Here is a 41,453-nt window from a genome sequence, read left to right as displayed (position 1 = left end):
CATCGTCCGGATCGGTTGCATCGCGTGTCTCATTGCGTGAGGTCGATTTCGTAGGTCGCGAGGTTCTTGCCCGAGCCGTCGTCGGCCGCGACCTGCGTGATGCCGGTCAGGCCGGCCGCCGCGGCGTCGCCGAGGCGGTTCGGCGCGGACGCGAACTGCACGTGCGCGACCGAGCTCGCGAGCTTCGTGAAGCGCCAGCTGCGCTGCGCGCCGTCGGCCGCGCGCGTGATCGCGCCGCGCTTCTTGATGAACGCGATCAGCACGTCGCGGTTAGCATCGGGCGACGCGAAGATCGTCTTGCTGCCGTCGAGGCCCGGGAAATTGCCGCCGCCGCTCGCACGGTAGTTGTTGGTCGCGACGATGAACTGCGCGTTCGGGTCGATCGGCGCGCCCTTGTACGTCAGGTTCCTGATTCGGCTGCCGACCGGCTGCGTGACGTCGATTTCATACGCGAGATCGGCCGACGTGAACATGTCGAAGTTGTAGCCGGGGAAGGTGCTGACGAGCGGCTGCACGGTGGCCTTGGTCGGGTCGATCGTGTTGAAGCGCTTGGCGGCCGTCTCGAGCCAGTTCTTCACGTCGGCGCCGCTCACCTTCACCGCGTACACGGTGTTCGGATACAGGTACAGGTCGGCCGCGTTGTTGATCGCGAGCGCGCCCGGCGCGACGTCGGTGTAGTCGGTGCCGCCGCCGAAGCCGCTCTTGAACGGCGCGCTGACCGACAGCACCGGCAGCGATGCGTACTGCGGTAGGTTCGCCTGCACGTAGGTCTTCACGTAGTCGGCCTGCGCCTCGTTGACGATCTGGATCGCGCCCGGATCGCCGACGTCCGCGAAGTACGAGTTCATCCGGTAGTCGGTCGAGCCGATCGGCGTCTTCACGTAGTCGATCGTCGCCTGGTGCTCGGCCGCGATCGCGGCGGACACCGACGGGTCGGCCGCGACGTAGCTCTTGTCGGCGTTCTGGATCGGCCGCGCCTCGACGGTCGTCTGCGACTTGTCGACGGCCCAGGTCTTGCCGTCGAACTTCAGGCCGAGCTTGATCACGCCGAGATGCTTGCCCCAGTAGTTGGCCATCACGGTCGGCACGCCGTTGACGGTGCCCTTGACCTTGTCGACGCCCGGCAGGTTGAACTGCGCCACGGTGCTGTTCGCGTCCGGGAACACCTGGTGCGAGTGGCCGATCAGCATCGCGTCGATGCCGGACACCTTCGACAGCCACCAACTGCCGTTTTCCATCGTCGGCGAGTACGCGGAATTGTCGAGGCCGCCGTGCGAGATCGCGACGACGAGATCGGCGCCTTTCGCGCGCATCTCCGGAATGTACTTCTCGGCCGCTTCCTTCAGCCCGGTCGTGTAGACCTTGCCGTCGAGCCAGCGCTTGTCCCAGTTCATGATCGCGGGCGGCGTGAAGCCGATGATGCCGATCTTCACGGGCGCGCTGACGGTCTTGCCGTCCGGCGTCGTGGCCGTCACCGTGCGCGTCAGGATCGTGTACGGCGTGAACAGCGGCGCGTTGGTCTTCGCGCTGATCACGTTCGCGAGTACCTGCGGGAAGTTCGGGCCCGCGCACTTCTTCTGCTGGGCCGGCGCCGGCAGGCCGTCGACCTCGAACGTGTTGCCGGTCACCTGCGACAGGTACGGCAGCCCGTAGTTGAATTCATGGTTGCCGATCCCGCCGCCGTCGAATTTCGCGGCGTTCATCACCTTGTAGATCGCGAGCGTCTGGTCGCAGCCGACCGGCTTCACGAGCGCCTGGTAGTCCGACAGCGCGGTGCCCTGGATCGTGTCGCCGTTGTCGAGCAGCAGCGTGTTCGGGTACTGCTTGCGCGCCTGCGCGATCAGCGTCGACACGCGCTCGAAGCCGAGCGAATTGTCGGCGGCGAGCTTGAAATAGTCGTACGACAGCACGTTGGTGTGCAGGTCGGTCGTCTCGAGCAGCGCGAGCGTGGCCGTCGTGCCGACGGGCGCCTGGGCCTCGGGCTGCGACGGCGGCGTGGCGGTGACGTCGTCGCCGCCGCAGCCGGCGAGGACGAAGGCGAGGCTGGCGAGCGCGGCGGCGGCCGGCACGTGGCGGCGGGAAAGCGGGGGGAGACGCATCGGTTGTCCTGTTCGGTGTTCTGTTTTATGAAACGCGAGGTACGCACGAATGGCGGCGCGGCGCGCCGTCGGCCTGAGGTGCGGCGCGTGAGAGTATCGAAAGGAAACGTGACGGAACAATGAAAGGTCGCGACGCGGGCAGCGGGCCGTGGCCCGTCTCGGTTTCGGGCCGGTCCCGGCCGGCACCAGCCCGGCGCCCCGGCTGCGCGCCCGAGCCCGGCGCCTCGATCGGCGCCCCCGGCCCCGCGCCCCGGCGGCGCCTCCCGAGTTCGCGCCGCCGGCTGCGCAACCCGCCGAAATCCTCACGTCGCGGCATCGGGCGGTTCGCTACAATGGCCGCTGTCATCCTTTTGCAAACAACCTGCCCTTGGACTTCGAGACTCCTCCCGGCCTGTCGGTCGACGCCGGCGGCCAGGGCCAGACGGTGCGCCTGACCGGCCAGTGGACCGCGCTCTCGCTCGCGCGCAACCGCGGCGCCGTGGCGCGCCGCATCGCGAGCATCGCCGCCGGGCGCGTGAGCGAATGGGATCTGTCCGGCATCGAGCGGCTCGACCACGTCGGCGGCCAGGCGCTGTGGCGCGTATGGGGCCGCAAGCTGCCGGCCGGCGTCGCGCTGAGCGCCACGCAGCGCACGATCTTCGAGCGCATCGAGCGGCTCGACAGCGAACGCGAGGCGCCGGAGCGCATCGTGCGCTTCGATCCCGTCACGCGGCTCGGCCTGGCGATCTTCGCGTTCGGCGAACACCTGCAGGGCGGCATCACGATGTTCGGCCGCGTGATCCTCGATGCGCTGTCGGTGCTGCGCCGCCCGAAGACGATGCCGTGGAAGGAAACCTCGGCGAACATCTACAGCGCCGGCGCGCAGGCGCTGCCGATCACCGCGCTCGTCGCGTTCCTGATCGGCATCGTGCTCAGCTACCTGTCCGCGCAGCAACTGCAGATGTTCGGCGCGAACCGCTACATCGTGAACATCCTCGGGCTGTCGGTGATCCGCGAGCTCGGCCCCGTGCTGTCGGCGATCCTCGTCGCGGGCCGCTCCGGCTCGGCGATCACCGCGCAGATCGGCGTGATGCGGGTGACCGAGGAGCTCGACGCGATGCGCGTGATGGGCATTCCGCACGGGCTGCGGCTGATCCTGCCGCGCGTGCTCGCGCTCGGCGTCGCGATGCCGCTGCTCGTGATGTGGACCAACATCATCGCGCTGACGGGCGGCGCGCTCGCCGCGAAGCTGGTGCTCGGCATCGACATCAACTATTTCGTGCGCTCGCTGCCGGGCGTCGTGCCGATCGCGAACCTGTACATCGGCGTCGGCAAGGGCGTCGTGTTCGGCATGCTGATCGCGCTGGTCGCGTGCCATTTCGGCTTCCGGATCAAGGCGAACTCGCAGAGCCTCGGCGAAGGCACGACCACGTCGGTGGTGTCGTCGATCACGGTCGTGATCCTCGCCGACGCGGTGTTCGCGATCCTGTTCCAGAACGTGGGGCTCGGATGAACGCATCGAACGAAACGACCGCGCATGCCGCGGCCATCGGCGCCGGGGCGGTCGGCCCCCGGCCGGACGCGGCCGCCGACGCCGGCGATCTCGTGATCGAGGTGCGCAACCTGACCAAGCGCTACGGGCGCAACATCGTTCACCAGAAGCTCGATTTCGACGTGCGGCGCGGCGAGATCGTGTCGATCGTCGGCGGGTCGGGCTCCGGCAAGACGACGCTCGTGCGGCAGATCCTGGGCCTCGAACGGCCGACGTCGGGCACGATCAAGGTGTTCGGCGAGGATACGTCGACGATCGACGATGCAAGCGCGCGGATGATGCGCACGCGCTCGGGGATGCTGTTCCAGCAGGGCGCGCTGTTCTCGTCGATGACGGTGTTCGACAACGTCGCGCAGCCGCTGCGCGAGCTCGGCCGCGTGCCGCCGGACCTGCTGCACGACATCGTGATGCTGAAGCTCGAGATGGTCGGGCTGCCGTGCAAGCACGCGTCGAAGATGCCGGCCGCGCTGTCGGGCGGGATGGTGAAACGGGTTGGCATCGCGCGCGCGATCGCACTGGAGCCCGAGCTGCTGTTCCTCGACGAGCCGACGGCCGGCCTCGATCCGCAGGCGTCCGACGAATTCGTCGAGCTGATCGCGACGCTGCATCGCACGCTCGGGCTGACCGTCGTGATGGTGACGCACGACCTCGACACGATGGTCGCGCTGTCGACGCGCGTCGCGGTGCTGGCCGACCGCAAGGTGCTGGTCGCCGCGCCCGTCGAGGAGGCCGCGAACGTCGACCATCCGTTCATCCACGAATATTTCCTGGGGCTGCGCGGGCGCCGCGCATTGCAGGCGCTGCCGCCCGAGCGGCGCGCGAAGCTGCCGAAGGCGGCCCTCGAACCGGCGCTCTCGAGCGTCGAGCTGTAGAAGCAAGGAACCCGCGAATGGAAAACAAATCACATGCGTTCTGGGCCGGCCTGTTCACGATCGCGCTGACGCTCGCGATCGCGGGCACCGTGTTCTGGTTCAACGTCGACCGCACCGTGCGCGTGCCGTACGACCTGCTCGCGCGCACCAACGTGACGGGACTGTTCCCGGATGCGGCGGTGCGCTTTCGCGGCCTCGACGTCGGCAAGGTGCAGTCGATCGGCTTCGATCGCACGCATCCGGGCCAGATCCGCATCCGCATCCTCGTCGATCACGATGCGCCGATCACGCAGTCGACCTACGGCAGCCTCGGCTTCCAGGGCGTGACGGGCATCGCGTTCGTGCAGCTGGAAGATACGGGGCGCGATCTGGCGCCGCTGCCGTCGTCGCCGAAGGCGATCGCGCAGATCCCGATGCGGCCGAGCCTGTTCGACCAGATCCAGGAGCGCGGCGACGTGCTGCTGCGGCAGCTCGAACTGGCCGCGAAGAGCGCGAACGCGCTGATGTCGCCCGAGATGCGCGAGCAGTTGCGCGCGACCGCCGAAAGCCTGCAGCACGCGGCCGACGGCGCCGCGACGCTGACGAAGCAGCTCGGCCCGGCAGTCACCGCGCTGCCCGAGACGATGCACGAGGTGAACCGCGCGATGGCGTCGGCGAACACGCTGCTGCAGCCGAACGGGCCGCTCGTGTCGAACCTGAACAAGGCCGGCACGGCCGCCGAGCAGGTCGGCGTCGCGCTGAACGGCCTCAACGCGCGCGTGCAGTACGACACGCTGCCGCGCTTCAATGCGCTGGCCGACAGCGTCGGCGACGCGTCGCGGCAATTGAAGGACGTCGCCGGTGAACTCGGCCGCAACCCGCGCAGTCTGTTGTTCGGTTCGCCCGGCGCGGCGCCGGGGCCCGGTGAAGCGGGCTTTGTCTGGCCGGGCGCGACGGCCGGGAAGTGATACACGGGACATACGGAACACACGGCAGCAGTTGATCGATCGTCCGGCCGGGAGCGGCCGGGCATGACGCCCATCGAAACCGGACACATCATGCAGGAATACGCCATGCCACGAATCCTTGACCGCGCGCTGCGCCCGGCCGCGGCCGCGCTCGCCGTGCTGACGCTCGCGCTCGCGGCCGGTTGCGCCGGCAACGACGCGGTGCTGTCGAACATCCGCTACGACCTCGGGCCTGCCTCGTCGGTGACGACCACCGGTTCGGGCCCCGCGCTGAAGGTGCTCGACGTCGCCGCGCCCGACGCGCTCGATTCGGACAAGTTCGCGTACCGCCTCGCGTACGCGGATGCGCAGCACGTGGCCGTTTATCGCGACAGCCGCTGGACCGCGCCGCCCGCGCAACTGCTCACGCAGCGGCTGCGCGGCGCGCTGTCGTCGCGCGGCACGGTGCTCGAAGGCGCCGACGGCGTGCGTGCGCCGACCCTCAAGGTCGACCTCAGCGAATTCGAACAGGTTTTCGACGGGCAGTCGCAAAGCCACGGCGCGGTCACCGCGCGCGCGACGCTGATGCAGGACGGCAAGGTGCTCGGCCAGCGCACGTTCGTTGCGCGCGCGCCGTCGAGCACGCCCGACGCCGCCGGCGGCGCGCGTGCGCTCGCGGCGGCCAGCGACGAACTCGTGTCGCAGATCGCCGCGTGGGTCGGCGTGCAGGCGTACGCGGGCACGCCGTGACGCCTGACGTGCCGCCGCGATTGCATCCGCGATGAACGTGCCCGGCACGCATCGCGCGTCGCCGCTCGCGCGGCAGGCGTTTGCCGCCTACGCGGCGCTGATCGTCTATGCGTCGCTGTATCCGTTCGAAGGCTGGGTGTCGCTCGGCATCGGCCCGTTCGATTACCTGTTCGCGCCGATGCAGCGCTATGTAACCGCATTCGACGTGGTCACGAACGTGCTCGGCTATCTGCCGTTCGGCGCGCTCGGCGTGCTCGCGCTGCATCCGCGCTGGCGCGGCGTGGCCGCGACGCTGATCGCGGGCGGGCTCGGCGTGCTGCTGTCGGGCACGATGGAAGCGCTGCAGACCTACCTGCCGACGCGCGTCGCGTCGAATCTCGATCTCGGCGCCAACGCGCTCGGCGCGCTGCTGGGCGCGGCGCTCGCGGCGCCGGCCACCGGCGCGCTGCTCGACCGCGGCGCGCTGCGCCGGCTGCGCTTCGCGTGGCTGGAGCCCGACGGCGCGACGCCGCTGCTGCTCGCTGCACTGTGGCCGTTCGCGATCGTGTTTCCGTCGCCGTTCCTGTTCGGCATCGGCGACTGGCCGGCCGCGCTGTGGGAGCGCGCCGACGCGTCAATGCAGGACGCGCTGCTCGCGTGGCTGCCGGCCGCATGGCGCGTCAGCGAATGGCCCGAGCGGGTCGACGGCTGGCTGTCCGATTCCGCATGGGAAGCCGTGCTCGGCGGGCTGATGCTGTTCGCCGCGCTGGCGATCGCGTCGCTCGCGATGCGCGCGCGCGCGCCGCGCATCCGGCTGCTGATCGCGCTGGTGGTTGCCACGCTCGTGCTGAAGGCGGCCGCGACGTTCATGCAGTCGGCCACCGGCCTCGTCGTCGTGTGGGCGACGCCCGGCGCGCGGCTCGGCATCGAGCTCGGTTTCGCGGCGGCGCTCGTCGCGTTGCGCGTGCCGGCGACGTGGCGCGCGCTGCTCGCGGCGCTCGCGCTGCTGGCCGGCGTCGCGCTCGTGAACCTGCTGCCGGTCAACCCGTTCTTCGACTTCACGCTGTCGGGGTGGCGACAGGGCCGCTACGTGCACTTCAACAGCATCGCGCGCTGGCTCGCATGGATCTGGCCCTACGCGGCGCTGATCTGGCTCGGCCAGCGCGTCGAACACGCGTGGCTGCCGGCCGCGCTGCGCCGCTGACGCGACGGCCGGGGCCGTGCGGCGGCGGCCGTGCCGCGGGCAGCCGCGTGCGCCGGTCGCTATAATCGTCCGCATCCTCCGTTGCCGCCTCGCGCAACGGCAATCCATCGCCCCTCTTTCCGCACGGCTTCGTGCCGGGCCGCTCGTCACCATCATGGATTCCTACTACCAGCACCACGTCTTCTTCTGCCTGAATCAACGCGAACCGGGCGCCGAACGCCCGAGCTGCGCGCAATGCGATGCACAGACCATGCAGGAATACGCGAAAAAGCGTGTGAAGGAACTCGGTCTCGCGGGGCCCGGCAAGGTCCGCATCAACAAGGCCGGCTGCCTCGACCGCTGCGAGGAAGGGCCGGTGATGGTCGTGTATCCGGAAGGCACGTGGTACACGTACGTCGATCAGGCCGACATCGACGAGATCGTCGAGTCGCACCTGCGCGACGGCAAGGTCGTCGACCGCCTGAAGATCTGAGCGGGCCGGCCGAATGAACGTTCATACGCAGAAATCGCTGATCGCGGGCCCGATCGGCCAGATCGAAATCGCGGTCGACCTGCCCGACGCCGTGCGCGAAGGCGGCGCCGCGCCGCGCGGCATCGCGCTCGTCGCGCATCCGCATCCGCTGTTCGGCGGCACGATGGACAACAAGGTCGCGCAGACGCTCGCGCGCACGCTCGTGCAGTTGAACTACGTCGTCTACCGGTCGAATTTCCGTGGCGTCGGCGCGACCGAGGGCGTGCACGACAACGGCACGGGCGAGGCCGACGACCTGCTCGCGGTGCTCGCGCACATGCGCGCGCAGCCCGCGTATGCGGACCTGCCGCTCGTGCTCGCGGGCTTCTCGTTCGGCACCTTCGTGCTGTCGCACGTCGCGAAGCGGTTGCGCGACGCGGGCGAGACGATCGAGCGGATGGTGTTCGTCGGCACGGCCGCGAGCCGCTGGCAAGTGGCCGACGTGCCGGAGAACACGCTCGTGATCCACGGCGAAACCGACGACACGGTGCCGATCGCGTCGGTGTACGACTGGGCGCGGCCGCAGGAGCTGCCGGTCGTCGTGATCCCCGGCGCCGAGCATTTTCTCCATCGCAAGCTGCACGTGCTGAAGCGCATCATCGTCGACGCGTGGCGCTAGGGCTGGCGCAAGCCCGTCACCAGTGTGAACAGGCCCCTGGCCTGCATGCGATGGCCGGCGTGAGCGCCGGCGACCGCACCGCGCACCGGCGCCCGGGCGGCTGAGGCGCGCCCCTTCCCGAAACTTCACGCAACATCGCGCCGCCCCGCACGGCGCGACGCCTGCCGCATGGCGGCGCAACCCGACTTGCATGCCGCCTGCGCACACCTTTCGCGCGGCTTCGAGCGCGTGTGTCCGCTGCATGCCCGTGCGATGCTCTCGCAACCGGTATGCGGGTGTCCGCTGCATGCCCGTGCGATGCTCTCGCAACCGGTATGCGGGTGTCCGCCGCCAGGTTCGCGAAAACGCCGTTCGCGGCCACGTATAATGGCCGCATTTCGCGTTGCCCGCGGCCCGGCTGGGCCCATGCGGCGCTCGTTTCGCCGCCTGTCCGCCCGCTCGCGACGGCCGCGAACCGAACGCGCCCGCACGAGTCCAACCGGCGCGTTTCGCGTCGCCCGACGGTGTCGGGCGAGTGCCCGAGACGCCCGCCGCCTTGCCGTTCAACCCTGCGCGTCTCGCACCGCACTTTCTGCCATCAGCCTGAATCGATCATGCGTCTGTCTTCCCAAGGCCTCAAGTCCCTCGCTTCCTCCATCGCCTTCGGCACCGCCGCGCGCAACGTCGCGCTCGGCGTGATGCTGCCCGTCGCGCTCGCCTCGACGATCGTCGTCGCCGAGGCGAAGCCGGCCGCCAAGGCCAAGGCCGCGCATGCGGCGCCGGCCGCCGAGCAGTTCACCGGCGCGCCCGCGACCTACATGCCGGGCGCGGTGCCGCCGCCGGGTGTGAACGCGCGCTCGTGGGTGCTCGTCGACGCGACGAGCAACACGGTGCTCGCATCGGGCAATGCGGACGAACGCGTGGAACCGGCGTCGCTGACGAAGCTGATGACGGCCTACCTCGTGTTCGAGGCGCTCGACAAGAAGAAGATCTCGATGGAGCAGATCGTCACGCCGAGCGACGCAGTGCGCCGCGTCGGCCGCGACGAGTCGCGCATGTTCATCGAGGCGAACAAGCCGGTGTCCGTGCACGACCTCGTGTACGGGATGATCATCCAGTCGGGCAACGATGCCGCGATCGCGCTGGCCGAGCTCGTCGGCGGCAGCGAAGGGCAGTTCGTCACGATGATGAACGACGAGGCAGGGCGCCTCGGCATGAAGGGCACGCACTTCGCCGACGTGAACGGCATGCCCGACCCGAACCACTACACGACGGCCGGCGACCTCGCGAAGCTGTCGGCCCACCTGATCCGCGATTTTCCGCAGTACTACAGCATCTTCTCGGAGAAGGAATTCAAGTACAACAACATCCGCCAGGGCAACCGCAACCGGCTGCTGTGGCTCGACCCGACGGTCGACGGCCTGAAGACCGGCCATACGCAGGCGGCCGGTTACTGCCTGATCGCGTCGGCGAAGCGCGCGATCCCGGGCGTCGACGGCCAGCGCCGCCTGGTGTCGGTGATGATGGGCGAGCAGAAGGAAAGCGAGCGTACGCAGGACAGCATGAAGATGCTGAACTACGGCTACAGCGCGTTCGATTCGGTGCGCCTGTTCAAGGGCGGCCAGGCGATCTCGACGCCGCGCATCTACAAGGGCAAGGACAACACCGTGCAGGTCGGCGTGAAGGGCGACCAGTGGGCGACCGTGCCGCGCGGCCTCGGCGACAAGGTCAAGACCGAAGTCGACGTCAACGCGCCGCTGATCGCGCCGCTCGCCGAAGGCCAGCAGGTCGGCACCGTGAAGATCGTCGCCGACGGCAAGACGCTGTCCGAATTCCCGGTCGTCGCGCTGCAGGCCGTGCCGGAAGCGGGTATCTTCGGACGTATCTGGGACTCGATCCTGCTGATGTTCAGCAAGAAGAAGTAAGCACGACGGGCCTTTGTTTTCACGACTTCATCCCCATCTGTCATAGCTATGAGCCAAGCCGAATTCGAACCGATCGTCTACCTCAGCGTCTCGGCGCAGGAGGAACTGGTGCCGCTGTCCGAAGCCCGTGTCCCGGTGCTCGACCGCGGGTTCATTTTTGGCGACGGCGTGTATGAAGTCGTGCCCGTCTATGCGCACGACGGCGCGCACGTGCCGTTCCGGATCGAACAGCATCTGGACCGGCTCGCGCGCAGCCTGAAGAAGATCGGCATCGACAACCCGCACGATGCGGCGGGCTGGCGCGCGCTGATCGAGCGGGTGGTCGCGGCGAATGCCGAAGGCCTCGGCGACGGCAACGCGCTCGTCTACCTGCAGGTGACGCGCGGCGTCGCGAAGCGCGGCCACGCGTTCCCGGCGAACGCGGTGCCGACCGTGTTCGCGATGACGAGCCCGCTGCGCCTGCCGTCGGAAGCGGAGCGCGCGAAGGGCGTGCGCTGCGTGACGGCCGAGGATCGCCGGTGGCTGCATTGCGACATCAAGTCGATCTCGCTGCTCGGCAACGTGTTGATGGCGCAGCATGCGGCCGAACGCGACGCGTTCGAGACGATCCAGCTGCGCGACGACAACGTGACCGAAGGCTCGTCGTCGAACGTGTGGATCGTGAAGAACGGCGAACTGTTCGCACCGCCGCGCAGCAACAAGATCCTCGAAGGGATCCGCTACGCGCTGGTCGAGCAGCTGGCCGAAGAGTGCGGGATCCGGTTCGTCGCGCGCGAGATCAGCGAGGTCGAGCTGCGCTCGGCCGACGAGATCATGCTGACGTCGGCAACCAAGGAAATCCTGCCTGTGACGTCGCTCGACGATCTGCCCGTGCAGGGCGGCAAGCCGGGCCCCGTGTTCGCGGCGCTGTATGACGCGTACCAGCGTGCGAAGGCACGCGAATTTGAACAGTTTGACCTGACCCGGAGAAAATGATGAGCGAACCGACCAAAACCGTCGAGGTGACCGGCGCGATCGAGACCCGGAAGGAGTCGCTGCTGGAGTTTCCGTGCGATTTCCCGATCAAGATCATGGGCAAGGCGCACCCCGAATTCAAGGACACGATCTTCAAGGTCGTGGCCGTTCACGACAACGAGATCGACGTCGAGAAGATCGAGGAGCGTGCGTCGAGCGGCGGCAATTACACGGGCCTCACGATCACCGTGCGCGCGACGAGCCAGGAGCAGCTCGACAACATCTACCGTGCGCTGACCGGCCATCCGATGGTCAAGGTCGTCCTTTAAGCGCTCGTTCCGGCGTCCGGGATCAGCGCAATCGGCCGCTGATCCCTTTCCATCCTCCTTCCAGCGCGCACTCGGCGGGGCATTTCCCCGCCGCGCGCCGCGCGTCCAGCTCGTCGCACAGCCGCTTGTATTCGGCCACTTCCTCGAACAGCCAGGTCCGGAACGCCTGCACGCGCGGCGTGTTCAGCAGCGGCGGCGGGCACACGAAAAAATAGTGCCACGGGCTCGGCCCGTCGATGTCGAACAGGCGCACGATGCGCCCGTCGAGCAGGTCGTGCACCGCGAGCGAGCGGCGCACCAGCGCGATGCCCTGGCCCTCGATCGCGGCCAGCAGCAGGTTCGACGAATCCTGGTACAGAATCCCGCGTTTCGGCTCGGTCAGCGTATCGAGCCCGGCCGCGTCGAACCACGGTCGCCACAGCTCGTCGTCCGAGCGCAGCAGCGGGTAGTGCACGAGATCGGCGGGCGTTTGCGGCAGCTTGCCGCCGTTCAGCGTCGGCGCGCACGCCGGAAAGAACACCTCCTCGAACAGCGGCTCCACGTGGAGCCCCGGATAGCTGCCGAAGCCGAAGCGGATCGCGAGATCGACGTCGTCGCGCGCGAAATCGGTCAGCGAATTGGTCGACTGCAGCTCGACGTCGATTTCCGGATGCCGCTCGATGAACGTGCCGATGCGCGGCGTGATGAAGCGCGCGGCGAACGACGACAGCATCGACACCACCAGCCGCCGGTCGCGGTCGCTCGCGCGCACGTCGCGCGTCGCGTCGGCGATCACCATCAGCGCGGTGCGGATCTGCTGCGCGTAGCGCATGCCGGCGTCGGTCAGGCACAGCCGCTTGCCGTTGCGCGTGAACAGCTGCACGCCGAGCTCTTCCTCGAGCGCGCGCACCTGATGGCTGACCGCGCCGTGCGTGACGAACAGCTCGTCGGCGGCGCGCGAGAAGTTCTCGTGGCGGGCGGCGGCTTCGAATGCGCGAATCGCGTTCAGCGCCGGGAGCTGGCGGAGGTCCATTTGCTAATTTTCCTCACATCGACGTGAAAATTGGTCGTTTGGTCGGACGCCTTTGAATGACTACGATTGTAGCCATCGAAGCACTTATTGGCGGAGTCGATCATGCAAGAAATTTCTTCAAGCATCACCTTTGAAATTCCCGCCGGCGAGACCGTGCCGATGAAGGTGCAGCGCAGCACGCGGCTGACCGTCCAGTGCGGGCCGATCTGGGCGACGCGCAGCAACGACGTGGACGACTACTTCCTGGTCGACGGCGAGACGCTCAAGCTGCGTCGCGGCGAGCGGCTGTGGCTCAGCGCGGAAGGCCGCGAGGGCGCGTGCGTCGCGTTCTCGGTGTCGCGGCCGCCGCGGGAAGTCGCGCTGGGCGGGCTGACCCGGCTGCGCGAACGCGTGAGCGCGCTGTTCCACGACGGCTGGCGCACGGTCTGACCGTCATTTCATCCGACGGATACCGGCGATCCGTCCCCCTCCCCAGGCCGGCGAGACCCACGGGTTTTCGGTAAACTACCGCCCATGTCCGTTTCGCCGGTTTCCATCGTGTCCACGCCTGTCGCCGTTTCCGCATCGCCCGCCGGAGCCCCGGATCAGCCGGTCCAGCCGGTCACCGTGCGGTGGCGGGGCCGCGAGGCGTACGAGGCGAGCTTCGACGCGATGCGCGCGTTCACCGACACGCGCACGGCCGACACCGGCGACGAAATCTGGGTGGTCGAGCATCCGCCCGTCTACACGCTCGGCCAGGCCGGCGACCCGGCCCACCTGCTGGTGGCCGACAGCGGCGTGCCGCTCGTGAAGGTCGACCGCGGCGGACAAATCACCTACCACGGCCCCGGCCAGATCGTCGTCTACCTGCTGCTGGACCTGCGCCGGCGCAAGCTGATGGTGCGCACGCTCGTGACGAAGATCGAGGAGGCCGTGATCGAAACCCTCGCGGCGTATAATCTCGCTTCGGTCCGCAAGGCGGGCGCGCCCGGGATCTACGTGGCGTCCGGCGTGCACGAGGGCGCGAAGATCGCGGCCCTCGGCCTGAAGATCCGCAACGGCTGCAGCTATCACGGGCTGAGCCTGAACGTGAAGATGGATCTGCGCCCGTTTCTTGCGATCAACCCGTGCGGCTATGCCGGACTGGAAACCGTCGACATGGCGAGCCTCGCGGTTGCCGCCGACTGGAACGACGTCGCCCACACGCTGGTGGGCCGTCTGATCGCCAACCTCGACGGCGCATCCGCGGCCGCCGACAAGCCGCACGCACTGGAACAATCGAATGACTGACGTTACCGCTTCTCCCGCACCGGCCGATACGGCCGCGACCCCGGCCTACGATCCGACCGCCAAGCAGAAGGCGCAGGCGAAGACGGCGCGCATCCCGATCAAGGTCATTCCGATCGAAAAGCTGAAGAAGCCCGAGTGGATCCGCGTGAAGGCGGCCACCGGCAGCTCGCGTTTCAACGAGATCAAGACGATCCTGCGCGAGCACAACCTGCACACCGTGTGCGAGGAAGCGAGCTGCCCGAACATCGGCGAATGCTTCGGCAAGGGCACCGCGACGTTCATGATCATGGGCGACAAGTGCACGCGCCGCTGCCCGTTCTGCGACGTCGGCCACGGCCGTCCCGATCCGCTCGACGCGGATGAACCGAAGAACCTCGCGCGCACGATCGCGGCGCTCAAGCTCAAGTACGTGGTGATCACGAGCGTCGACCGCGACGACCTGCGTGACGGCGGCGCCGCCCACTTCGTCGAGTGCATTCGCGAAACGCGTGCGCAGTCGCCGGACACGCGCATCGAGATCCTGACGCCGGACTTCCGCGGCCGTCTCGACCGCGCGATCTCGATCCTGAACGCCGCGCCGCCCGACGTGATGAACCACAACCTCGAAACGGTGCCGCGCCTGTACAAGGAAGCGCGCCCGGGTTCGGACTACGCGCACTCGCTGAAGCTGCTGAAGGACTTCAAGGCGCTGCATCCGGACGTCGCGACGAAGTCGGGCCTGATGGTCGGCCTCGGCGAGACGGAAGAGGAAATCCTGCAGGTGATGCGCGACCTGCGCGCGCACGACGTCGACATGCTGACGATCGGCCAGTACCTGCAGCCGTCCGAGCACCACCTGCCGGTGCGGGCGTACGTGCATCCGGACACGTTCAAGATGTACGAGGAAGAGGCGTACAAGATGGGCTTCACGCACGCGGCCGTCGGCGCAATGGTGCGCTCGAGCTATCACGCCGATCTGCAGGCGCATGGGGCCGGGGTGGTCTGAGCGTCGCGCTCACTTCCATCTGCAACAGTCTCGAGCAGTCGAAAAAAGCCCGCAGCGATGCGGGCTTTTTCGTTGACGCGGCGGTTATCCGTGCATGCGCGCGGCAATCGTCATCCGACCGGATGCGCAATCCGGTCTAGCGTGGAAAGCAAAGCTGAAACGGCATCGATAGCTTCGCAGGATAAGTTCGCTCCCGCCGCGCGCAAAGCCCGTAAAGTCGGCTCTCCCGCAGCAATGCCCGCATTCCGAAGGAGAGCCGCATGTCCCGTTTCAGCTTCATCCGCCGCGCCGTCGTCGCGCTGACCGCCTTTGCCGCGCTCGGCGCGGCGCACGCCGAATCGCGCGAAGTCGTGATCGCGTACCAGGACATGGTCGTACCGTGGCGCTACGCGCAGGCGAGCGGTGAAGTCGAAAAGGCGACCGGCTACAAGGTCACGTTCCGCAAGCTCGACAGCGGCGCCGACGTGATCCGCGCGCTCGCGTCGGGCTCCGTGCAGCTCGGCGAAGCGGGCTCGAGCCCGATCGCGGCAGGCCTGTCGCAGGGGCTCGACATCTCGCTGTTCTGGGTGCTCGACAACATCAACGACGCCGAGGCGCTCGTCGCGCGCAACGGCTCGGGCGTGACCAGCATCGCCGCGCTCAAGGGCAAGAAGATCGGCGTGCCGTTCGTGTCGACGTCGCACTTCCATACGCTCGTCGCGCTGCAGGCCGCGGGCGTCAATCCGAACGACGTGAAGATCGTCAACCTGCGTCCGCCCGAAGTCGCCGCCGCATGGACGCGCGGCGACATCGACGCGACCTATATCTGGGACCCGGTGCTCGCGAAGGTCAAGCAGTCGGGCACCGTGCTGACGACGTCCGGCCAGGTTGCGAAAGAAAGTGGCAAGGCGACCTTCGACGGCTTCGTCGTGAGCCGCAAGTTCGCGCGCGAGAACCCCGAGTTCGTCACGCGCTTCGTGAAGGTGCTCGCGGCGGCGGACGCCGACTACCGCGCGCATGCGGCGGCGTGGAAGGTCGGCTCGCCGCAGGTCGCGGCGGTCGCGAAGGTGTCCGGCGCGAACGCGCAGGACGTGCCGGCCAGCCTCGCGCTCTACGCATTCCCGACGGCGGCCGAACAGGTATCGCCGACGTGGCTCGGCGGCGGCGCGCAATCGGGCGCCGCGAAGTCGCTCGCGGCCACGGCCACGTTCCTCAAATCGCAAGGCACGATCCAGACGGTGCTGTCCGACTATTCGGTCGGCGTCGATCCGCAGTTCGTGCAGAAGGCCGCGCGCTGAGCGCGGCCACTCAGCCCACTCATCGCGGAGGCCTTCGATCATGAGCACGCTGGAAGTCCGCCAGGTATCGGTTGCCTATCCGGGCGAGCGCGGCAGGCCGACGACGCAGGCGCTCGCGCAGGTCGACCTGCGCATCGATGCCGGTGAATTCGTCGTCGCGCTCGGTGCGTCCGGATGCGGCAAGACCACGCTGCTGAACTGCATGGCCGGCTTCGTCGCGCCGACGACGGGCGACGTGCGCGTCGACGGCGTGCCGATCACGGGCCCCGGCGCCGATCGCGGCGTCGTGTTCCAGAAATACGCGTTGCTGCCGTGGCTCGACGTGCTCGACAACGTCGCGCTCGGGTTGCGCTTTGCGCGCGTGTCGAAGGCCGAACGCGAAGCGCGGGCGCGCGAGATGCTGACGCTCGTCGGTCTCGAGCGCCACGCGCATGCACGCGTGTATGAACTGTCGGGCGGGATGCAGCAGCGGGTCGGCATCGCGCGTGCGCTCGCCAGCGACCCGCGCGTGCTGCTGATGGACGAACCGATGGGCGCGCTCGATGCGATGACGCGCGGCACGATGCAGGCGCTCGTGCTCGACGTGTGGGCGCGCACCGGCAAGACGGTGTTCTTCATCACGCACGACGTCGAGGAGGCGTTGTTCCTCGCGACGCGTCTCGTCGTGATGACGCCGGGCCCCGGTCGCATCGCCGAAACCTTCGAGTTGCCGTTCGCGCGCCGCTACGTCGAATCGCGCGACGCGCGTGCGGTGAAGTCATCGCCGGATTTCATCGGGTGGCGCGAGCGGCTGATCGCGTACCTGCATCGCGACGAGGCGGTCGCGGAGCCCGCGTGATGCACGAGTTCGCGCGGCAGGGTGCGTCCGTCGGGCGCGGCCGGATCAGTACATTGCACAGGCAGGACGACATGAGCACGCAGGATTCCTGGGCGGCCGATCGCGCGACCGCCGACTCCGAACGGGATGCGCGCGCGGCGCAACAGCGCCATGCGGTGCGTCCCGCCCGGACATCACATCGTTACCGGTTGCCGGGGCAAGGAAAGACGGCCGGGTTGAGCGCTGCGACGATCGCGGCATTGGCTGCGCTCTGGTGGGTCGCGACGCATTTCCAGTGGCTGCCGCCGCTGTTCCTGCCCGCACCGGAAGCAGTGTGGACCGCGTTCGTCGATGCATGGCACGGTCGCATCCAGGGCGGCCTGCCGTTGTCCGAACATCTGCTGTGGAGCGCCGCGCGCGTGTTCGGCGCGTTCCTGCTCGCGACCGCGATCGGCGTGCCGGCCGGCATCCTGATGGGCGTGAGCCGCATCGCGCGCGGCGTGCTCGATCCGTTGCTGGAATTCTATCGGCCGCTGCCGCCGCTCGCGTATCTGCCGCTCGTCGTGATCTGGTTCGGCATCGACGAAACGGCGAAGCTGGTCGTGATCTTTCTCGCCTGCTTTGCGCCGATCGCGATGGCCGCGCGCGCCGGCGTGCGTGCGGCAACCGTCGAGCAGATCAACGCCGCGTATTCGCTCGGCGGCAGCTTCGCGCAGATCGTGCGCCATGTCGTGCTGCCGGCCGCGCTGCCGGAGATCCTCACCGGCCTGCGGATCGCGATCGGGTTCGGCTGGACGACGCTCGTCGCGGCCGAGATGGTCGCCGCGACGGCCGGGCTCGGGCAGATGGTGCTCAACGCATCGAGTTTCCTGCGCACCGACATCGTCGTGATGGGCATCCTGATCATCGGCGCGATCGCATGGCTGTTCGATCTGGCGATGCGCTGGGTCGAGCGGCGGGTGGTGCCGTGGAAGGGGCGAGGGTAGGCCGTACAGGCGGAAAGGACTTACGGTGGGTGCCCGTGTCGAGAAGACCGAGGGGCCGGGTTCGTATCGAACGAACCCGGCCCCTGTTGTTTGATGCGGCTAATGTCGCCGTGGCGCGTTACCAGCGATAGCCGGCGCCGGCGCCGACCGCGACCGTGCCGCGAGTATTGGTCGACCCGGACGCCTTGACCACCCAGCGCCCGTTGCGGGTGGCGGTCGACAGGCCGAACGCGACGGCCGACTGCCCGCTGTAGGTGCCGCCGGCGATCGCCACCATGCTTTCGCCTGCCAGCGATGCCTGCGGCAAGTTCGCGATCGCCACCGCCGACGCAATACCGCCGCTCGCGTCGCGCCGGTAATGATCCATGTCGGAACGAACGCTGCCGATGTGGTCGTTCAGTTGCTGCACGTTCACGGCGTCGGTCGGCGCGGTGCCGGCCTTGACGTTGGTGATCTGCCGCTCCTGCCCCGGTGCGCCGACGGACACCGTGTTGTCGCGATCGGCGACGGAGCCGTTGCCGAGTGCCACGGAATTCTGGCTCGATGCGGTCGTGTTGTTGCCGATCGCGAGGCTGCCGTTGCCGGATGCGCTCGAGTTCGGGCCGAGCGCCATCGAATCCGAGCCGGTCGCGCCGGAGCCGTCACCCAACTGCGCCAGCTGGCCGCCCTGCCCGGTCGGCGGCCGGGTGTTCGGGCCGACCTGCTCGATGTTCTTGATGCGCGTGTCGAGCGATTCCAGGCGCGTTTCGAATTGCTGCTGCGTCGAGAAGAGCTGCCCGCCGTTGACGGCCTGCATGCTGCTCGCCGCGATCGCGCCTGCCTTGACGTTGTCGAGCAAGGTGCCGCCGACGCCGCCGAGCGTGGCGCGATTCAGCGTCAGGTCGTCGTACACGATCGCGCCGAGCGCCTTGCCGTTCGGATCGATCAGCCCGGTCGCCTTGAGCTGCGCGACCGTCACGGCGTCGGTATCGCCGGTGCCGTTCGACAGGCCGGTCAGCGTGCGCGTGCCGTCAGTGCCGCCGACGCTGACCGACGTGCCGCCCTTGTCGGCGCCGATCGAGATCGCGAGATTCGCCGGGTCCTGCCGGACGAGGCCGGTCGTGCCGTTGTCGAGCCGCGTGCCGAGATCGGTGACGTCGTTGCGGATCGACGTGACGTTGTTTTCGACGGTGGTGACACGCCCGTCGATCGTCGTGACGCGTCCGTCGAGTTGGGTCAGCGCACCGCCGACGGTGTTGAACGATCGTCCGTCCACCGTGTAGTTCGGGCCGCGCACGGTGCCGTCCGCGTTGACGGCCGCATCGCCGCCGAGCGCCGCGACCACGGGCTTCAACTGCGACAGGTTGGTTGCGTCGGTGTCGCGCGTGCCTGCGCCGAGGTTGACGAGCTGGCGCTGGGTGTCCGCCGTGCCGATCGACACGGTGTTCGTGCGGTCGGCGACGCTGCCCTGGCCGAGCGCGACCGCACCGTGCGCGGTGACCTTCGCGTCCGCGCCGAGCGCCAGCGCGCGATTCGCGTTGACGCTTGACGACACGCCGAAGGCGCTCGAGCGATCGCCGTGGACGTTCGCCGCTTCGCCGACGGCGATGGTCGAGCGACCATTGGCGACGGCTCTGTCACCGATCGCGATCGCGGAATAATCGCCACCGGTTTCGCCGGTCGCCTTCGCGCCCGCCCCGATTGCGATCGAGCCGGCGCCCGAGGCGATCGGGTCGCCGCTGTCGCCGCCCTTGACGATCAGGTTGGTCTCGACGAGATCGGTGCCGGACGCGTGGCCGTAGCACGGCGCGAGTGCGGCGATGGCGAGGGCGAGCGCCGACAGGCGGGCGGACGGCGTGCGTTGTCGTTTGAGCGAAGCATGCGAGCGGGCACGCGTCGTACGCGAGTGTGCAGCGGAGATACCTGACATATTAATCGTAGTCCTGATCAACGTTATGCGTGACGCAGCCGAATGACGCCTGTGCGGCTTCGTCGAAAGGCGGGGGCGAAGTGTGGTGGTGCGTGTGCGGTGAACCGCAATCACGTCGCCCCGATGTAAGGGGAGCGACTATACGGACGCACGCAGGCGCCGTCGATCAGACAGTTTCGAAATTGATTGGGCGGATATAGGACGCGCTACGAGCGCATGATCGCGTGCCGGCGGTGTCGCCGGGATGGATCGGGTACAGGTGGGGCGTTGAGGCAGCGCGCGGCCAGGGCCGGCGGGCGCGCAGAGAGGGCGGGGGCGCATGGCGCATGAACGCCAGGGCCCCATGGGCGATGTACGTCGATTCACGCACACCACCACCGACGGACGAACATCGTCCGCTCAATCGCCCATCGCGACCCCTTCCCGACGAGGGTCCGCGCCGCCGAACCACACCGTCTGCCCCTGCACGTTCAGCCGCTGGATGCCCTGCAGCCCCGAGTTCATCTCGACGATCTGCACGTCGTGCCCGCGGCCCTTCAGCCCGTCGGCGAGCGCGTCCGACACGCGGCCGCGTTCGAGCTGCGTCGGCCCGTTCATCGACCCGAAGTTCGGCAGCGCGATCGCCTGCTGCATCGTCATGCCCCAGTCGAGCACGCCGACCAGCGTCTTCGTCACGTGATTGATGATCGCGGGGCCGCCGGCCGAACCGACGATCATCGTCACCTGCTTCGTCTTCTTGTCGAACACGAGTTCCGGCGACATCGCCGAGCGCGGTCGCTTGCCCGGCTGCACGCGGTTCGCGATCGGCCGGCCGTTGTCGTTCGACGCGAACGAGAAATCGGTGAGCTGGTTGTTCAGCATGAAGCCGCGCACCATCAACCGGGAGCCGAACGCGTCCTCGATGCTGGTCGTCATCGACAGCGCCTGACCGTAGCGGTCGACGATCGCGATGTCGGAGGTCGACGGCAATTCGGGGCTGCGGTCGTCGGCCAGCGCGAGCGCCGCGCCCTGCGGCGTGCCGGCTTGCGCGACGCCCATGCTGGTGTCGCCGATCAGCCGCGCGCGCTGCGCGAGATAGGTCTTGTCGGTGAGGCTCGCCCAGGTGCCGCCCGGCAGCGGCACGAAATCGGGATCGGCCACGTAGCGCGCACGGTCCGCGTACGCGAGGCGCCCGGCTTCGCTGAACAGGTGCGCGGCGAACGGCGTCGGCTCGTAGCCGACCTCGTTGCGCACCGGTTTCTGCGCGCCGATCTGCTGCCAGTCGGGCATCGCTTCCAGGATGCCGAGCATCTGCGCGATCGCGAGGCCGCCCGACGACGGCGGCGGCATCCCGCACACGACCGAGCGCCGGTAGTCGGCGCACAGCGGCGCGCGCACCTTCGCCTTGTAGCGCGCGAGATCCTGCAGCGACAGCAGCCCCGGGTTGGTCGGGTGCTTGCGCACCTTCGTCACGATGTCGCGCGCGATCGCGCCGCCATAGAACGCGTTCGCGCCGCGGTCGGCGACCTGGCGCAGCACGGTCGCGAGCGCCGGGTTCTTCAGCACCGTGCCGGCGGCCTTCGGCGTGCCGTCCGCGTTGTAGAAGTACGCGCGGGCGGCCGGGTCGTTCTTCAGGTACCTGTCGTTCGCGATCAGCATCGCCAGGCGCGGGCTGATCGTGAAGCCGCGCTCGGCGAGCCGGATGGCCGGCTGGAACAACCGGCGCCACGGCAGCTTGCCGTGCGCGCGGTGCGCGGCGTCGAGCATGCGCAGCACGCCCGGCGTGCCGACCGAGCGCCCGCCGACGACACCTTCGTAGAAGCTCATCGGCTGGCCGGTCGGCCCGTAGAAGAGGCGCTCGGTCGCGGCGGCCGGCGCGGTTTCCCGGCCGTCGTACGCCTGCGTCGTCTTGCCGTCGAAGTACAGCATGAACGCGCCGCCGCCGATGCCCGACGATTGCGGCTCGACCAGCGCGAGCACCATCTGCGTCGCGATGGCCGCATCGATCGCGGTGCCGCCCGCCTTCAGCATGTCGTAGCCGGCTTGCGTCGCGAGCGGGTTCGCGGCCGCGATCATGAAGTGCTGCGAGGTCCAGCCCGACTTGTCGGTCCAGCCGGACGACGGTTCGGGCGCGTGAACGCCGGGCAGCGGGACGGCCGCGCCCGACGCGGCGGCGACCGGGACGACGGCGCCCGACGGCGCGGACGGGGACGTGCAGCCGGCGTTCAACGCGACGAACGCGACGGCGGCGAGCAGCGTCCAGGGACGCGAATGCGGACGAATCCGGTCGAACATTGAACCCTCGGCAGCAGTGAATTCGAAGGAGACGGCGGCGTTGATGTTGACGTTGACGTTTACGTCGGTGCGGGCGCAACGGTGCGGCCCACCCCGGCGCGCTATTGTCGCCGCGGGCCCGCCGGCTTGTCATCCGACAGGAAACCCTGACGCATCCCGCCGGGCCCGCCCCGGCCGGACTTTCCGGCCTGTTCGAGGAGGAACTCTATGAACGTGGAAGTCGCGCGCGTGTGGTGGCGGTTCGGCATGTACAGCATGTACATGTGGGTACCGAAGATGCTGAGCCGGTACGCATCGAGCGACGTGACGACGGTGCCGTGCCGCAGGTCGTCCTGCATCACGTAGTCGGGCACGATGCCGACGCCGATGCCCGCGAGGATCGCCTGGCGCAGGAACAGGAAGTTCTCCGAAATCAGCGTCGGCTCGAGCAGCACCTCGTGGCGTTCGTCGCCGAGATACGCGGCGATGCGGAGCTGCCGGCCCATCACCGTCGCGGTGACGACCGGGGCCGCGGCCAGCGCGCCGAGGCTCGCCGGCATCCCGTGCGCGGCCGCGAACGCGGGCGACGCGCAGGCGACGTAGCGCACCGCGCCCATGTCGCGCGCGACCAGGTTCTGCGGCGGCTCGGACATCACGCGGATCGCGATGTCGACTTCGTCGCGCATCAGGTCTTCCACGCGATTCTCGAACACCACGTCGAGCACGATGCCCGGATGCCGCCGCTTGAACGCGAGCAGCCAGTCGGACATCACGATCTGCCCGTAGCCGCTCGGCACCGACAGCCGCACGCGGCCCTGCAGGTCCTGGCCGAGCGTCGTCACCGATTCCTGCGCGGCGAGCAGCTCGTTGCGGATGCGCCGGCCGTGCTCGTACAGCTTCAGCCCGATCTCGGTCGGCTCCATGCGGCGCGTCGTGCGCCGCACGAGCTGCTGGCCGATCGAGCGCTCGAGCTGGTTGAGCCGGTAACTGACGTTCGCCCGGCTCATCTTCAGCCGCTGGGCGGCCTTGCTGAGATTGCCGGCGTCGAGGATCTCGACGAGCAGCGTCAGCGCGTTCAGGTCCATGCGGGGTCTCTCCTGATCTGGCCCGTTAATCGGATCGAAGCGGTCCGACACGGTCCGAAAACATTCAGTGTCAAGTCAGATTTGACAGCTTGTAAAGGCGTGCGGGAATTGTCAATGAATCTCGATCAATCGAGAATCAGGGCATGCCTGCTGCCTCGACAGCTTCGAAGGAGACGCCATGAATTCCCCCGCCATCCCCCCAACCGGCACGGTCACGCGCGAACGGCGCGACAAGGTGCTCGTCGTCACGATCGACCATCCGCCCGTCAATGCGCTGTCCGCCGACGTGCGGCGCGGCCTCGCCGACGCGCTCGACGCCGCGCAGGCCGACGACGCGATCCGTGCGGTGCTGATCGTCGGCGCCGGCCGCAACTTCATCGCGGGCGCCGACATCCGCGAATTCGGCAAGCCGCCCGTACCGCCGTCGCTGCCCGACGTGTGCGAGCGGATCGAATCGGGTACCAAGCCGGTCGTGGTCGCGCTGCACGGCGCGACGCTCGGCGGCGGCCTCGAAGTCGCGCTGGCCGCGCATTACCGGCTCGCGGTGCCCGGCGCGAAGCTCGGGCTGCCCGAAGTGACGCTCGGCCTGCTGCCCGGCGCGGGCGGCACGCAGCGCGCGCCACGCCTGATCGGCGCGAAGGCCGCGCTCGACCTGATGCTGACGGGTCGCCATGCGAGCGCCGAGGAAGCGCTCGCGCTCGGCCTCGTCGATCGCATCGCGCACAGCGACGACACGCTCGCCGAAGGGCTCGCGTATGCGCAGGAACTTGTGTCGCTCGGCGCGCCGGTGCGCCGCACGCGCGACGCGCAGGGGCTGGCCGACCGCGCGGCCGCGCAGGCCGCGATCGACGCGGCGCGCGTGGAATTGCCGAAGAAGGCGCGGGGCCTGTTCTCGCCGGCGAAGATCGTCGACGCGGTCGAGGCCGCGCTCACGCAGTCGTTCGACGCCGGGATGAAGCTCGAACGCAGCCTGTTCCTGCAATGCCTCGACAGCCCGCAGCGCGCGGGCCTCGTGCATGCGTTCTTCGCGGAACGCGAAGCGGCGAAGGCGCCCGAGGCGCGCCGCGCGAACCCGCGGCCGGTCGAGCGGATCGGCGTGGTCGGCGGCGGCACGATGGGCGCGGGCATCGCGGTCGCGGCGCTCGACGCCGGGCTGCCGGTGACGATGATCGAGCGCGACGAAGCATCGCTCGCGCGCGGCCGGGCGCACGTCGAGAAGGTGTATGACGGCCTCGTCGCGAAAGGGCGGATGACGCCGGCCGCGCACGCGGCGCGGCTCGCGCGCTTCAAGGGCAGCACGTCGTACGACGCGCTCGCGCAGGCCGATGTCGTGATCGAAGCCGTATTCGAGGACATGGCCGTGAAGCAGGCCGTGTTCGCCGAACTCGCCCGCGTGTGCAAGCGGGGCGCGGTGCTCGCGACCAATACGTCGTATCTCGACATCGACGCGCTCGCCGCGAGCATCGACCGGCCGGCCGACGTGATCGGCCTGCATTTCTTCTCGCCGGCCAACGTGATGAAGCTGCTGGAGATCGTCGTGCCGGCGCGGGTGAGCCCGGACGTCGTCGCGACCGCGTTCGCGCTGGCCAAGCAATTGAAGAAGACGCCGGTGCGCGCGGGCGTATGCGACGGCTTCATCGGCAACCGGGTCCTCGCCGTTTATCGGACGGCTGCCGACTACCTGATGGAAGACGGCGCGTCGCCGTACCAGATCGATCGCGCGGTGCGCGGGTTCGGCTTCCCGATGGGCCCGTTCCAGGTGGTCGATCTCGCGGGCGGCGACATCGGCTGGGCGACCCGCAAGCGCCGCGCGGCGACGCGCGATCCGAACGCGCGCTACGTGGAGATTTCCGACCGGCTGTGCGAGCGCGGCTGGTTCGGGCAGAAGACCGGCCGCGGCTACTACCTGTATCCGGACGGCGCGCGCGTCGGCACGCCCGACCCGGAAGTCGACGCGATCGTCGCGGAAGAACGCGCGAAGAAGGGCATCACGCCGCGCACCTTCACCGACGACGAGATCCTGCGCCGCTACCTCGCCGCGATGATCAACGAAGGCGCGAACGTCGTGCACGAGAAGATCGCGCTGCGCCCGCTCGACGTCGACGCGGTGTTCCTGTACGGCTACGGCTTCCCGCGCTATCGCGGCGGCCCGATGCACTACGCGGACACGGTCGGCCTCGCGAACGTGCTCGCCGATATCCGCGCGTTCGCGAAGGAAGATCCGCTGTTCTGGAAGCCGTCGCCGCTGCTCGTCGATCTCGTCGCGCGCGGCGCCGATTTCGCGAGCCTGAACCGCATCGACTGAACACCCACCGCACCCACCGCATTTGCCACGGACCGAAGATGGACCTGAATTTCACTCCCGAAGAGGAAGCCTTCCGCACGGAAGTGCAGCGCTTCCTCGCCGCCGAACTGCCGGCGCGCACCGCGCGCAAGGTGAAGGGCGGCCTGCACCTGACGCGCGACGACATGCGCGAATGGCACGCGATCCTCAATGCGCGCGGCTGGCTCGCGAGCCACTGGCCGCGCGAATACGGCGGCCCCGGCTGGAGCGTCGCGCAGAAATTCCTGTTCGACAACGAATGCGCGCTCGCCGGCGCGCCGCGCATCGTGCCGTTCGGCGTGAACATGCTCGGCCCGGTGCTGATCAAGTACGGCAACGAAGCGCAGAAGCGTCACTGGCTGCCGCGCATTCTCGACGGCACCGACTGGTGGTGCCAGGGTTATTCGGAGCCGGGCGCCGGTTCCGATCTCGCGGCGGTGAAGACGAGCGCGGTGCGGCGTGTGGATGCGCAGGGCGCTCACTACGTCGTGAACGGCCAGAAGACGTGGACCACGCTCGGCCACTACGCGAACATGATCTTCTGTCTCGTGCGCACCGCGACCGACGTGCGCAAGCAGGAGGGCATCAGCTTCCTGCTGATCGACATGAATACGCCGGGCGTCGAGGTGCGCCCGATCATCACGCTCGACGGCGAGCACGAGGTGAACGAGGTGTTCTTCACCGACGTGCGCGTGCCGGTCGAGAACCTGGTCGGCGAAGAGAACCGCGGCTGGACCTACGCGAAATACCTGCTCACGTACGAGCGCACCAACATCGCGGGGATCGGCTTCTCGACCGCCGCGCTCGACCGGCTGCGCGCGGTGGCCGCGAAGGTCACGAAGAACGGCCGGCCGCTGGCCGACGATCCGTTCTTCGCGGCGCGGCTCGCCCGCGTCGAGATCGAACTGGAAAACATGCGCACGACCAACCTGCGCGTGCTGGCCGCGGTCGCGGGCGGCGGCGTGCCGGGCGCGGAAAGCTCGATGCTGAAGATCCGCGGCACGCAGATCCGCCAGGAGATCACTGCGCTGATGCGGCGCGCGATGGGGCCGTACGCGCAGCCGTTCGTCGACGACGCGCTCGACGCCGATTACGACGGCGAACCGGTCGGCCCGGAAGAAGCCGCGAGCGCCGCGCAGCAGTATTTCAACAACCGCAAGCTGTCGATCTTCGGCGGCTCGAACGAGATCCAGAAGAACATCATCGCGAAGCTGATGCTCGGGCTGTAACGAGGGACGCGACGATGGATTTTCAGCACACAGAAGACCGCCGGATGCTGGCGGACACGTTGAACCGCTTCATCGCCGAACAGTACGCGTTCCCGGTGCGCGACCGCATCGCGCAGTCGGCCGAAGGCTTCGACCGCGCGATGTGGCAGCGCTTCGCCGAACTCGGCACGGTCGGCGCGTTGTTCGCCGAAGCCGACGGCGGCTTCGGCGGCGCGGGCTTCGACATCGCCGTGGTGTTCGAATGCCTCGGGCGCGGGCTCGTCGTCGAGCCGTTCCTCGGCGCGCTGCTCGCGGGCCGTGCGCTCGCGCTCGCCGGTGGCGCCGCGCATCGCGACCGGCTCGCCGCGCTGATCGACGGCAGCGCGAGCGCCGCGTTCGCGCACGACGAACCGGGCTCGCATTACGAACTGACGACGGTGCGCACGCGCGCCGAACGTTCGGGCGACGGCTGGGTGCTGACCGGCGCGAAGGGCGTCGTCGACCAGGCCGCGCAGGCGGCGTTCTTCGTCGTCAGCGCGCGCGTGTCCGGCAACGACGACGACGCGGCCGGCATCGGCCTGTTCGTCGTGCCGGCCGATGCGCCGGGCGTGTCGTTGCGCGATTACAAGAAGATCGACGGCGGCCGCGCGGCCGAAGTGCGCTTCGAGCGTGTCGCATTGCCGGCCGACGCCGCGCTCGGCGCGCCGGCTGCGCTCGACGGCGAAGCGGGCGCCGAGCTGCTCGAACGCGTGCTCGGCTACGGGCTGCTCGCGCTGTCAGCGGAAGCGCTCGGCGCGATGGACGTCGCGAAGGAGCACACGCTCGACTACCTGCGCACGCGCAAGCAGTTCGGGATGCCGATCGGCAGCTTCCAGGCGCTGCAGCACCGGATGGCCGACCTGCTGCTCGAGGTCGAGCAGGCGCGCTCGGCCGTGATCAACGCGGCCGCGCAGCTCGATGCGCCGCGCGCGGTGCGCGAGCGCGCACTCGCGGCGGCGAAATACAGCATCGGCCGGATCGGCACGCTCGTCGCCGAGGAAAGCATCCAGCTGCACGGCGGAATCGGGATGACGTGGGAGCTGCCGCTGTCGCACTACGCGAAGCGGCTGGTGATGATCGATCACCAGCTCGGCGACGAGGATCACCATCTCGCGCGCTACATCGCGCTGTCGAAACAGTAAGGGCGCACGGCGCGAATGGAGGAGACAACGATGACGAACGAACCGCGCGCGTTGCCGCTGGCCGGCGTGAAGGTGCTCGATTTCTCGCGCGTGCTCGCGGGCCCGTGGTGCGCGATGGTGCTCGCCGATTTCGGTGCGGAAGTGATCAAGGTCGAGCATCCGGCGCGCGGCGACGATACGCGCGACTGGGGGCTGCGGATCGGCGACACCGAAACCACCTATTTCAACAGCGTGAACCGCAGCAAGCGGTCGATCTGCGTCGACCTGCAGACGGAAGCCGGCCAGCGCATCGCGCGCGAGCTGGCGGCGCAGGCCGACGTGCTGATCCACAACTTCAAGTGCGGCGGCGCGGAGAAACTCGGGCTCGGCTACGACGCGCTGGCCGAACTGAATCCGCGCCTCGTGCACTGCGCGATCTCGGGCTACGACCGGTCGGGCGCCGAGGCCGCGCGGCCCGGCTACGACCTCGTCGTGCAGGGCGAGGCCGGGTTGATGGCGCTGAATGGCGAGGCCGGCCAGCCGCCGCTGAAGTTCGGCGTCGCGGCGGTCGACCTGTTCACCGGCATGTATTCGGCGCAGGCGATCCTCGCCGCGTTGTACGAACGCCATGCGACCGGGCGCGGGCGGCGCATCGAGATGGCGCTGTTCGATTGCGGGCTGATGATCACCGCGTACTACGGGCTCGACGCGCTGCTGATGGGCGAGGACCCGCCGCGCTACGGCAACGCGCATCCGTCGATCGTGCCGTACGGCGTGTTCGACGCGGCGGACGGCCCGCTCGTGATCACGGTCGGCAACAACACGCAGTTCGCTCGCTTTTGCGACGCGATCGAGCGGCCCGATCTCGCGGCCGACGAACGCTACAAGACCAACCTCGGCCGCTCGCAGAATCGTGCCGACCTGCTGCCCGAGATTCGCCGCGAACTCGCGCGGCGGTCGCGCGCGACGCTGCTGGCGGCGCTCGCCGACGCGGGCATTCCGTGCGGCGAAGTGCTCGGATTGCACGAAGCGCTGACGTCCGAACGCGCCACCCGCGCCGGGCTCGTCACGCGGCAGCCGCATCCGGCCGCGGGCGCGGTCGACGTGCTCGCGCCGCCGTATCGCTTCGACGGCGCGCGGCTGCCGGTGCGCGGCGCGCCGCCGGTGCTCGGCGCCGATACCGAGGCGGTGCTCGGCGGCTGGCTCGGGATGTCGGCGGAGGACGTCGCGCGGCTGCGGGCGGATCGCGTCGTGTAGATCGCTTGTTCCGCCGCGGCGCGGGCGGTGAGTCGACGCGCGCCGACCATTCCACAAAACACCGCTCGCAATGATGAGCCGGAAATGGAGACACCATGGAGCTTTCCGTCATCGAATCGGTCACGGCGCGCCGCGACTACCAGCAGCTCGTGCGGGCCCGGCGCCGCTTCAGCTTCACGCTCACCGCGTTGATGATCGCCACGTACTACGGCTTCATCCTGCTCGTCGCGCTCGCGCCGCACGTGCTCGCCGCGCCGCTGTACCGCGGCGCGACGACGACGGTCGGGATCGCCGCGGGCGTCGCGATCATCCTGATCGCGATCGGCCTGACCGCGTGCTACGTGCTGCGCGCGAATCGTGCGTTCGACCGCCGCGTCGACGCGATCCTGCAACGTTCGTGACGGAGGCCCGCATGCGACGCATTTCGCGCGCGCTCGGCGCGCTGACCGTTCTCGTTTCCTCCACCGCCCATGCGACCGGCATCGCCGGCCCGATGCCCGACAAGGTCGAGCTGAACCCGGTCGCGATCGGGATGTTCTTCGCGTTCGTGTTCGCGACGCTCGCGCTCACGCGCTGGGCCGCGCGCCGCACGCGCTCGACGCGCGACTTCTACACGGCCGGCGGCGGCATCACCGGGCTGCAGAACGGGCTCGCGATCGCGGGCGACTACATGTCGGCCGCGTCGTTCCTCGGGCTGTCCGGGATGGTGTTCATGTTCGGCTTCGACGGGCTGATCTACTCGATCGGCTTCCTGGTCGGCTGGCCATTCGTGATGTTCCTGATCGCCGAACCGCTGCGCAACCTCGGCAAGTTCACGTTCGTCGACGTCGTCGCGTACCGCTTCGCGCAGCGGCCGATCCGGCTGCTGACCTCGGCGAACGCGCTGACGATCGTCGTGCTGTACCTCGTCGTGCAGATGGTCGGCGCCGGCAAGCTGATCCAGCTGCTGTTCGGGCTGTCGTATGGCACGGCCGAGCTGATCGTCGGCGTGCTGATGGTCGTCTACGTGTTCTTCGGCGGGATGACCGCGACCACCTGGGTGCAGGTGATCAAGGCCGTGCTGCTGCTGTGCGGCGCGACGCTGCTCGCGTGGCTCGCGCTCGGCGAATTCGGCTTCAGCGTCGACACGATGTTCCGCCGCGCGGTGGCCGTGCATCCGGGCGCGCTGTCGATCATGGGGCCCGGCAAGCTGATCCGCGACCCGGCCAACGCGCTGTCGCTCGGCATCGCGCTGATGTTCGGCACGGCCGGCTTCCCGCACATCCTGATGCGCTTCTTCACGGTGCCGAACGCGAAGGAGGCGCGCAAGTCGGTGCTGTACGCGACCGGCTTCATCGGCTACTTCTACCTGCTGACCTTCGTGATCGGCTTCTCGGCGATCGTGCTGCTCGCGCAGCATCCGGAATTCTTCCGGCTCGGCGCGAACGGCACGTTCAACCTGACGCACGACCTGCTCGGCGGCTCCAACATGGTCGCGGTGAAGCTCGCGCAGGCAGTGGGCGGCAACTGGTTCTACGGGTTCATCGCGGCCGTCACGTTCGCGACGATCCTCGCGGTGGTCGCGGGCCTGACGCTCGCCGGCGCGACGACGATCTCGCACGACCTGTATGCGCAGATGTGGGCGCGCGGCAAGCCCGACGAACGGCTCGAGATGCGCATCTCGCGCGCGGCGACGATCGGGCTGTCGGCCGTCGCGATCGCGCTGTCGATCCTGTTCGAGCACGTGAACGTCGCATTCATGGTCGGGCTCGTCGCGGCGGTGGCCGCGAGCGCCAATTTCCCGGTGCTCGCGATGTCGATCTTCTGGCGCGGGATGACGACCCGCGGCGCGGTGCTCGGCGGCGGTCTCGGCCTCGTGTCGGCGGTCGCGCTCACGGTGTTGTCGAAGTCGGTGTGGGTCGACGTGCTGCACCACGCGCACGCGGCGGTGTTCCTCGACAACCCGGCGCTCGTGTCGGTGCCGCTCGCGTTCGTCGGGATCGTGGTCGGTTCGCTTGCGGATCGCGGGGAGCGCGCACGCCGCGAGCGCGACGCGTTCGCGCAGCAGGAGTTCTACGCGCAGACCGGCCTGCTGGCCGGCGAGGCCGTGCAGCACTGATTCCTCTGATGAACGACGCATCCGTCCGGATCGCTGGACGGATATTTTCCGGAAATCCGGAATCCCGGATTTCCTTGCCTGCCGCATTATGGGAAATACAATGAAAACAACGGCTTGAGGGGTTCCGGAAACCTGGCATCGACCTTGCGATATAAAGCGCACGGCCATCCCCCGGCCGAACTACTACAGCAAGCAAGGAGACAACCGATGACCAATGCCTTCCTCCCCCTCCGGATGTCCTGAGGCATCGCTTGTTGCGGCACGGCAGCCGCGCGGGTGAATGCCTTTCCCCTGAGACATTCGCCTGCGCGCGTGACGCCGTTTCCACGGCTCATCTACTTCAGCAGGAACCATCGTGAAGAAGAAACCCTTCTACAAAGTGCTCTATGTGCAGGTGATTTTCGCCATCATCGTCGGCGTGATCCTCGGCCACTTCTACCCATCGATCGCCACCGACATGAAGCCGCTCGGCGACGGGTTCATCAAGCTGATCAAGATGGTGATCGGCCCGATCATCTTCTGTACGGTCGTCACCGGCATCGCCGGCATGGAGGACATGAAGAAGGTCGGCCGCGTCGGCGGCAAGGCGCTGCTGTACTTCGAGATCGTGTCGACCTTCGCGCTGCTGCTCGGCCTCGCGGCCACGCACCTGCTGCGTCCGGGCGTCGGCTTCAACATCGATCCGGCGACGCTCGACGGCAAGGCCGTCGCGTCGTACGCGGCGAAGGCGCACGGGCAGTCGACGGTCGACTTCCTGATGCACATCATCCCGAACACGATGGTCGACGCGTTCGCGCAGGGCGAAATCCTGCAGATCCTGCTGATCGCGCTGCTGTTCGGCAGCGTGCTCGCGCACCTCGGCGAGCGCGGCCGTGTGGTCACCGACTTCATCGACGGCCTGACGCGCGTGCTGTTCGGCATCGTGCACATCGTCACGAAGCTGGCCCCGATCGGCGCGTTCGGCGCGATGGCGTTCACGATCGGCAAGTACGGCGTCGGCTCGCTGGTGCCGCTGCTCAAGCTGATCGGCACGTTCTACCTGACGTCGGTCGTGTTCGTGCTGGTCGTGCTCGGCGCGATCGCGCGCTTCACCGGCTTCTCGATCATCCGCTTCGTGTCGTACATCAAGGAAGAGCTGCTGATCGTGCTCGGCACGAGCTCGTCGGAAGCCGCGCTGCCGCAGCTGATGGAAAAGCTCGAGAAGGCCGGCTGCTCGCGTTCGGTCGTCGGCCTCGTCGTGCCGACCGGCTACTCGTTCAACCTCGACGGCACCAACATCTACATGACGATGGCCGTGCTGTTCATCGCGCAGGCGACCAACATCGAGCTGACGTGGATGCAGCAGCTCACGCTGCTGGCCGTCGCGATGCTGACGTCGAAGGGCGCGAGCGGCGTGACCGGCGCGGGCTTCATCACGCTGGCCGCGACGCTGGCCGTCGTGCCGACGATCCCGCTGTCGGGCATGGTGCTGATCCTCGGCATCGACCGCTTCATGAGCGAATGCCGTGCGCTGACCAACATCGTCGGCAACGGCGTAGCGACGGTCGTCGTGTCGGCATGGGAGAAGGAGCTCGACCGCAACAAGCTGCGCCAGGCGCTGAAGGGCGGCGGCGAAGTCGCGCCGACCGAGACGACGGCCGGCGTCTGACGTCATGAAGGAGCAGGCGGCGGCACCGCCCGCCGGCCGTGCGGCCCGCGGCGGCCGGGGCATCGAGGCGGAGGCCTATGACACAATAGGCGATCCGCATCGCCAGGAAGCCTCGACCGTGACGCGCCGCCTGCTCATCCTCGTCGTGCTCGCCGCCGCGCTCGTCGCGGCGTGCGCGCTGACGTGGACGATCACCTGGCAGCGCGGCGTCGCCGAGCTGCAGCGCAATGCCGCGGTGCGGGTCGACCGCACCACCAGCGCGCTCAAGAGCACACTCGACCGCTACGAATCGCTGCCTTATCTGCTCGGCAGCCATCCGTACGTGCAGGATCTGCTCGCCGACCCGAAGCGCGGCGACTACACCGCCCGCGTCAACCGCTATCTCGAAGACCTCAACGAACACGCGCACGCGACCGTCACCTACGTGATCGGTGCGGACGGCCTGTGCGTCGCCGCCAGCAACTGGCGCGCGCCCGACAGCTTCGTCGGGATCGAATACCGTTTCCGCCCGTATTTCCTCGACGCGATGAACGGCCAGGTCGGCCGCTTCTTCGGGATCGGCACGATCTCGCGCGATCCCGGTTACTACATCTCGCAGCCCGTGTGGCGCGACGGCAAGATCGCGGGCGTCGTCGTCGTGAAGCTCAACCTCGAATGGTTCCAGGGCGCCGACGCGTCCGAGCCGCTCGTCGTCGTGGACGATCACGGCGTCGTGTTCCTGTCGTCGGTGCCCGCGTGGAAGTACCACACACTGCGCCCGCTCACGGGGCCGGTCGCCGCGTCGATCTACGAAACGCGCCAGTACGCGCAGCAACCGGTCACGCCGCTGCCGCTGCGCGTCGAGCAGACGCTCGGCGCCGACGCGGAAATCGTGCGCCTCGGCGCCGGCCGGCGCGCGCCGCGCTTCCTCGCCAGCAAGCGGCGGATCGGCGAGCCCGACTGGCTGCTCGTCACGCTCGCGCCGCTCGCACCGGTCGACGCCGATGCGCGCAACGCGACGATCGTCACCGGTTTCGGCTTCGTGTCGGTCGCGCTCCTGGCGTTCTACTGGCGGATGCGCCGCGCCCGCGTGCGCGAGATGATCCGCGGTCGCGCGCTGCTGCAGCAGGCGTACGCGGAGCTGAACCGGCGCGTCGAGGAGCGTACGGCCGATTTGTCTGAAGCGAACGAGCAGTTGCAGAAGGAAGTCGGCGACCGGATTCGCGCGGAGCAGGAGCTGCGCGCCGCGCACGACGAACTGATCCAGGCGAGCAAGCTCGCCGCGCTCGGCCAGATGGCGGCCGGCATCACGCATGAGCTGAACCAGCCGCTCGCGGCGCTGCGCAGCTTCTCGGACAACACGCGCGTGTTGCTCGATCGCGGCGAGCAGGCCGCCGCGCGCGAGAATCTCGAGGCGATCGCCGCGCTCACCGAGCGGATGGGCAAGATCACCAACCAGCTGAAGCTGTTCGTCGGCCGAGCGAAGCCGCGCAACGAGCGGGCACTCGTCGTGCGCGCGCTGCGCAGCGTGCTGTCGCTGCTCGGCGAGCGCCTGCGCGGCGTCGCGCTCACGCTGACGCTGCAGGACGCGACCGTGTCGCCCGCGCACGACGCGCCGCTCGACCTGGCGCGCGACTATCCCGAACTCGTCGCGCGCTGCGAGGATCTGCGCCTCGAACAGGTGCTGATCAACCTGCTCGGCAACGCGCTCGACGCGGTGGCCGGCGTCGCGGCGCCGGCCATCGAGGTGACGATCGCGGTGTCGGCCGCGACACTCTCGGTCGAGGTGCGCGACAACGGCTCCGGCATTGCGCCCGATCTGCTGCCGCGCCTGTTCGAGCCGTTCTTCACGACCAAGGAAATGGGGCGCGGGCTCGGGCTCGGCCTCGCGATCTCGTCGTCGATCGCGAGTGACGCGGGCGGCGCGCTGACCGCGCGCAACGCACCATCGGGCGGCGCGCTGTTCGTCTTGACGCTGCGGCGCGCCCGCACGCATCATCCGGACTCCGTGTCCGAGCCGGCGGGCTCGCATTAGCGTGAACAGGCCGGTCGACGAACGACCGGGATCAACGAGAGCCGCACGCACCAGCGCCGCGCGGCCTGTCAGGAGCAAGTGACCAAGATGGCCAACCGGCTGCAAGTGATCTATATCGAAGACGATGCGCTCGTGCGCCGGGCGAGCGTGCAGAGCCTTCAACTGGCGGGCTTCGACGTCGCCGGCTTCGAGTCGGCCGAGGCGGCCGAGAAGGCGATCGTCGCGGATACCGCCGGCGTGATCGTCAGCGACATCCGGCTGCCCGGCGCGAGCGGGCTCGACGTGCTCGCGCAGTGCCGCGAGCGTGTGCCCGACGTGCCGGTGATTCTCGTCACCGGGCACGGCGACATCTCGATGGCCGTCCAGGCGATGCGCGACGGCGCGTACGATTTCATCGAAAAACCGTTCGCGGCCGAGCGCCTGATCGAGACGGTGCGCCGCGCGCTCGAGCGCCGCGAGCTCGTGCTCGAGAACCACGCGCTGCGGCGCGAGCTGGCCGGGCAGAACGTGGTCGCGCCGCGCATCATCGGCCGCAGCCCCGCGATCGAGCAGGTGCGCAAACTGATCGCGAACGTCGCGCCGACCGACGCGTCGGTGCTGATCAACGGCGACACGGGCGCCGGCAAGGAACTGATCGCGCGCAGCCTGCACGAGCTGTCGCCGCGCCGCGACAAGCCGTTCATCGCGGTCAATTGCGGCGCGCTGCCCGAGCCGATGTTCGAGTCGGAGATGTTCGGCTACGAGCCCGGGGCGTTCACCGGCGCGGCGAAGCGGCGCGTCGGCAAGCTCGAATACGCGTCCGGCGGCACGCTGTTCCTCGACGAAATCGAAAGCATGCCACTCGCGCTGCAGGTGAAGCTGTTGCGCGTGCTGCAGGACGGTGTGCTGGAACGGCTCGGCTCGAACCAGCCGATCCGCGTGAACTGCCGCGTGGTCGCCGCTGCGAAGGGCGACATGAGCGAACTCGTCGCGGCCGGCACGTTCCGGCGCGACCTGCTGTACCGGCTCAACGTCGTGACGATCGCGCTGCCGCCGCTCGCCGAGCGCCGCGAGGACATCGTGCCGCTGTTCGAGCACTTCATGCTCGATGCGGCCGTGCGCTACGGGCGGCCCGCGCCGGTGCTGACCGACCGGCAGCGCGCGAGCCTGATGCAGCGCGACTGGCCGGGCAACGTGCGCGAGCTGCGCAATGCGGCCGACCGCTTCGTGCTCGGCGTGGCCGACATGCCGCCGGAAACGGGCGCGGGCGACGACGCCGACAACGACCAGACGCTGAAGGAGCGCATCGAGCAGTTCGAGCGCGCGGTGATCGCCGAGGCGCTGAACCAGACGGGCGGCGCGGTCGCCGCGACGGCCGACCGGCTGCATGTCGGCAAGGCGACGCTGTACGAGAAGATGAAGCGCTACGGGCTGTCGGCGAAAGGCGAAACCGAGCGCTGAAAAGCAAACGGACCGCGGAACCGGGGTGCCCGGTCATGCGGTCCGTTGTTTTACCGAAAGAGGCGGTGCGGTGCGCGCCCCTTCGAATCCGATTCGGCGGCGCTCAGGCCGCGTTGCCGTCGAGCGCCTTCTTGAGCAGCGCGTCGAGTTCCGCGAATTGCGGCGCGCCGACGTAGCGCTTCAGGATCTTGCCGTCCTTGTCGACGACGAAGGTCGTCGGCGTGAGTTGCACGTTGCCGAACTGCTTCGCGACGCTGCCGTCGTCGAGCGCGACCTTGAACGGCAACTGGCGCGTCTGCGCGTAGTTCGCGACGTACATCGGCGGATCGTAGTTCATCGCGACCGCGACGAATTCCAGCCCCTGACCCTTGAAGCGATTGTAGGTATCGACCATCTGCGGCATTTCCTGCATGCAGGTCGCGCAACTGGTCGCCCAGAAATTCACCAGATAGACCTTGCCCTTCAGGTCGCCGCCGGTCGAGACCTTCTGGCCCGACAGCAGCGTGAAGGTCGCGTCCGGCACGCTGGACTTGCCGTTGAACGCGAAGAAGCCGGCGACGGCGATCGCCGCGACGACGGCGGCCGCGACGATATAGCGGACGGGGCCGGTACTGCGGCGGGCGGGAGGCGTGGTGTTCATCTGGTGCTCTCGGAGTCGATGACGCGGATCGATGCAAAGGACGTCGAAATTCGGCGCTCATTTTAGCGCGAATGCGGCGTGTGCACCGGCGGCGGCCTCGCATCCCGGTTTTCAGGTTCGGCGGATAATGGCCGCTTTGCCTGCCGCGATCCACGCCATGCCGAAGGAAGTCATCGATTCGTTGCGCCCCCTTTTTCGCCCGCTGCGACACTTCGCCGCGCTGGCCTGCGTGAGCGCAGCGCTGGCCGCGTGCTCGCCGTCGTACGACTGGCGCACGCTGCACAACGATGCCGGCTACACGATCGACCTGCCGGCGAAGCCGACCGTCGAGGAGCAGCCGGTGGCGCTCGGCGGCACGTCGATGCCGATGCGGATGCAGGCCGCGCACGTCGACGGCGCGGTGTTCGCGGTCGGCACGCTGACGCTGCCGGACGACCGCGACGACACGCGCCGCACGGCACTCGACTTCCTGCGCGCGGGGCTGTCGCGCAACCTCGACGGCGCGCCGCAGACGGCCGCGGTGCCCGTGCCGCTCGCCGCCGGCGGCGCGGTGAACGGGCTCGAACTGCGTATCGCGGGGGCCGCCGCCGGCGGCGATCGCGCGCGCAAGACGATCGTCGCGCGGCTTGCCGCGCGCGGCCGGCACGCGTACCAGGCCGTCGTGATCGCCGACGGGCCGCTCGCGCAGGAGCAGCTGGACCAGTTTTTCGGCTCGTTCAAACTCGATTGACGACGGCCGGCGAGGGCGCTCCGACAGGCAACGGCAACTGAAAGTTCATTCGCAGCTTTCGACGCTAATCACCGGATTTTGCGAGGGTTTTTCGGCTATCCACAGCGCATGTGGATAACTTTGTTGAAAAGTCGCACGGATTTCCCGCAAAGCCGCGCCGGACGGCCCTCCGGCTCGTTTGGTCGCCCATTCGCCCTTTGAGAAAAATCAATCAAAACAACGGGATACGCATTCCGTCCGGCAAAGGCCGCGGCGAGCCGCGATCCGGGGCCGGATTAGGGGAATTGTGCATAAGTCAAGTCTTGACAGCCTGATTTTGTCCTCCCAGCGCGCTTACAGCGCCGTCAGCGCACGCCGGTAGCGGATCGCCTCGGCGATCTGCGCGGCCGTCGGCAACGGGTCGCCGGCCAGGTCGGCGATCGTCCGCGCGACTTTCAGCACGCGGAAATACGCGCGCGCCGACCACCCGAAGCGCTCGCCGGCCTCGCGCAGCAATCGCTCACCTTCGTCGGTGGGCCGGCACAGGTCGTCGGTTTCGCGGCCGCTCAGCATGTGATTCGTCTTGCCCTGCCGAGCGAGCTGCAGCGCACGCGCTTGCGCAACCCGGGCGGCCACCGACGCGCTCGGTTCGCCGGGCGCCGTCGCGCGGGTCGCGAGTTCCGCCGGCGACAGCGCGGGCAGATCGATCTGGATGTCGATGCGATCGAGCAGCGGCCCCGACAGCTTGCGCAGATAGCGGGCGGCCACGTCCGGCGAGCAGCGGCAGCGCCCGGACGGATCGCCATGCCAGCCGCACGGGCACGGATTCATCGCGGCGATCAGCTGGCATGCGGCGGGGAAGTCGGCCTGCTGGGCCGCGCGCGAGATCGTGATGCGGCCGGCTTCCAGCGGCTCGCGCAGCATTTCCAGCACGTGCCGGTCGAATTCCGGCAGTTCGTCGAGAAACAGCACGCCAAGGTGCGCAAGCGTGATTTCGCCCGGCTGCGGCGGATTGCGGCCGCCCACCAGCGCGGCGGCGCTCGACGAGTGGTGCGGCGCGCGGAACGGCCGGCGGCGCCACTGCGCGGGCGAGAAGCCGAGCCGGCTCGCGGACAGCAGCGCGGCCGAGGTCAGCGCCTCGTCGTCGGTCAGCGGCGGCAGCAGCCCCGCGAGGCGCGCGGCCAGCATGGACTTGCCGGCGCCGGGCGGGCCGACCATCAGCATGTGATGGCCGCCCGCGGCCGCGACTTCCAGCGCGCGCCGGGCGCCGCGCTGGCCGACGACGTCCGCGAGGTCGGGCGCGGCGGGTGCCGGCAGGCCGTCGAGGCAGGGCGCCGCGACCGGCGCGAGCCGCCCGTCCGGCGCATCGGCGAGGTGCGCGCACAGCGCGGGCAGGTCGCGTGCACCGAATACGGTCACGCCCGGCACGAGCGCGGCCTCGGCGGCGCTGTCGAGCGGCAAGTACAACTCGGGCGAGCGCGACGTCGCGGTGCAAGCGCGCGTCTCGCCGGCATCCAGGCCCGGGCCGCCGGCGAGGCCCGCGCCGGATTCCTCCGCACGCCAATCCCGCGCGGCGCCGCACGCCATCGCGAACGCGCCGCGCATCGGCCGCAGTGCGCCCGTCAGCGACAGCTCACCGGCGAATTCGCGGCCGGCCAGCGCGTCGGCCGGGATCTGGCCATTCGCGGCGAGGATGCCGAGCGCGATCGGCAAATCGAAGCGGCCCGACTCCTTTGGCAGATCGGCCGGCGCGAGATTGACGGTGATGCGGCGCACCGGGAATTCGAACCCGCAGTTCTGCAGCGCGGCGCGCACGCGCTCGCGGCTTTCGCGGACTTCGAGATCGGGCAGGCCGACGATCGAGAACGACGGCAACCCGTTGGCGAGATGGACTTCGACGGTGACGTCCGGCGCGCGGCCGGAGGCGGGCGCGCGACTGCGCACCACGGCGAGCGACATGGCGAGGCTCCTGTAAAAGCAGGCGGACGACAGCCGTTGGGGGCCGCATGCCGCGGGAATCGGAGGAATCGGGTGCGCGCTTGCCGGCGTGGCGCGGGGAAAGAACGAGGTGTTGCGGAACGACGAACTGCGAAGAGCGATGGACTGCGAAGAGCGGGGATGCAGCGAAGAGCGGGGTGCAGCGAAGAACGACGGACGACGAAGCGTGGCGGACGGTGGCGGATGCGGGCCGCACGACGCGGCCCGCACCCGGGTAGAGCGTCAGGCCTGCGGGGCCGCGAGCTTCTGCTCGAGTTCGGCGACGCGCTTTTCGAGTTCCTCGAGGCGCACGCGGGTGCGGGCGAGCACCTGCGCCTGGGTGTCGAATTCCTCGCGCGTGACGAGATCGAGCTTCGAGAAGCCTTGCGACAGCATGGCCTTCACGTTGCGCTCGACGTCCTTGGCCGGCGAGTTTTTCAGCAAATCGCTGACGCGCGACTGCAGATCGTTGAAAACGTCGCTGGGTTGCTTCATGTGATTCCCCTTCCTTGCACAAAAAATGTGCATCTTCAGTTGCGTACGTGCCCATGATGCACGCATGACCGGAAATGGTGCGCGCGGGGCGCGAATTCCGGGCATGGCGCCCGCATGGGTGAATGGCCCGGCGATCCGGGACGTGCGTGCACTCTAGCAACGATCCTTTCGCCGCGCCAGCAAACCGGGCCATGTTGGCCATTCGGCCGGGCTTTTGCGCCTTACATCGCGGGATGCGACCCCGTTCCGGAGCCGTTCGAGACGGTGTTCGGGCCAACATGGCATGCGAGTTGCTGAGAAGAGTCCGTTACAACATTCCAACTCATTCGACGGGACAACCCAGCGAGAGGACTTCATGAAACTCATTACCGCAATCATCAAGCCGTTCAAGCTCGATGAGACGCGCGAGGCGCTGTCGGCGCTTGGCGTCTCCGGCATCACGGTGACGGAGGTGAAAGGGTTCGGGCGCCAGAAGGGGCACACCGAGCTGTACCGCGGCGCCGAATACGTGGTCGATTTCCTGCCGAAGATGAAGATCGAGGCGGCCGTGTCCGACGATCTCGTCGACCAGGCGGTGGAAGCGATCGAGCGGGCCGCGCGCACCGGCAAGATCGGCGACGGCAAGATCTTCGTCACGCCGATCGAACAGGTGATCCGGATTCGCACCGGGGAGACAGGCGCGGACGCGCTGTAACAGAACAGACAAGACAAGCGACAAGAGGAAACCCAAGATGCGAAAACTTCTGATGTCCCTGCTGATGGCCGGTTCGCTGATCGCGACCGGCGTCGGCTCCGCGCTCGCCGACGACGCGGCGTCCGCCGCGGCAGCTTCCGCGCCCGCCGCCACCGCTTCCGACGCGTCGGCTGCCGCTGCACCGGCCGCATCGGCGCCGGCCGCCGACGCATCCGCCGCTGCCGCACCGGCTTCGGGCACGGCCGACGCATCGGCTGCCGCCGCCGCGTCCGCGCCGGCCGCCCCGGCCGCGCCGACCGCCCCGTTCTCGGTCGATTCGTCGAAGATCAGCGCGGGCGACACGGCATGGATGCTGACGTCCACCGCGCTCGTGCTGTTCATGACGATCCCCGGCCTCGCGCTGTTCTACGCGGGCATGGTCCGCAAGAAGAACGTGCTCGCGACCGTGATGCAGAGCTTCGCGATCACCGCGGTGATCACGGTGCTGTGGACGGTGGTCGGCTACAGCCTCGCGTTCAC

The 41,453-nt window shown here is 68.8% G+C and carries 36 protein-coding genes (1 of these 36 only partly in view); 28 read left to right on the top strand and 8 right to left on the bottom strand.

Translation table 11 applies throughout. From position 1 onward, the window contains the following. Positions 1 to 29: 29 nt before the first annotated feature. Positions 30 to 2,099, bottom strand: a complete 2,070-nt coding sequence (locus AP428_RS12100) for a bifunctional 2',3'-cyclic-nucleotide 2'-phosphodiesterase/3'-nucleotidase (RefSeq protein ID WP_027810384.1) — start codon at positions 2,097 to 2,099, stop codon at positions 30 to 32. Positions 2,100 to 2,466: 367 nt separating this feature from the next. Between AP428_RS12100 and AP428_RS12095 the strand changes: the two genes are divergently transcribed. The 10 genes from AP428_RS12095 to AP428_RS12050 all read left to right on the top strand — a co-directional run bounded on the left by AP428_RS12095 (position 2,467) and on the right by AP428_RS12050 (position 11,678). Further along, entirely contained in the window at positions 2,467 to 3,591 is a 1,125-nt protein-coding gene (locus tag AP428_RS12095) for an ABC transporter permease (RefSeq protein WP_041489611.1), read from the top strand. Continuing rightward, positions 3,588 to 4,502, top strand: coding sequence for an ABC transporter ATP-binding protein (locus tag AP428_RS12090; protein WP_011546312.1), 915 nt, complete (start codon positions 3,588 to 3,590; stop codon positions 4,500 to 4,502). Before AP428_RS12095 ends, AP428_RS12090 begins: the two co-directional genes overlap by 4 nt. 17 nt (positions 4,503 to 4,519) lie before the next feature. Further along, a complete protein-coding gene (locus AP428_RS12085) occupies positions 4,520 to 5,449 on the top strand; it encodes an MlaD family protein (protein WP_012329298.1) in 930 nt (309 codons plus the stop codon). Between the two features lie 105 nt (positions 5,450 to 5,554). Further along, entirely contained in the window at positions 5,555 to 6,178 is a 624-nt protein-coding gene (locus tag AP428_RS12080) for an ABC-type transport auxiliary lipoprotein family protein (RefSeq protein ID WP_023478104.1), read from the top strand. Between the two features lie 31 nt (positions 6,179 to 6,209). Beyond that, positions 6,210 to 7,361: a VanZ family protein gene (locus AP428_RS12075; protein WP_054928078.1), complete on the top strand. Its 1,152-nt coding sequence runs from the start codon at positions 6,210 to 6,212 to the stop codon at positions 7,359 to 7,361. Between the two features lie 154 nt (positions 7,362 to 7,515). Then, positions 7,516 to 7,833 carry a ferredoxin gene (locus tag AP428_RS12070; RefSeq protein WP_011694422.1) on the top strand — a complete coding sequence of 106 codons (318 nt, stop codon included), beginning with the start codon at positions 7,516 to 7,518 and terminating at the stop codon, positions 7,831 to 7,833. Between the two features lie 13 nt (positions 7,834 to 7,846). Beyond that, positions 7,847 to 8,491 (top strand): alpha/beta hydrolase, encoded by a 645-nt coding sequence (locus AP428_RS12065; RefSeq protein WP_006485236.1) that lies wholly within the window; start codon positions 7,847 to 7,849, stop codon positions 8,489 to 8,491. 593 nt (positions 8,492 to 9,084) lie between these two features. Then, the gene (locus AP428_RS12060) at positions 9,085 to 10,395 is read left to right on the top strand and encodes a D-alanyl-D-alanine carboxypeptidase family protein (protein WP_011694421.1); all 1,311 of its coding nucleotides are present in this window, start codon (positions 9,085 to 9,087) and stop codon (positions 10,393 to 10,395) included. Positions 10,396 to 10,443: 48 nt separating this feature from the next. Next, complete coding sequence (locus AP428_RS12055) at positions 10,444 to 11,370, top strand: D-amino acid aminotransferase (RefSeq protein WP_011546306.1); 927 nt, start codon at positions 10,444 to 10,446, stop codon at positions 11,368 to 11,370. Next, positions 11,370 to 11,678 (top strand): YbeD family protein, encoded by a 309-nt coding sequence (locus AP428_RS12050; protein WP_011546305.1) that lies wholly within the window; start codon positions 11,370 to 11,372, stop codon positions 11,676 to 11,678. Before AP428_RS12055 ends, AP428_RS12050 begins: the two co-directional genes overlap by 1 nt. 22 nt (positions 11,679 to 11,700) lie before the next feature. Here the strand turns inward: AP428_RS12050 and AP428_RS12045 are convergent, their stop codons facing one another. Beyond that, complete coding sequence (locus tag AP428_RS12045; protein ID WP_006485238.1) at positions 11,701 to 12,690, bottom strand: transcriptional regulator GcvA; 990 nt, start codon at positions 12,688 to 12,690, stop codon at positions 11,701 to 11,703. Positions 12,691 to 12,792: 102 nt separating this feature from the next. On the opposite strand from AP428_RS12045, the gene AP428_RS12040 reads away from it, so the two are divergent. The 6 genes from AP428_RS12040 to AP428_RS12015 all read left to right on the top strand — a co-directional run bounded on the left by AP428_RS12040 (position 12,793) and on the right by AP428_RS12015 (position 18,024). Further along, positions 12,793 to 13,119, top strand: a complete 327-nt coding sequence (locus tag AP428_RS12040; protein WP_006477691.1) for a DUF2917 domain-containing protein — start codon at positions 12,793 to 12,795, stop codon at positions 13,117 to 13,119. 84 nt (positions 13,120 to 13,203) lie between these two features. After that, positions 13,204 to 13,959, top strand: coding sequence for a lipoyl(octanoyl) transferase LipB (lipB, locus tag AP428_RS12035; RefSeq protein ID WP_054928077.1), 756 nt, complete (start codon positions 13,204 to 13,206; stop codon positions 13,957 to 13,959). After that, a complete protein-coding gene (gene lipA, locus AP428_RS12030; protein WP_006477693.1) occupies positions 13,952 to 14,944 on the top strand; it encodes a lipoyl synthase in 993 nt (330 codons plus the stop codon). The genes lipB and lipA overlap by 8 nt, the downstream gene beginning before the upstream one ends. Positions 14,945 to 15,204: 260 nt before the next feature. Beyond that, positions 15,205 to 16,221 (top strand): taurine ABC transporter substrate-binding protein, encoded by a 1,017-nt coding sequence (tauA, locus tag AP428_RS12025; RefSeq protein WP_054928076.1) that lies wholly within the window; start codon positions 15,205 to 15,207, stop codon positions 16,219 to 16,221. A 40-nt stretch (positions 16,222 to 16,261) separates the two neighbouring features. Then, the gene (locus tag AP428_RS12020) at positions 16,262 to 17,059 is read left to right on the top strand and encodes a taurine ABC transporter ATP-binding protein (protein ID WP_012329291.1); all 798 of its coding nucleotides are present in this window, start codon (positions 16,262 to 16,264) and stop codon (positions 17,057 to 17,059) included. Then, the gene (locus tag AP428_RS12015) at positions 17,059 to 18,024 is read left to right on the top strand and encodes an ABC transporter permease subunit (RefSeq protein ID WP_027806730.1); all 966 of its coding nucleotides are present in this window, start codon (positions 17,059 to 17,061) and stop codon (positions 18,022 to 18,024) included. Before AP428_RS12020 ends, AP428_RS12015 begins: the two co-directional genes overlap by 1 nt. Before the next feature lie 118 nt (positions 18,025 to 18,142). On the opposite strand, the gene AP428_RS12010 is transcribed toward AP428_RS12015, so the two are convergent. The 3 genes from AP428_RS12010 to AP428_RS12000 all read right to left on the bottom strand — a co-directional run bounded on the left by AP428_RS12010 (position 18,143) and on the right by AP428_RS12000 (position 23,271). Then, on the bottom strand, positions 18,143 to 19,954 hold the full coding sequence (locus AP428_RS12010) for a YadA family autotransporter adhesin (protein WP_231691691.1): 1,812 nt from the start codon (positions 19,952 to 19,954) through the stop codon (positions 18,143 to 18,145). A 378-nt stretch (positions 19,955 to 20,332) separates the two neighbouring features. Further along, positions 20,333 to 22,207 carry a gamma-glutamyltransferase gene (gene ggt, locus AP428_RS12005; protein WP_054928074.1) on the bottom strand — a complete coding sequence of 625 codons (1,875 nt, stop codon included), beginning with the start codon at positions 22,205 to 22,207 and terminating at the stop codon, positions 20,333 to 20,335. A 101-nt stretch (positions 22,208 to 22,308) separates the two neighbouring features. Beyond that, a complete protein-coding gene (locus AP428_RS12000) occupies positions 22,309 to 23,271 on the bottom strand; it encodes a LysR family transcriptional regulator (protein ID WP_054928073.1) in 963 nt (320 codons plus the stop codon). A gap of 178 nt (positions 23,272 to 23,449) precedes the next feature. On the opposite strand from AP428_RS12000, the gene AP428_RS11995 reads away from it, so the two are divergent. From AP428_RS11995 to AP428_RS11955, 9 genes are all read left to right on the top strand, one after another. Next, on the top strand, positions 23,450 to 25,576 hold the full coding sequence (locus AP428_RS11995) for a 3-hydroxyacyl-CoA dehydrogenase NAD-binding domain-containing protein (protein ID WP_054928072.1): 2,127 nt from the start codon (positions 23,450 to 23,452) through the stop codon (positions 25,574 to 25,576). Positions 25,577 to 25,614: 38 nt separating this feature from the next. Further along, complete coding sequence (locus tag AP428_RS11990; protein WP_054928071.1) at positions 25,615 to 26,823, top strand: acyl-CoA dehydrogenase family protein; 1,209 nt, start codon at positions 25,615 to 25,617, stop codon at positions 26,821 to 26,823. A gap of 14 nt (positions 26,824 to 26,837) precedes the next feature. Beyond that, a complete protein-coding gene (locus AP428_RS11985) occupies positions 26,838 to 27,983 on the top strand; it encodes an acyl-CoA dehydrogenase family protein (protein ID WP_054928070.1) in 1,146 nt (381 codons plus the stop codon). 30 nt (positions 27,984 to 28,013) lie between these two features. Beyond that, entirely contained in the window at positions 28,014 to 29,219 is a 1,206-nt protein-coding gene (locus AP428_RS11980; protein ID WP_054928081.1) for a CaiB/BaiF CoA-transferase family protein, read from the top strand. 95 nt (positions 29,220 to 29,314) lie between these two features. Further along, positions 29,315 to 29,620: a DUF485 domain-containing protein gene (locus tag AP428_RS11975; protein WP_006477703.1), complete on the top strand. Its 306-nt coding sequence runs from the start codon at positions 29,315 to 29,317 to the stop codon at positions 29,618 to 29,620. A gap of 11 nt (positions 29,621 to 29,631) precedes the next feature. Further along, the gene (locus tag AP428_RS11970) at positions 29,632 to 31,317 is read left to right on the top strand and encodes a cation acetate symporter (protein WP_011546292.1); all 1,686 of its coding nucleotides are present in this window, start codon (positions 29,632 to 29,634) and stop codon (positions 31,315 to 31,317) included. Between the two features lie 355 nt (positions 31,318 to 31,672). Next, a complete protein-coding gene (locus AP428_RS11965; protein ID WP_006477705.1) occupies positions 31,673 to 32,965 on the top strand; it encodes a dicarboxylate/amino acid:cation symporter in 1,293 nt (430 codons plus the stop codon). 4 nt (positions 32,966 to 32,969) lie between these two features. Next, positions 32,970 to 34,979 (top strand): ATP-binding protein, encoded by a 2,010-nt coding sequence (locus tag AP428_RS11960; RefSeq protein WP_054928069.1) that lies wholly within the window; start codon positions 32,970 to 32,972, stop codon positions 34,977 to 34,979. A gap of 87 nt (positions 34,980 to 35,066) precedes the next feature. Further along, the gene (locus AP428_RS11955) at positions 35,067 to 36,419 is read left to right on the top strand and encodes a sigma-54 dependent transcriptional regulator (protein WP_054928068.1); all 1,353 of its coding nucleotides are present in this window, start codon (positions 35,067 to 35,069) and stop codon (positions 36,417 to 36,419) included. Positions 36,420 to 36,522: 103 nt separating this feature from the next. On the opposite strand, the gene AP428_RS11950 is transcribed toward AP428_RS11955, so the two are convergent. Beyond that, the gene (locus AP428_RS11950; protein WP_006477707.1) at positions 36,523 to 37,059 is read right to left on the bottom strand and encodes a peroxiredoxin; all 537 of its coding nucleotides are present in this window, start codon (positions 37,057 to 37,059) and stop codon (positions 36,523 to 36,525) included. Positions 37,060 to 37,216: 157 nt separating this feature from the next. Here AP428_RS11950 and AP428_RS11945 point away from each other — a divergent pair, with 157 nt between their 5' ends. Further along, positions 37,217 to 37,789: a hypothetical protein gene (locus AP428_RS11945; RefSeq protein ID WP_054928080.1), complete on the top strand. Its 573-nt coding sequence runs from the start codon at positions 37,217 to 37,219 to the stop codon at positions 37,787 to 37,789. Between the two features lie 333 nt (positions 37,790 to 38,122). Here the strand turns inward: AP428_RS11945 and AP428_RS11940 are convergent, their stop codons facing one another. Both AP428_RS11940 and AP428_RS11935 read right to left on the bottom strand, forming a co-directional pair. Beyond that, entirely contained in the window at positions 38,123 to 39,727 is a 1,605-nt protein-coding gene (locus AP428_RS11940; RefSeq protein ID WP_054928067.1) for a YifB family Mg chelatase-like AAA ATPase, read from the bottom strand. Positions 39,728 to 39,988: 261 nt separating this feature from the next. Further along, complete coding sequence (locus AP428_RS11935; RefSeq protein WP_006489451.1) at positions 39,989 to 40,240, bottom strand: accessory factor UbiK family protein; 252 nt, start codon at positions 40,238 to 40,240, stop codon at positions 39,989 to 39,991. 355 nt (positions 40,241 to 40,595) lie between these two features. Between AP428_RS11935 and AP428_RS11930 the strand changes: the two genes are divergently transcribed. Together AP428_RS11930 and AP428_RS11925 are read left to right on the top strand one after the other, a co-directional pair. Next, positions 40,596 to 40,934, top strand: a complete 339-nt coding sequence (locus AP428_RS11930) for a P-II family nitrogen regulator (protein ID WP_006398175.1) — start codon at positions 40,596 to 40,598, stop codon at positions 40,932 to 40,934. Positions 40,935 to 40,971: 37 nt separating this feature from the next. Then, a protein-coding gene (locus AP428_RS11925) for an ammonium transporter (RefSeq protein WP_006477712.1) crosses the window boundary here: on the top strand, positions 40,972 to 41,453 show its 5' end (the start). Its footprint extends 1,021 nt past the window's final position; only the first 482 of its 1,503 coding nucleotides appear in the window; its start codon is at positions 40,972 to 40,974; its stop codon lies beyond the right edge, outside the window.

Origin of the sequence: Burkholderia sp. E168m22 (genome assembly GCF_001319805.1) — a bacterium.
Lineage (GTDB): Bacteria > Pseudomonadota > Gammaproteobacteria > Burkholderiales > Burkholderiaceae > Burkholderia > Burkholderia orbicola.
The sequence above is the reverse complement of the archived record's forward strand: the minus strand, read 5'-3'. Positions and strand labels throughout refer to the sequence as shown.

Coding starts and splice junctions, on each gene's coding strand:
- AP428_RS12100 (WP_027810384.1), bottom strand. CDS start 2,099: ATGCGTCTCCCCCCGCTTTCCCGCCGCCACGTGCCGGCCGCCGCCGCG.
- AP428_RS12090 (WP_011546312.1), top strand. CDS start 3,588: ATGAACGCATCGAACGAAACGACCGCGCATGCCGCGGCCATCGGCGCC.
- AP428_RS12085 (WP_012329298.1), top strand. CDS start 4,520: ATGGAAAACAAATCACATGCGTTCTGGGCCGGCCTGTTCACGATCGCG.
- AP428_RS12080 (WP_023478104.1), top strand. CDS start 5,555: ATGCCACGAATCCTTGACCGCGCGCTGCGCCCGGCCGCGGCCGCGCTC.
- AP428_RS12075 (WP_054928078.1), top strand. CDS start 6,210: ATGAACGTGCCCGGCACGCATCGCGCGTCGCCGCTCGCGCGGCAGGCG.
- AP428_RS12070 (WP_011694422.1), top strand. CDS start 7,516: ATGGATTCCTACTACCAGCACCACGTCTTCTTCTGCCTGAATCAACGC.
- AP428_RS12065 (WP_006485236.1), top strand. CDS start 7,847: ATGAACGTTCATACGCAGAAATCGCTGATCGCGGGCCCGATCGGCCAG.
- AP428_RS12060 (WP_011694421.1), top strand. CDS start 9,085: ATGCGTCTGTCTTCCCAAGGCCTCAAGTCCCTCGCTTCCTCCATCGCC.
- AP428_RS12055 (WP_011546306.1), top strand. CDS start 10,444: ATGAGCCAAGCCGAATTCGAACCGATCGTCTACCTCAGCGTCTCGGCG.
- AP428_RS12050 (WP_011546305.1), top strand. CDS start 11,370: ATGAGCGAACCGACCAAAACCGTCGAGGTGACCGGCGCGATCGAGACC.
- AP428_RS12045 (WP_006485238.1), bottom strand. CDS start 12,690: ATGGACCTCCGCCAGCTCCCGGCGCTGAACGCGATTCGCGCATTCGAA.
- AP428_RS12040 (WP_006477691.1), top strand. CDS start 12,793: ATGCAAGAAATTTCTTCAAGCATCACCTTTGAAATTCCCGCCGGCGAG.
- lipB (WP_054928077.1), top strand. CDS start 13,204: ATGTCCGTTTCGCCGGTTTCCATCGTGTCCACGCCTGTCGCCGTTTCC.
- lipA (WP_006477693.1), top strand. CDS start 13,952: ATGACTGACGTTACCGCTTCTCCCGCACCGGCCGATACGGCCGCGACC.
- tauA (WP_054928076.1), top strand. CDS start 15,205: ATGTCCCGTTTCAGCTTCATCCGCCGCGCCGTCGTCGCGCTGACCGCC.
- AP428_RS12020 (WP_012329291.1), top strand. CDS start 16,262: ATGAGCACGCTGGAAGTCCGCCAGGTATCGGTTGCCTATCCGGGCGAG.
- AP428_RS12015 (WP_027806730.1), top strand. CDS start 17,059: ATGCACGAGTTCGCGCGGCAGGGTGCGTCCGTCGGGCGCGGCCGGATC.
- ggt (WP_054928074.1), bottom strand. CDS start 22,207: ATGTTCGACCGGATTCGTCCGCATTCGCGTCCCTGGACGCTGCTCGCC.
- AP428_RS12000 (WP_054928073.1), bottom strand. CDS start 23,271: ATGGACCTGAACGCGCTGACGCTGCTCGTCGAGATCCTCGACGCCGGC.
- AP428_RS11995 (WP_054928072.1), top strand. CDS start 23,450: ATGAATTCCCCCGCCATCCCCCCAACCGGCACGGTCACGCGCGAACGG.
- AP428_RS11990 (WP_054928071.1), top strand. CDS start 25,615: ATGGACCTGAATTTCACTCCCGAAGAGGAAGCCTTCCGCACGGAAGTG.
- AP428_RS11985 (WP_054928070.1), top strand. CDS start 26,838: ATGGATTTTCAGCACACAGAAGACCGCCGGATGCTGGCGGACACGTTG.
- AP428_RS11980 (WP_054928081.1), top strand. CDS start 28,014: ATGACGAACGAACCGCGCGCGTTGCCGCTGGCCGGCGTGAAGGTGCTC.
- AP428_RS11975 (WP_006477703.1), top strand. CDS start 29,315: ATGGAGCTTTCCGTCATCGAATCGGTCACGGCGCGCCGCGACTACCAG.
- AP428_RS11970 (WP_011546292.1), top strand. CDS start 29,632: ATGCGACGCATTTCGCGCGCGCTCGGCGCGCTGACCGTTCTCGTTTCC.
- AP428_RS11960 (WP_054928069.1), top strand. CDS start 32,970: ATGAAGGAGCAGGCGGCGGCACCGCCCGCCGGCCGTGCGGCCCGCGGC.
- AP428_RS11955 (WP_054928068.1), top strand. CDS start 35,067: ATGGCCAACCGGCTGCAAGTGATCTATATCGAAGACGATGCGCTCGTG.
- AP428_RS11950 (WP_006477707.1), bottom strand. CDS start 37,059: ATGAACACCACGCCTCCCGCCCGCCGCAGTACCGGCCCCGTCCGCTAT.
- AP428_RS11945 (WP_054928080.1), top strand. CDS start 37,217: ATGCCGAAGGAAGTCATCGATTCGTTGCGCCCCCTTTTTCGCCCGCTG.
- AP428_RS11940 (WP_054928067.1), bottom strand. CDS start 39,727: ATGTCGCTCGCCGTGGTGCGCAGTCGCGCGCCCGCCTCCGGCCGCGCG.
- AP428_RS11935 (WP_006489451.1), bottom strand. CDS start 40,240: ATGAAGCAACCCAGCGACGTTTTCAACGATCTGCAGTCGCGCGTCAGC.
- AP428_RS11930 (WP_006398175.1), top strand. CDS start 40,596: ATGAAACTCATTACCGCAATCATCAAGCCGTTCAAGCTCGATGAGACG.